The following is a 41,613-nucleotide window of genomic DNA, read 5'->3' on the forward strand; positions in this document are numbered from 1 at the left end:
CGCTGCCGCGCCCGGTCAGGACCGTGCCGTCGGCCTCGGTGACCTGGTGCAGCGGCGGCGTGTCCGTACGGCAGACGTCGTCCGCCTTGGGGCAGCGCGGGTTGAAGGCGCAGCCCGAGGGCACCTTGAGCAGGTTGGGCGGCAGGCCCTTGATCGCGTACAGCTCCTGGCCCTTCTGGTCCAGGCGCGGGATCGAGTCGAGCAGACCCCGGGTGTACGGGTGCGCCGGGCGCTTGTAGAGCTCGTGCACCGGTGCGGTCTCCACGATCCGGCCCGCGTACATCACGGCGATCTTGTCCGCGACGTCGGCGACCACGCCGAGGTCGTGGGTGATCAGGATCAGGCCCATGTGGTACTCGCGCTGGAGCTCCGCGAGCAGGTCCATGACCTGCGCCTGGACCGTCACGTCGAGCGCGGTGGTCGGCTCGTCCGCGATGATCAGGTCGGGCTCCAGGGCGAGCGCCATCGCGATCATGATGCGCTGGCGCATACCGCCGGAGAACTGGTGCGGGTAGTCGTTGACCCGTGCCCCGGCGGCGGGGATCTTGACCTTGTCCATCAGCTCGATGGCCTTGGCCTTGGCCTCCTTGCGGGAGGCGCCCTGGTGAACCCGGAACATCTCGCCGAGCTGGTAGCCGACGGTGAGCACCGGGTTGAGGGAGGAGAGCGCGTCCTGGAAGATCATCGCGATCTTCTGGCCGCGGATCTTCCGCCGCTCCTCGCCGGACATCTTCAGCATGTCCTTGCCGCGGAACAGGATCTCGCCCTGCGGGATGCGGCCCGGCGGCATGTCCAGGATGCCCATGATCGCCTGCGCGGTCACGGACTTGCCCGAGCCGGACTCGCCGAGGACGGCGAGGGTCTCGCCGGCCGAGACGGTGTAGTTGACGCCGTTGACGGCCTTGGCGATGCCGTCCCGGGTGTGGAACTCGACGTGCAGGTCGCGGACTTCGAGGAGCGGCGCGGAGTCGCCCTCGGAACGCGGGGCGGGTACACCCGCCGTTTTCTCAATGATGGTCATGGAGTACGCCCTCCCTAGCGCATCTTCGGGTCGAAGGCGTCGCGGACCACGTCGCCGAGCATGATGAACGCCAGCACGGTGATGCTGAGCACGGCGGCGGGGAAGAGCAGGGCGTGCGGGGAGGTCAGGAACCGGTCCTGCACGTCACTGATCATCAGGCCCCAGGAGATGTTGGGGTGCTGGATGCCGATGCCGAGGTAGGAGAGCGCCGACTCGGCCGAGATGTAGACACCGAGGTTCATCGTCGTGATGACGATGACCGGGGCGAGCGTGTTCGGCAGGATGTGCCGGAACGCGATCCGCTTGGTGTCCGCGCCCAGCGCCTTCGCCGCCATCACGTAGTCGTTGTGCTTGTTGGCGATGACCTCGCCGCGCATGATCCGGTAGACCTGCGGCCAGCCGAGCACCGCGAGGATGAACGACACGGACCAGGGGTCGCCGCCGCCGATGATCGACATGATCAGCAGCGCGCCGACGATGAGCGGCAGCGCGAAGAAGACCTCGGTGACCCGCGAGAGGATCGCGTCGATCCAGCCGCCGCGCAGACCCGCGACCATGCCGAGCAGCGCGCCGAAGAACGTCGTCATCAGCGTGGTGGCCACACCGACGATGATCGAGTTCCGGGTGCCGAAGACCGTACGCGTGTAGATGTCGCAGCCCTGGAGGTCATAGCCGAAGAGGTGACCGGAGCTGGGCGGCTCCATCGAGTTCTGCAGCTGGCAGAAGCCGTCGCTGAAGGGGCTGCGCGAGGTGAAGAGCCCGGGGGCGATCGCCAGCGCCAGCAGGATCACGATGACGAAGCCGGAGATGAGGAACATGGGCCGCTTGCGCAGGTCCATCCAGCCGTCGCGCAGCAGGCTCGCCTGGCGGGCCGCCGCCTTGTCCTCGGCCTCGGCCGCCTTGTCGCTCACCGTCGCGTCGGCCTGGGCGGCCTTCTCCATGGTCTTCTCACTCATAGCGAATCCTCGGGTCGAGCACGGCGTAGAGAAGGTCTACGACGAGATTGGCCACCAGGTAGATCAGGACGAGCAGGGTGACGATGCCGACCACCACGGGACGCTCGCGCAGGTAGACGGACTGGGCCAGCTGTCCGCCGATACCGGGCAGGTTGAAGACCCGCTCCGTGATGATCGCGCCACCCATCAGCGCACCCAGGTCCATGCCCAGGAAGGTGACGACGGGGATGAGCGAGTTGCGCAGCGTGTGGATGCCGATCACCCGGCGCCGGGGCAGACCCTTGGCGATCGCGGTGCGCACGTAGTCCGCGCGGATCGACTCCATCATGCTCGCGCGGGTGAGCCGCGCGATGTACGCCATGGAGGTCGAGGCCAGCACGAAGGCGGGCAGGACGTAGCTGGTGGGCCAGCCGTCGTCGACACCGGCGACCGGCGTGATCTTCCACTTGACGCCGAACTCCAGCTGGAGCACGTTGCCGAGGACGAACACCGGGATCGAGATCAGCAGCAGCGTGCTGATGAGGACCAGGTTGTCGAGGAACTTGCCCTTCTTCAGCGCCGCGAAGATACCCGCGACGATGCCGATGACCGCCTCGATGCCGAACGCCGTGAGCGCCAGCTTGAGGGTGATCGGGAAGCGCTCGCTGACGATCTCCGAGATCGAGCGTCCGGTGTACGTCGTACCGAGGTCACCGGTGAAGACACCACTGATGTAGTGCCAGTACTGCACGATCTTCGGGTCGTTGAGGTGGTACTGCTCGCGCAGCATCGCCGCGATGTTGGGGTCGGCGCGCTTCTCGCCCGCCAGGGCCTGGATCGGATCGCCCTTGAGTGCGAAGACCAGGTAGAAGATGAGGAACGTAACGCCTATCAGTACAGGGATCGCCTGCAAGATACGGCGCACGACGAATCGGCCCATCGGTTCTCCAGAGGGGTGCTGACTCGCCCGGTGCCGGTGAGGGGTGGCAGTGCGGACGGCTGGACGGCAGACAGGGTGGGCAGGGAGAGACCTCCAATGGACTCCCCCTGCCCACCCTCAGCCCGTTGGTTCACGGGCTGGATCGCTCAGCTGAGCTTGACGGTGTCCCAGAGGACGTCGCCACCGGCGATCTTCATGCTCTTGATCTTCGAGCTGTAGCCAGCGTTGAGCTTGTAGAAGTACACGGGGATGTACGGCATCTCGTCGAGCAGGATGTCGTCGGCCGCCTGGTACCCCTTGACAGCCTCCTCCGGGGTCTTGCCCTGGTCGCCCTGGACGAGAAGCTTCTCGAAGTTCTCGTTCGTGTAGCCCGCGTAGTTCGAGCCGTTCTCGATGGCGTCCTTGGAGAAGATCGGACGCAGGTAGTTCTCCGCGTTCGGGTAGTCCATGTTCCAGCCCATACGGAACCCGCCGCTGTACTTCTTGGCGTCCAGGTCGTTCAGGATGGTCTGGAACTGCTCGAACGGCTTCGCGGTGACCTTGATGCCGAGGTTCTGCTGGATCTGGTTGGCGACCGCCTCGATCCAGCCCTTGTGGTCGCCGTCGGCGTTGTAGCCGATCTCCAGCGTGTTGTTCGGCAGGCCGCCGCTCTGCTTGTAGAGCTCCTTGGCCTTCGCCGCGTCCAGCTTGCACGCGTCACCACAGGCGCCCTGACGGTAGCCGGTGATGATCGGGCTGATGAAGTCGTCGGCCGGCATACGGGAGCCGAGGAAGATCTTCTCGGCGATCGTCTTCCGGTCGATCGCCATCGAGAGCGCCTTGCGGAGGTCCTTGTTCTTGAAGGCCTCGTTGTACTTCAGCGGGAAGCCGATGTAGCCGACACCGGAGTCCGACTCGTCGATCGCGCGGTCGCCGAGGTCCTTCTTGTACGTGGCGAGGCCGGACGTCGGGATCGAGTCGTCGATGTCCAGGTTGCCCGCGACCAGGTCCTTGTAGGACGTGTCGGAGTTCGAGTAGATCTTGAAGTTGATCCCCTTGACCTCGTACTTCGAGGCCTCCGGGTACTTGTCGTACTTGACGACGGAGATCTTGTCGTTGTGCTGGAACTTGCCCGACATCTTGTACGGGCCGTTACCGATCGGCGCCTCGCCGAAGGCCTTCGGGTTGTCGAAGAACACCTTCGGGAGCGGCATGAACGCCGAGAAGGAGAGCTGCGAGGTGAAGGCGGAGAACGGCGTCTCCAGGGTCACCTGAAGGGTGTTGTCGTCGACGGCCTTGAGGCCCGACATCTCCTTGGTGGCGACCTTCTTGCCCTTGCCGGGGTTCAGGTCCTTGAAACCGGCGATGTGCGAGAAGAGGGGGTTCGTCTGCTGCGCGTTGTCCTGGTTGGCGCCGTAGTTCCAGGCGTCGACGAAGGACTTCGCCGTGACGGCCTCACCGTTGTGGAAGGTGTAGCCGGGCTTCAGCTTGATCGTCCAGACCTTGGAGTCCTTGGTCTCGATCGACTGCGCCAGGTCGTTGACGACCTCGTTCTTCTCGTTCAGCTTGGTCAGACCGGTGAAGACGGCCTTGACGACCTCGCCACCCTCGGTCTCGTAGGTGTTCGAGGGCACGAGCAGGTTCTGCGGCTCGCCGATCTCCATGGAGATCACGCCGTCCGAACCCCCCTTGCCCTTACTGTCACCGTCGCCGCCACCACAGGCGGTCGCAGCCATGGCAACGATCGCCGCACCCGCGACCCACTTGGCGCTCTTGGCACCACGCATGGGTTCCTCCTCATGAGTCCACTTGTCACAACAAGAGGGGCACAAAAAGATCGCCGACACCCCTGACGGCGATCGATGAAGCGCCCCGAGTGTGCTCGTGAGTCGGCACTCCCCACAGTGCGTGACCCATTGACCCGAGCTCAGTGGAGCCAACTATTAAGTACGGCCGGGCTGTAAACCACACTTAAAGGGTCTCGTTTTGACAACATCAGGTCAGGCCAACAGTCCGAAATCCGGACAAACAGAGCACAGACAGACACGCCCGAAACGGACCGTTAACACATCTTCCGGAGAGCAGCGCTCGATATCCGAACAGGATGTAGAGGAAAACAACTTGACCGCGCGACCGCCGGAAGGCAGTGCGCGCCGCCCCGCGCGGACCCACCGTACGACAACGGCCCGGCCCCCCGCGAAGATCGCGGGGAGCCGGGCCGTGCGGCCCAACGGGGTCAGGCTCAGCCGTGCTTGGCGCGCGAGGCCGTGCGGCCGCGCTCCTTCTGGTCCAGGACGACCTTGCGGATGCGGACGGCCTCCGGGGTCACCTCGACGCACTCGTCGTCGCGGCAGAACTCCAGGGACTGCTCCAGGGAGAGCTTGCGCGGCGGGACGATCGCCTCGAAGGAGTCGGCGGAGGAGGAGCGCATGTTGGTGAGCTTCTTCTCCTTGGTGATGTTGACGTCCATGTCGTCGGCGCGCGAGTTCTCGCCGACGATCATGCCCTCGTACACCTCGGTGCCCGGGTCGGTGAAGAGCACACCGCGCTCCTGGAGGTTGGTCATCGCGAAGGCGGTGACGGCGCCCGCGCGGTCGGCGACCAGCGAACCGTTGTTACGGGTCGTCAGGGTGCCGAACCACGGCTCGTGGCCCTCGTGGATGGAGTGCGCGATGCCGGTGCCGCGCGTGCCGGTGAGGAACTCCGTACGGAAGCCGATCAGGCCGCGGGACGGGACGACGAACTCCATGCGGACCCAGCCGGAGCCGTGGTTGGACATGTTGTCCATCCGGCCCTTGCGGACGCCCATGAGCTGCGTGACGGCGCCCATGTGCTCCTCGGGCACGTCCACCGTGAGTCGCTCGACCGGCTCGTGCACCTTGCCGTCGACGAGCTTGGTGACGACCTGCGGCTTGCCGATGGTCAGCTCGAAGCCCTCGCGGCGCATCTGCTCGACCAGGATGGCCAGCGCCAGCTCACCGCGGCCCTGCACCTCCCAGGCGTCGGGGCGCTCGGTGTCCAGCACGCGCAGCGAGACGTTACCGATGAGCTCGCGGTCGAGGCGGTCCTTCACCTGGCGCGCGGTGACCTTGCGGTCCTTGACGGCCGCCTTGGCCGAGGCGCCCTTGCCGGTGCCGCCGCGGCCGACCAGCGGCGAGGTGTTGGTGCCGATGACCATGGAGATCGCGGGCTCGTCCACCGTGATCAGCGGGAGCGCGACAGGGTTCTCGGGGTCGGCGAGGGTCTCACCGATCATGATGTCCGGGATACCGGCGACGGCGCAGATGTCGCCCGGGCCCGCGACCTCGGCGGGCTTGCGGGTGAGCGCCTCGGTCATCATCAGCTCGGTGATGCGGACGTTGGACATCGAGCCGTCGCGCTTGATCCAGGCCACGGTCTGGCCCTTGCGCAGCTCGCCCTGCTCGACGCGGAGCAGCGCGATACGGCCGAGGAAGTTGTCGGCGTCGAGGTTGGTGACGTGGGCCTGGAGCGGCGCGTCCTCCTCGTACGTCGGGGCCGGGACGTGCTCCAGGATGGTGGAGAAGAACGGCTCCAGGCTGGTGGAGTCGGCCGGGACCGTGCCGTCCTCCGGCTTGGTCAGCGAGGCGATGCCGTCGCGGCCGCAGGCGTAGACGATCGGGAACTCGATCTGGTCCTCGTCCGCGTCCAGGTCCAGGAACAGGTCGTACGTCTCGTTGACGACCTCGTCGATCCGGGAGTCGGGGCGGTCCGTCTTGTTGATGCAGAGGATGACGGGCAGCCGCTGCTGGAGCGCCTTGCGCAGCACGAAGCGCGTCTGCGGGAGGGGGCCCTCGGAGGCGTCCACCAGCAGCACGACCGCGTCCACCATCGACAGACCGCGCTCGACCTCACCACCGAAGTCGGCGTGGCCGGGGGTGTCGATGATGTTGATCGTGATGGGGGCCCCGCCGTCCTTGGGGTGGTACTTCACCGCCGTGTTCTTGGCGAGGATCGTGATGCCCTTCTCACGCTCCAGGTCGTTCGAATCCATCATGCGGTCGTCGAGGGACTCGGCGGCGTGCGCGGCGAAGGAGCCGGCCTGCTTGAGCATGGCGTCGACGATGGTCGTCTTACCGTGGTCGACGTGGGCGACGATGGCGACATTGCGGATGTCGTGGCGCGTGGGCATGCTGGCTGGCGCTTCTCTCGATCGGGAATCAGGCGTCTGACGGTCGAAGCCTCGTCCGCCCGCCGGGCGCGGACACGCCACGGCTAGTCCTATGGTACGGGGCTGGCGCGCCGGAGGCCTCCCGGGCCGAACCTATGATCGTTCTGCGGGGTGCGGGGAACTGTGAGGAAGCCCTGGTCGGGGCAGCCTCGGGGCCGGGTCAAGGGCAGGTACGACCTTGCCCGCCGGCGGACCGACGGGCAAGGGACTTGAGCCAGTTCTGAGGTTCTGACCTGCTACTTCTCAGTACGGCCACCGACCGTCGCTGATCTTTTCTGTTACTTCTTCTGCCCGTTCGCGGCGCTTTCCGCCTTCTTGAAGCCGATGTCCTGGAAGTGCGGGGCGGCGAACCCGAAAGCCCCCGCATTGGCGACATTCGGCTTCACCGCGACCAGCTGCGGGCGCTGGTAGAGGGGGATGGATCCGGCCGCCGCCCAGATCCTGGCGTCCGCCTTGCGCACCAGATCGCGGGCCTCGTCCTCGTCGAGCTCCCCGACCGCCTGATCGAACAGCTGATCGATGTGGTCGGTGCCGACCCGGGTGTAGTTCTGCTCCACGACCAGCGAGCCGTCCGAGGCGGGCTCCGGCTTGGCGAAGACGGGCCGGTCGTCGGTGGCCGGGTAGGCCGTGCCGGGCCAGGAGTACAGCGCCAGATCGAAGTCGCCCGAGGCGATGTGGTCCTTGAAGTAGCTGTCGTCGGCCACCTTGGAGATCTCGGTGCTGATCCCGACGGCCTTCAGCATCTGGGCGATGCGGTCGCCCACCGCCCGCAGCTGCTCGGAGCCCGCGCCCGAGGGGAGCACGAAGCGCAGGGTGAGCGGCTTGCCGTCCTTGCCGAGCGAGCCGCCCGCCGCCGGGGCCGCGGTGCCCTTGGGGGCGTACGCGCCGGGGGCGCCGCCCGGGCGCTGGGCCTCGGTGCGCCGGACGTCCTCCTTGGTCGCGCGCTCCTTCTTCTGCCCGGCCTCGTCCTGGTGGCCGTGGCCCGCGTCGTCCAGTGACTCGGCCTGGCGCATCAGGGCGATCTCCTGGAGCGCGGCTCCACGGGCCGGGGCGAGGACGTGCGTCTCGGCGCCGGGGCCCGAGCCGCGGGGCCGGTTGTCGCCGGGCTTGCCGTCGCTCCCGACCGGGCCCTCGTCGTCGTCCTGTGCGCCGGAGCCCGGCCGGGGACCAGCCTCGTCGGCGCCGTAGGGGCCCTCGCCGACCTTCACGCCGCCCAGGGAGTACCGATTGGGCCCCGACCGGACCCGCCTGCCCTTGTCGTCGCCGACGATGTACGTGCCGTCGTCGTTGGAGTCGCCCGCGTCCCCGGCGCTCTCCCGCTTGGCGCCGTCGTCCGCCGAGGAGCCGGACGCCTTGCTGCCCGCCTTGGTCGTGCCGGGCTTCTGGCGGGCGCCGCCCGGGGTCCAGCCCGCGTCCGCGAGCAGGGCCTGCGCCTCGTGGGTGTCCTGGCCGCCGAGCGCGCCGCTGTTGTCGGCGTACGCGGGCTGGCCCGCCAGCGCCAAGTGGCTGCCGGGCGGCCGGGCGGGCAGCCCGAGCGGCTTGAGCACGATCTCCGCGAGCTCCTGGCGGTCGAGGGCCCGGGCCACCGCCCGGCGCACCCGTTCGTCGGCGAGGGGGCCGGTGCTGCCGTTGAGGGCGAGCTGGGTGTAGGCGGGCTCCAGGGACTTGCGGATGCTGAGCCCGGCCAGCCCCGCCTGCTCGTCCGCGTACCGCGCGACGGCCTCGCGGGTCTGCTTGCGGGCCCGGACCTCCGCCTCGGCCCGCTCCCCGTCGGAGCCGTGCGCGATCGCCCAGGAGCGCAGCGCGGAGGCCGGGGTGATCGCGGCGCCGGGGCCGTGGGTGAGCCCGGGGCCGTCGTTACCGCGCCCCGCGCCCTTGTCGCGCTCGGCCAGGGTGATGCGGTCGGCGGCGGACCGGTCGATCTCGGCCACGTCCAGACTGCCGTCGGCGAGGGCGGCGACCCGCTTGTCGCGCGGCACGGCCCGGAAGACCAGCTCGTCGAGCTTGCTGGGCCGGCCCCACCAGCGCGGGTTGCGGGCCAGCGTGAAGGTGCCCTTGTCGCGGTCCGAGGCCTTCAGGAGAAACGGTCCTGCAGTGGCCTTCAGCTTGGTGCGGGCGCCGTCGTTGAAGGCGTCCGGCGTGCCGGTGACGTCCTTGGGATAGAGCGGGCTGAACAGGGCCCGCCAATCCGCGTACGGCTTGGCGAAGGTGACCTTGACCTCCAGGTCGTTGGCGCCCTTCTCGATCTTCTCGATCCGCTCGTACCCCGCGTTGCGCGCGGTCCAGTACGCCGTGTCGCGGCCGCTGAGCGCGCGCCACTGGGCGACGAAGTCGGGCGCGCCGATCTCCCTGCCGTCGCTCCACACCGCCTTCTGGTTGAGCTTGTAGAGCACGACCTGCTTGGGCTCGCGCTGCACGATCTCCGCGCGCTCCAGATAGTCCGGGTTGCGCTGGGGGCGGCCGCGTTCGTCCAGGGTGAAGAGGGAGGGCAGCACCGCGCCGGTGATGCGCGCGGTGGCGGCGTCGGCGTCGGCCTGGAAGGCGTTGAGCGTCTGGGGCATCGCGTCGACGGCCCAGCGCAGGGTGCCCCCGTCGGCGACCTGGGGCCGGGCCGCCGCGCCGATGTCCTGGGGGGCGACGACCGCGCCGGCCTCGTCGTCGCCCGAGGAGCAGCCGGTCAGTGCGGGGAGCGCCAGCACACCGGAGGTGAGGAGCGCGACGGACCGGAGCGACGCGACGGTGCGGATCGCGGCGACGGTGCGGGTCGCCCGGGATGCCCTCCCGCGCTGGACGCCGACGTGGGGCATGTTTGTACCTCTTCGTCAGTTTTGTTTGCTTGGTGGCATTTCGCGATGATCACATGTATTGCTGACCCACTGAAGAGGACGGCGCCCCCGCCCGTACGGCGACACGGCGCGGCGGCGGCCGGATCCCACCCGTGCGGCGCAATGACGGCGCGTACGGGTGGGTGCGCGCCCCCGGAACCCGGTGCACACACCTTCACAATCACGGAAGTGACGCGCGACACTCTCAGGCGCATGACCTTTCGGGGGGATCCGGAGGTCGCCCTCCGGAACGACCGGTCGCCGCCCGCTAGTGCGGAAGGTAGGGCACGTCATGTCCCTGCAGGACGAGTTGACGGCAGTTCAGCGCTGTCTCGACGACCTGGTGAGGTCGGTGGGGCGGCTGGAGAAACAGGTCGGCGACGGCGGCCTGGACATCCGGCGGATACGGACCGACACCGACCATCTGCGCGAGAGCGTCGCGCTGCTGCGCGAGACCGCTCCCCGTACCGCCGAGACCCGCCCCGACCTGGTCACCATCCCGGACGCGCCCTACGACACCTCGCTGTGGACGGACTCGGACGACGAAGGTCTGGGCGCCGGCGACCGGCGCGCCCCCTGAGACTCACGCGACTGGAGCCCCTGTTGGCCACAGGCACCGAACCCCAACCGCTCACCGGCGTTCACGACGCCTCGCGCGCCGCCATCGCACCCCGCCACCTGCGCACCGACCGCTGGTGGCTGGCGCCGGCCGTGACCGCCGCCGGACTGCTCGCCTTCGTCGTCTACTCGACCTGGCGGGCCTTCGTGAACGACGACTACTACGCCGCTCCGTACGTCTCGCCGTTCTACTCGCCGTGCGTCGCCGACAACTGCGTCCCGATGCGCGGCGGCCCGAACGCCGACCTGATCGGCAGCTGGTGGGGCCTCTCGCCCGCCCTGCTCATCCTGATCTTCCCGCTCGCCTTCCGCGGCACCTGCTACTACTACCGCAAGGCCTACTACCGGGGCTTCTGGGCCTCGCCGCCCGCCTGCGCGGTGGCCGAGCCGCACAAGAAGTACTCGGGCGAGACCCGCTTCCCGCTCATCATCCAGAACATCCACCGGTACACGTTCTACTTCGCGCTGCCGGTCGCCGCGTTCCTCACGTACGACACGGTCCTCACCTACCGCGACGAGCACTACCGGTGGGGCCACATGGGGCTCGGCACCCTGGTCTTCACCCTCAACATCGTGCTGATCTGGGCGTACACCCTCTCCTGCCACTCCTGCCGGCACATCGTCGGTGGCCGGCTGCGGCACTTCTCCAAGCACCCGGTGCGCTACCGGCTGTGGGGCTGGGCCGGGAAGCTGAACCGCCATCACATGCTGCTCGCCTGGGCCTCGTTGATCAGTGTCTCGCTGGCCGACCTGTACGTGTACTTCCTCGCCACCGGGGCGTTCGACGATCCGAGGTTCTTCTGATGACGCAAGCGGAACGGCAGCAGTGGGACGTGGTCGTGGTGGGCGCGGGCGGTGCGGGCCTGCGGGCCGCCATCGAGGCCCGGGAGCAGGGCGCCCGTACCGCGGTCATCTGCAAGTCCCTCTTCGGCAAGGCCCACACGGTGATGGCCGAGGGCGGCATCGCCGCCTCCATGGGCAATGTGAACGACGGCGACAACTGGCAGGTCCACTTCCGCGACACCATGCGCGGCGGCAAGTTCCTCAACCAGTGGCGGATGGCCGAGCTCCACGCGCGCGAGGCGCCCGACCGGGTGTGGGAGCTGGAGACCTGGGGCGCCCTCTTCGACCGTACGCCGGACGGCCGGATCTCCCAGCGCAACTTCGGCGGCCACGAGTACCCGCGCCTGGCCCACGTCGGCGACCGCACCGGCCTGGAGCTCATCCGCACCCTCCAGCAGAAGATCGTCTCCCTCCAGCAGGACGACAAGCGCGAGTTCGGCGACTACGAGGCCCGGCTGAAGGTCTTCCAGGAGTGCACGGTCACCCGGGTGTTGAAGGACGGCGACCGGGTCTCGGGCGTGTTCTGCTACGAGCGCGAGTCCGGCCGGTTCTTCGTCCTGGAGGCCCCGGCCGTGGTGCTGGCGACCGGCGGCATCGGCAAGTCCTTCAAGGTGACGTCCAACTCGTGGGAGTACACGGGCGACGGCCACGCGCTCGCGCTGCTCGCCGGTGCGCCGCTGCTGAACATGGAGTTCGTGCAGTTCCACCCCACCGGCATGGTCTGGCCGCCCTCGGTCAAGGGCATCCTGGTCACCGAGTCGGTGCGCGGCGACGGCGGCGTGCTGCGCAACTCCGAGGGCAAGCGCTTCATGTTCGACTACGTGCCGGACGTCTTCAAGGAGAAGTACGCGGAGTCCGAGGCCGAGGGCGACCGCTGGTACGAGGACCCGGACCACAACCGCCGCCCGCCCGAGCTGCTCCCGCGCGACGAGGTCGCCCGCGCCATCAACTCCGAGGTGAAGGCGGGCCGCGGCTCCCCGCACGGCGGCGTCTTCCTGGACGTCTCCACCCGGATGCCCGCCGAGGTCATCCGGCGCCGGCTGCCCTCCATGCACCACCAGTTCAAGGAGCTGGCCGACGTCGACATCACGGCCGAGCCGATGGAGGTCGGCCCGACCTGCCACTACGTGATGGGCGGCATCGCCGTCGACTCCGACACCGCGGCCGCGCGCGGGGTGCCCGGTCTGTTCGCCGCGGGTGAGGTGGCCGGCGGGATGCACGGCTCCAACCGGCTCGGCGGCAACTCCCTCTCCGACCTGCTGGTCTTCGGCCGCCGCGCCGGGCTGCACGCCGCCGAGTACGCCTCGGCCCTGGCGGGCGCCCGCCCGGCCGTCGACGAGGCCCAGGTGGACCTGGCGGCCGCGGAGGCCCTGCGGCCGTTCAGCGCCGAGCCGCAGGAGGGCGCGGCGCCGGAGAACCCGTACGCCCTCCACCAGGAGCTCCAGCAGGCCATGAACGACCTGGTCGGCATCATCCGCCGGGACGCGGAGATGCGGCAGGCGCTGGAGAGACTGGCCGAGCTGCGCGTACGGGCCCGGCGGGCCGGGGTGGAGGGGCACCGCCAGTTCAACCCGGGCTGGCACCTCGCCCTCGACCTGCGGAACATGCTCCTGGTCAGCGAGTGCGTGGCGCGCGCGGCCCTGGAGCGCACCGAGAGCCGGGGCGGCCACACCCGCGAGGACTGGCCCGCGATGGACCGCACCTGGCGGCGCGCGAACCTGCTGTGCCGGCTCGCCGACCCCACCGAGGGGCTCGCGGCCACCGATCCGGTGCGGGGCCAGATCCGGCTGTCGCGCGAAGAGACCGAACCCATCCGTGCCGACCTGCTCGCCCTCTTCGAGAAGGAGGAGCTGGTCAAGTACCTCGCCGAAGAGGAGCTCTACGAGTGACCACGTATGACGCGAGCTTCCGGGTCTGGCGGGGCGACACCGGCGGCGGCGCCCTGGAGGACTTCACGGTGGAGGTGAACGAGGGCGAGGTCGTCCTCGACATCATCCATCGGCTCCAGGCGACCCAGGTCCCGGACCTGGCCGTGCGCTGGAACTGCAAGGCGGGCAAGTGCGGTTCGTGCTCGGCGGAGATCAACGGGCGGCCGCGGCTGATGTGCATGACGCGGATGTCGGTCTTCTCGCAGGAGGAGACGATCACGGTCACCCCGCTGCGGGCGTTCCCGGTCGTCCGCGACCTGGTGACCGACGTCACCTTCAACTACGAGAAGGCCCGGGAAGTTCCCGCCTTCGTCCCTCCGAAGGGGGTCGCGCCGGGCGAGTACCGGATGCAGCAGGTCGACGTGGAGCGCTCGCAGGAGTTCCGCAAGTGCATCGAGTGCTTCCTGTGCCAGGACACCTGTCATGTGGTGCGCGACCACGAGGAGAACAAGGCCGCCTTCGCGGGGCCGCGCTTCCTGATGCGGATCGCGGAGCTGGACATGCACCCGCTGGACGCGGCGGACGAGACGGGCCTGGACCGCAAGCGCACCGCCCAGGACGAACACGGCCTCGGCTACTGCAACATCACCAAGTGCTGCACGGAGGTCTGCCCCGAGCACATCAAGATCACCGACAACGCGCTGATCCCGCTCAAGGAGCGGGCGGTGGACCGCAAGTACGACCCGCTGGTCTGGCTCGGCAACAAGATCGGGCGCCGGTCGGGGAGCTGACCGCGGAGCCGACAGCGGCGGGGCCCGGCATCAGTGGATGCCGGGCCCCGCCGTCGCCGTACTGCCGCGCCTCAGTTCCAGCCCTTGTCGTACGCGGCCCAGTCCTGGTCGCGCGCGGTGAAGTCGACGTAGAGCGCCACGCCGAAGTGCTCGCGGTGGCGGTCGGTGCGGCCCAGACCGAGCCGTACACCGCGCACGCCCGCCTTGACCGTCTCGGCCGAGGCGTGGTGACCCATGGTCTCCGTCTGGAAGAACGGCAGCCCCATCAGCAGGTCGGTGTCCTTGGGCGTCACTTCGAGCGCCAGCGAGGCCTGCTGGGCGACATAGCCGCCATACAGGCTCTCCAGCGGCATCGAGGTGTCGTACGACATCACGGCGATCTGGTCGACGCGCTTGGCCACCTGCCCGAAGTACGCCTGCGACCACCACTTGGGGTGCCCGGCGATCTTGCGGGCGGCCGAGTGCAGCTTCGGCACCGGGTCGATCTGGTGCGCGGCGACCGACAGCGTCGCGTGCTGTGCGCGCGTCACGGGCCGCACCGCGTCGAGCAGTTCGAGGAAGTGACGGTTGCCCGAGGGCATCGGCTCCAGGTCGAAGTGGACGCCGTCGAAGCCGCCGCCCGCCAGCACCCGGCGGGCCGATTCCACCATCGCGGCGCGGGTGGCCGGGCGCTCCAGGCGCAGGCCCTTGGGGCCCTCGGTGGCGAGCTTGTCGCCGAGCCAGGCCTGCACGCGCACGCCGGGCAGCCTGCGGTGCACGCCGTCGACCAGCCAGCGCGCCTTCGGGTAGCGGGCCGCGGGCAACGTCCCGTCGTGCTCCAGGGGGCCGGCGTGGACGTACAGGTCGTGTATCCCCGTCTCCCGTACGCGCGCGGCGAAGACGTCCAGGTCGCGGTCGCCCTTGCGGCCGTCGACCCAGGCGTGGCCGAGCCAGATGGCGTCCCGGCCGCGTGTTCTGGTGCCGTCGCCGGGGTCGCCCGCGTAGCTGCTGCGCAGCGCCACGGCGCCGACCACCATGGGCGCCATCACCAGGAGCACGGCCGCCAGCGCGGCACGCCGCACCCACGTCCGTGCCGGGCGCCGGAGCCACCGGCGCAGGCCGTCGACTCCGGCCGATATTGCTGTCCGCACGAGTACCCCTGACTGTCAGTGTGCCGTGGAAGTATGACCTCCCGGTGGCGTACCGCCCAACGACCGGGCCACGGATCGGCGGGTCCCGGGTGCTCCCGCCCGGTCGCGGAGCGGCAGATACCGCCATACGCTCACAAATGTGACGCCGCGTGTCAGTCGCACCGGACCCCGCACAGCCGCCCGGGCCGTCCGGGCCCTCGTGGCCGTGCTGCTGGCCATGGGCTGGACGGCGCTGCCCGGCGCGGAGCCAGCGCACGCCGAGGACCCGGTGGCGCTCGCCGAGAGCGGGCGGATCACCGACCTCGCGCACGCGCTGGGCGCGAGCGCGCCGCGGGTCGCCGCCGCGCTCGACCGCCTCTACGACGACCGCCACGTCCAGCTCTTCGCGGTGTACGTGGACGACTTCTCCGGCCGCACCGCCCAGGACTGGGCCGACACCACCGCGCAGAAGAACGGGCTGAGCCGCGACGACGTCCTGCTGGCCGTCGCCACCGGGACGCGCCAGTACGCGTACTCCGTCGACCAGGACTTCCGGCTCAGCGACCAGGTGCTGGGCGAGGTGGCCCGCGACTCGGCCGAACCCGCCCTGCGGCGCGGCGACTGGGCGGGGGCCGCGATCGGCACGGCCGAGGGGCTGGACACGGCCCTGGCGGAGCCCGCCCGGCACGACGGCTCGGCCTCGGCGAGCGACTACGTCATGCCCGTCGCCGTCCTCGCGGGCGCGGCGGCGGCCGCCGCGTACGCGTACGCGCGCAGGAAGCGGCGGGCCGCCACCCGCACGACACCGGCGAGCGCGCAGGGGGCGGGCGCTCAGGACGCGGGCGCTCAGGGCTGGGAGCGGGGTGCGGCCACGCCCCGGGAACCGGCCGCGCTGCGAGCGGAGGCGGACCGGACGCTGGTCGCCACCGATGACGCCATCCGTACGAGTGACGAGGAACTGGGTTTCGCCACCGCCCAGTTCGGGGAGAAGGCGGTCCGGCCGTTCGCACGGGCCCTCGGGCACGCGCGATCCGAGCTGGCCACCGCGTTCCGGCTGCGCCAGCAGCTCGACGACGAGCCGCCGCCGGAGGGGCTCACCCTGCCGGAGGGACCCGCCCCGCCCGACGAGCCGGAGCTGCCGGAGGAGGGCGGGGCGGGCCGGCGGCGGATGCTGCGGGAGATCGTCGCGCGCTGCGCGGAGGCCGGCCGGCGCCTCGACGCCGAGTCGGAGGCCTTCGACGCGCTGCGCGCCCTGGAGCGCGACGCCCCCCAGGCGCTCGCCTACGTCGAGTCCACCTTCCGTACGCTCACCGGGCGTATGGCCGCGGCGGACTCGACGCTGACCGCACTGCACCAGCGGTACGCGCAGCCCGCGACCGCGCCGGTCGCGGGCCATGTCGAGGAGGCCAAGGAGTACCTGGTCGCCGCCACGGCCCGGCTCAACGCGGGCCGCCAAGCCCTCGACGCGGGGGACCGGGGCGAGGCCGCGGAGCAGGTGCGCGCCGCCGAGAGCGCCGTCGCGCGGGTGGCGACGCTGGTGGACGCGATCGAACGGCGGGGCCGGGAACTCGCGGACGCGGAAGAGCTGTTGCCCGCCGCGCTCTCCGACACCGAGGCGGATCTGGCCTCGGCGCGGGAGCTGCTGGAAGGCGCTGCCCAGTCCCCCGCCGGCCTGCCCGGTCTCGTCGCCCGGGCCGAGACGGTGCTCGTCGGCGTCGGGCGGGCACGGGCGGCCGGCCCGTACGACCCGATCGAGGCGCTGCGCCGGGTCGGGGAGGCGGAGGCGGCGCTGGACGAGGCGGTGGGTGAGGCCCTGGGCAAGGCCTCTGAGGCCCCGGGTGAGGCTCAGGGCGTACGGGAGCGCGAGGGCGGCGCGGGGCGCTCCCGCGCGCGCTTGGACCGGGCGGCGCTCACGGCCCGCGCGGCCGTCGCGGCAGCGGACGACTACATCGCCACCCACCTGGACGCCGTCGGCGCCGCGGCCCGGACCCGGCTCGCGGAGGCCCGGCGCCACCTCGCACAGACCGACGAGACGGCCGGGCCGGACGTACCGGGCGCGCTCGCCGAGGTGCGGCGGGCGGACGCCCTGGCTCGGCAGGCGCAGAGCCTCGCGGAGGCGGATGTGGAAAGCGGGGAGGAGAACGGGAACCCGAACGGGCGGGGCGGTGCATCAGGAGCAGAGGACCTTCCGGGGCAAGGAGAAGAGCCATGAGCGACAGGCAGTCGATTCTGGGCAGGGTCGTCCAGCTGGCGAAGGCCAACGTCAACGTGCTCCTCGACCAGGCCGAGGACCCGCGGAAGATGCTGGACGAGCTGATACGGGAGTTCACGGGCAACATCGCGGAGGCGGAGCGGGCCGTCGCCGCGACGGTGGACGACGTGCGCCTGATGGAGCAGGACCGGCGCGAGGACCTGGCCGCCGCCAGGGAGTGGGGCGACCAGGCGGTCACGGCCAGCAGGAAGGCCGACGGGCTGCGCGCGGACGGCTTGGCGGACGACGCCGACCGGTTCGACCGCCTCGCCAAGGTGGCGCTGGGCAGACAGGTGCAGTCGGAGCGGGAGGCGCGGGAGGCGGAGCCGACGATCGCGGCGCGGACGGAAGTGGTGGACAGACTCAAGTCCGGCCTGGCCCGGATGAAGTCCCAGCTGGACGTCTTGAGGGCGGAACACGGCGAGTTGGCGGCGCGGGCGACCTCTGCGCGGGCGGAAGACCAGGCGCTGGACGGCCTTGAGGGCGTCGCTCTGCTCGACCCGACCGGTGAGATACCCCGCTTCGAGGACAAGATGCGGCGCGAGGAGGCACGAGCGCTGGGCAGGCGGGAACTCGCCGCCTCGTCCCTGGACGCCCAGTTCGAGCACGTGGACACCTCGAGCGACACGGCGGAGGTCGAGGCACGGCTGGCGGCGCTGAAGGCGACCACGTAGGCGCTGGCGCAGGCGGGACAGGGGGCAGCGTGCCGACAGCGCGTCCCCGGTATTGACTCGCCCGGGTACGCACCTGACACGCCCCCGGGGTCAGAACATGCTGAGCAGCTGCTCCTCCGTCAGCTCGGCCACGGGGCTGGACTCGCCGTCCGGAAGCGCGAGTTCGAACCAGACCGTCTTGCCGCGCGGGGTGCGGCGCGAGCCCCACGACGCGCTCAGCATGCCGACGAGCTGGAGCCCCCGGCCGCCCTCGTCCGTGTCCCGGGCCCGCCGCCGTCTCGGCTGGACCAGACCCGCGTCCCACACCTCGCAGACGAGCGTGCGGTCCCGCAGCAGCCGGAGCCGTACCTCGCCCTCGCCGTACCGCAGGGCGTTGGTAACGAGTTCGCTGACCAGCAGCTCGGTGGTGTCGACGAGGTCGTCCAGGTCCCAGGCGAGCAGCTGGGTGCGGGCGAGCTCGCGGGCGCGGCCGACCGAGCGCGGCGAGCGCGGCAGCCGCCAGTCGCCGACGGCGTCCGTGGGCAGGCCCTGAATACGAGCCATGAGCAGGGCGATGTCGTCCTCGCCGTGGCGGGTGTCGAGGGTGTTGAGGACCTGGTCGCAGACGTCCTCCAGGGCCGGGACCGGGTCGCTGATGGCCTTGCGGAAGGCTCGCAGGCCCTCGTCCAGGGGGTGGTCGCGGGACTCCACGAGACCGTCGGTGTAGAGCGCGAGCAGGGCGCCCTCGGGAAGGTCGACCTCGATCTCCTCGAACGGCTCCCCGCCCACGCCGAGCGGCAGCCCGGGCGGCATGTCCAGGAACAGCGCGGGCTCGCCGGGCTCGACCAGGACCGGCGGCAGATGGCCCGCGTTGGCGATGGAGCAGCGCCGCGTCACCGGGTCGTACACGGCGTACACACAGGTCGCCAGGTACACCTCGGTGAGGTCGGCCTCGCGGGACTTGTGGGCGGTGCGGGAGCCGGGGCGGCCGCGCCGGTTGCCGCCGGGCGCGCGGTCGGGGCCTCCGGGGTCGCCCAGGCCCCGGGCGATCTCGTCCAGGTGCGAGAGCACCTCGGCGGGCTCCAGGTCGAGCATGGCCAGGGTCCGTACGGCGGTGCGCAGTTCGCCCATGGCGACGGCGGCCCGCAGCCCGCGGCCCATCACGTCGCCGACGACCAGGGCGGTGCGGTGGCCGGGGAGTTCGATGACGTCGAACCAGTCGCCGCCGACCTCGGTGGCGGCGTTGCCCGGCAGATAGCGGCAGGCGATGTCCAGCCCGGCGGCCTCGGGGTCGCCGGGCGGGAGGAGGGAGCGCTGCAGTATCAGCGCGCGCTCGTGCTCCCTCCGGTAGAGGCGGGCGTTGTCGATGCAGACGGCGGCGCGGGAGGCGAGTTCGGTGGCGAGGGCGCGGTCGCGCTCGCCGAAGGGCTCGCTGCCCTTGGCGCGGGAGAACTGGACGAGGCCGACGACGGTGTCGTGGGCGACCATCGGGACGGCGAGCGTGGTGTGCACCAGGCTCCCCTCGTCGCCCGGTACGGCACGGAGGCGACCGGTGCGCAGGGCGTCTGCGCAGGGCGAGTGGAAGGGGTAGCGATGCACGTCTCCCACGGAGACGGACGCGGCCGGGGCGGTGGCTCCGCTGAGGGTGAGGGGCGTGTCCGAGACGGCGCTGGCGAAGGCGACCCGGCGCAGCTCGGCGCGGCCGTCGACGCGGTTCTGGATGGCGTCGTCCCCGGCGAGCAGCGCCTGGTACAGGTCGACGGAGGCCAGGTCGCAGAAGCCGGGGACGGCGACGTCGAGGAGTTCGCGGGCGGTGGTCTCCAGGTCGAGGGAGTTCCCGATCCGGTTGCCCGCCTCGTTGAGCAGGGCGAGGTTGCGGCGGGCGTCGGCGGCCTCCCGGGCGGCGTTGTGGCGGCGGGTCACGTCGATGCCGAGGCTGGCGACGCCGATGGGCCGCCCGGTGCCGCTGTGCACGCGGTAGAGGTTGATCGACCAGTGGCGGCGGGCCGGGTCGCCGGGCGCGGTGCCGACGAGCTGGAGGTCGGTGACGGCCTCGCCGGTGTCGAGGACACGCTGGAGGGCGGCGGCCATCCGGTCGGCCTCGGCGCGGTTCAGATAGTCGTGGACGGTGCGGCCGCGGTGCTCTTCGGGCTCGCCGCCGAAGACGGTGGCGAAGCGCCGGTTGGCGCGCAGGACGGTGAGGTCCGTATCGAACAGCAGGAAGCCGAAGGGAGATTGACCGAAAATGGCCTGCGAGGCAGCGAGGTCCGTCTCTATGCCGCGCAACGCCCGGACATCGACGACGATACAGAGCGCGCCGCGCTCCCCGGCCGCCGTCTCACTGGGCATCACATACAGCTCGGCGAGCCCGTGCCGCCCCTCCCGCTCCGGTGTACGGAAGGGGACGAGGCCGGTCCACTCGCGCCCGTCCAGGATCTCGGCGACCCGCCGGTGACCTCGGGAGCGCAGCTCAGGGGGCATGAAGGCGTCGACCGGGTCGACGCCCACGACCTCGCGGGCGGTCAGCCCGAACTGCTCCTCGGCCCGCAGGCTCCACTGCTCGATCAGCCCGTCGGGCCCGATCGAGAACGAGGCGACCCTGATGTAGTCGTATATCGAGCCAGGCGGGCTGCTCTGCCACACGACGCCGCCAGCCGTCTCAGGTATCTCGCTCACGCGACCGTCCCCTCCAGCTCACCGCACCGGACCGGCCTTGACCGCAGTATTCAGTACTACGGCCCGCACCGACACGGCGTTCACGATCACATCCCGGTCTCGTTCTTTTCCGGCCGTCTCCCGACCTCGCCGTCCGAACGGGTTGTGATCGTTCGTCCCTCCCTCCTTCTAACCCGGCAGGGCCAGCTCGAACCACACGGTCTTGCCCGTCCTGCCGCGCCGGGTCCCCCAGCGCCGTGCAGAACAAGCCACCAACTGAAGGCCCCGGCCCCCTTCGTCGTCCGGTCCGGCGTCCCGTTCGACGGGCTCCTCCGGCAGCGGGTCGGAGACCTCCACCAGCAGGGCGCCGGGGTGGGGGCGGGCCATCCGCACCCCGATGGGCCCCGACGCGTACCGCAGGGAATTGGTCACGAGTTCACTGACCAGCAGCACCGCCACGTCGCTGGCGGCAGGGTCCAGCTCCCAGCCACGCAGCGTGTCCCGGACGGCGTGGCGCGCGGTGCGCACCGCGTTGGCCTCCGCCGGGAAAGTCCACTCGGCGCAGCCGCCGGAGGTGTCGATCACGCCGCTCACCCGCATCCGACTCTTCGGGGGGTTTAGAAGGATTAATAGGCACATACCCGATATTTTGGGTCAGCTATCCCTTGATGGGGCGCATGGTGGCACGAACGGCGCAGGGGCGCGGCAGGGGCGTACGGGGAGAGAGGGGCGCGCGGCGGCCCGGCGGGGTCTTCCGGGTGCGGATGCCCGGTGGCCCCGGCGGGCCGCCGCACCCGTCGCGGGCCGGACGCTCGGCACCCCCGCCGCGCCCTCCCGGGCCGATGCTCGGCGGGCCGCCGCACCCCTCGCGGGCCGGACGTTCAGGACCCGACGCGCCCTCCCGGGCCGCGATGCTCGCCGGCCCGCCGCATCGCCTCCCGGGCCGGATGCTCAGCGACCCGGCGCGCCCTCCCGGGCCTCCCGGGCCGCCTGGATGTCCGGCTCCCGGAGGTCCGGCTCCCGGGTGCCCGCCTCCCGGAGGTCCGCCGCCAGCATCCGTGCCGCTTCCTCCACCGCCGGCCGGTCCTGCGGCAGCCAGTCGACCTCGTCCGTCTCGTCGGGGGCGAGCCAGCGCAGGGCGTCGTGGTCCTCCAGGGGCCGGGGCCGGCCGGAGGCCAGCCGAGCGGTCCACACCCACAGCACCAGGCCCGGCTTCAGCGGCCACTCCCCCGGAATCCGCTCCAGCGGCTCGGCCTCCACGCCCAGTTCCTCGCGCAGCTCGCGGACCAGGGCGGCCTCGGGGTGCTCGCCCGGCTCCACCTTGCCGCCGGGCAGCTCCCAGCGCCCGGCCAGCTCGGGCGGGGCGCTGCGGCGCGCGGCGAGCAGCCTGCCCCGGTCGAACACGGCTCCGGCCACCACCACACGAACGTCCATGCGCCGGAGCGTAACCCGCGTCCGGCGCGGCCCGGCCCGGCGGGCCGTCGCCCGGCCCGGGCCTCCCGCCCGCGCCCGCCGGGCGGCACGTCGCCGCGGCCCGCTACTGCGCCGGCTGGGCGATCCGCTCGACCCAGTACAACTGGCGGTGCCCCCGGTCATCGAGGCTGTCGACGATCTTCTGGGCCTCGGCCCGGGTGGCGTACCTGCCCACGCGGTAGCGGTTGCCGTTGTCGTCCTGGCGTATGACCTGCCAGGAAAGCACCACGCCACCGTCGTTCATCGCGCCCCTCCCGCTGTCGGCGTGCAGGTCGGTGAAGATCCCCAGGAAACCGCATTCCGCATATGCCCGAGCGTACGCCTGACCTTCACTCAGCGGATCCGTATTTACACAAAGAGATACGGATCCGGCCACACAAGGGCAAGAGAACGGGGGCGCACCCCTGGGAGTGCGCCCCCGTCACGGGAGTTGACGCCGAGTCAGCCCACCACCGCCACCGCCGTCGCCACCACGGCCACCGCCACCTCACCGACAGGCAGTGGGCGGCAAGCGCTACTTCACCGGCAGGTGGTACGCGATCCGGTACCGGTCGGCGGGGACGACGACGTCGGCCGTCTCCACCGCGCGCCCCGACGCGTAATACGTCCGCTCGATGACGAGCACCACATGGCCCGGGACCCCGCCGAGCGCCATGAGCTCCTCCGCCAGCCCCGGGCGCGCGCCGACCTCCTCCACCACGTTGTCCACGACCACGTCGATCGCGGCCATCCGCTCGACGACACCGCACCCGCCGAGCGGCCCCTCCTCGGGCAGCATCACCGGGGTGCGCCCGGTCACCGCGAGGGGCTCCCAGGAGGTGGAGAGCATCATCTGCTCGCCCGCGTCCCGGTACACGTACCGGGTGCGCATCACGCGGTCCCCGGGGGCGATGCCGAGCCGCTTGGCGATCTCGGCGGACGCCCCCTCCTGCTCGCTGTTCGACTCCCAGGTGCCCCGGGTGCCGTCCTCGGCCTGCTCCTGGCGGAACGGGCTGGCCCCCCTGGCCGGGCGGAACCCGGACCGGGCCACGCGGCGCGGGACGGGGCGCTCCCTCACGTACGTACCCGACCCGGAGCGGCCCTCGACCAGACCCTCGGCCATCAGGACCTTGCGGGCCTCCAGGGCGACCGTGTCGGAGACCCCGTACTCCTCGCGGATGCGGGCCTGTGAGGGGAGGCGGGTGTGCGGTGGCAGTGAACCACTGACGATCTTCTGCCGGAGATCGCTGGCTACGCGCAGATAAGCCGGCTGCTCACCGAAAGTCACTGGCCACTCCCATCAGGTTGACAGACTGCAACAGCGTGGCAACCGTGGGTTGTGCACCGCAAGCCAAGGCCAAAGTTTCACTCGAAGTGATGACCTGCCCATGCCCAGGGGGTACCGCGGGTAGGACTACCCGTGTCAGACCGCCTTGGAACCGTCGCTTCCGCTTCCGGCTCCGGCCTCCCTTCCGGAGCCCGGCCCGTCCTCGGTGCCGCCGCTGTCGGTGCCGCCACTGTCCGTACCGCCGTCGGCGCTGCCCGAACCGCCGCTGCTGCCCCCGGAGTCGGTGGCGGGCGGTGTGGTGGCCAGGTGCAGCGCGCGGCGCGCGGCGACCTCCGTGGCCTGCCGCAGGGCGCGGTCCGCCGCGCCCGAGTGGAGGTAGAACGTGTCGGCGTTCGCGGCCCCGGCCGCCTTCGCCCACTCCTTGCCCGCCAGCTCGGCCTCCTGGGCGCGGGCGCGCACCTGCGCGTCCGCGGCGGCGGGCCAGGCGCGCTCGCGCAGCCGGGCGCTCTCCTGGTCCAGCACCTGAGCGACCTGCCCGGCCCACTTCTTGAAGGCGGGCAGGTCGTCCTCGACGCGGTCCTGGTCGGGGCCGGCGGCGATCACCCGGTCATACGCGTTGGAGGCGCGCAGATAGGTCATCTGGTCGGCGTCGAGGCGGCGGGCGTCGTTGCGCACCGAGCCCGTGAGCTTGCCGCTGCTGGTGGCGAAGGAGCAGGTCACCGAGTGGTCGCCGAGCCGCCAGCTGCGGGTGCTGGGCGTGTAGTAGTACGACTCCGCCTCCACCGGCAGCGCCCAGCTGTCCATCGCGTACTCCTGCTCGACGGCCCAGCACTTGCGGTCGGCGAGCGCGGTGATCGCCTTGTCGCCGGGGAAGGAGGAGCCCTCCACCTTGAAGGAGCCGGAGACCTCGCCGTCGTGCGGCTTGGCGCACGACACGATGGTCACGTTCACGACCTCGCGCTCCAGCTCGCCGCCGGGGACGTTGAAGCAGTCGCCCTTGCGCAGGTCCATGGTGCTGCGCGTGCTCCTGGCGTCGTCGATGCCGTCCCGGAACCCGTCCCAGAAGGCGCTCACGGCGCCGGTGACGACGAGGACGACCGCCAGGACCGTACTGATCGCGGAGAGCACCACACCGGTGATCGCCATGCCCTTGCCGCGCTGCCCCTGCTTCCGGATCCGCCGCAGGGCGAGGACGCCCAGGACCAGACCGAGCGGCGGCACACAGCAGACGATGCCGGTGACCAGCGAGGCGATGGCGAGCCCACTGGTCCTGGCCGCCTGGAGAGGGGGATACGGCTGCGGATACGCCGCCGGGTACGGGTACCAGGGCTGCTGCGGCCCGGGGTGGGGTCCGGGCGGGGGCGGCGGCCAGCCGGGGCCGTGGCCCTGACCCGGCTGCGACGGCGGCTCGGGCGCGGGCGGCGGCGGTATGTCCACGGGTGAGGGCTCCTCGTCGAGGTCAGCGAACTGCTGCGCGAATCGTACGCGGGAGGCGGTGGGGACCGGCGGCCGAAGCGGACGGTGCCCTTCCGTCGGGCGTTCGGGGGGCGGGGCGGGCACTTCGTGCGCGGGGGCGGTGGGGGGGCTGACGGCCGAGGCGGACGGCGCCCTTCCGTCGAGCGTTCGGGGTGCGGGGCGGACACTCCGTACAGCGGGCACTCCGTATAGGGGAGCCGACGGGCGGGGCCGGCGGCGAAGCGGACGGTGCCCTTCCGTCGGCCGTCCAGGGTGCGGCGCGGGCACTCCGTGCGCGGGAGGCGGCGGGGGGCTGACAGTGAAGCGGACGACACCCCTCCGCCGGCCGCCCGGGGTGCGGCGCAAGCCCTGGCCCTAGGGTCGCTGTATGACACACACGAACGCACCTCACCCCGGGCTCTCCGGGCATGCCGACGCGCGCGCGGCGGCGGCGTACCGCTGCCCCCAGGACGGCACCCGGGTCCCCGTCGAGGCCGCCGCCCCTTGGTGCTGCCCGGCCTGCGGGGGCCCGTGGGACCTGGACTTCGCCGCCGGGGCCGTGGAGCTGAAGTCGCTTACGGGGCGCGTCGGTTCGCTGTGGCGGTACGCGGAGGCCCTGCCGCTCGACGGCCCGCCGCCGGTCACGCTGGGCGAGGGGCGCACGCCGCTGGTGCCGCTCACCGACACGGTCACGGCCAAGCTGGACTTCCTGATGCCGACGCTGTCCTTCAAGGACCGGGGCGCGGTGATGCTCGCCGAGCTGGCCCGGCGCCTGGCGCCCGAGCGCGTGATCGCGGACAGCAGCGGCAACGCGGGCACGTCGGTCGCCGCGTATCTGGCCCGGGCCGGTCTGCCGTGCACGGTGTACGTGCCCGAAGCCACGTCGCCGAAGAAGGTCGAGCAGATCGGGGCGCACGGCGCCCGGGTCGTACGCGTCCCCGGCGACCGCGAGGCCACAGCCCGCGCCGCCCGGACGGCCGCCGACACCCCCGGGACGTTCTACGCCTCGCACGTCTTCAACCCGTACTTCCTGCACGGCACCAAGACGTACGTCTACGAGCTGTGGGAGGAACTGGGCGGCAGGCTCCCCGGCGCGATCGTCGTCCCGGTCGGCAACGGCACCCTGCTGCTCGGCGCGGCCCTCGCCACGGCCGAGCTGTACGCGCACGGCCTGATCCCCGAGCGCCCCGCCCTGGTCGCGGTCCAGGCGGAGGCGGTTTCGCCGCTGGCGGGGGCGTTCCGGGCGGGGACGGAGGAGGTGGCACAGGTGGCGGAGGTGGCCTCAGCCGAGACGCTGGCCGAGGGGATCGCGATCCCGCGCCCGCCCCGGGCCCGCCAGATCCTGCGGGCGGTGCGCGAATCGGGCGGCACGTTCCTGACGGTGACGGAGGACCAGATCCGCGCGGCCCAGCTGGACCTGGCCGGACGCGGCCTGTTCGTGGAGTCGACCGGGGTGGCGTGCTGGGCGGCGGTCACGGCGTCCCCGGAAGCGCTCGGGGGGCGCGAGGCGGTGGTGCCGTTGTGCGGGGCGGGGCTGAAGACGGGGGTGGCGGGGTAGGGGGCGCGGGGGGGCCGGGGCGGGGTGCGGAGCGGGCGCCGCCCGTCGCGGGGTACGCAGCGGGCGCCGCCCGTCGCGGGGTACGCAGCGGACGCCGCCGCGGCGGGTTACCGAGCGGGCGTCGCCGCGGCGGGCTACCGAGCGGACGCCGCCGCGGCCGCAGCCCGTACGGCACGCCGAGGCGCCACGCCGGCACCCCCCGCACCCCCGGCGTCCCCCAACTCCCTCCACTCCCCCAACTCCCTCAGATCCCGAAGCATCGGCTCGGCCTCGCGGGCGGCGTGCAGGGCGTCCGGGGTCAGGTCGGCGAAGACGATCTCCTCACCGTCTGGCCCGGCCTCGGCGACAACGCGCCCGTCCGGCCCCCACACCGCACTGCTCCCGCAGGTCTCCCACTCCCCCGTCCGCCCGACGTGGTTGGCGAGCACCGCGTACACCGTGTTGTCGAGGGCCCGCGCGGGGAACCAGACGCGCGACTCGTGGTACCCGCTGCCGACGCCGAACAGCGCGCCCACCACGTACGCGTGGCAGCCGTCCAGCGCCGCGGCCCGCGCGTGCTCGGGGAAGCCGGAGTCGTAACAGATCCCCAGGCCGAGCCGCCACTCCTCCACTTCGAGGGTGAAACCGGCGGAGCCGGGCCGGTACACCGCGCGCTCGGCCTTGAAGAGCACCTGCTTGTCGTACCGCGCACGGACCCCGGCCCCGTCGACGACCAGCGCGGATACGAACAGCTCCCCGCCGTCGTACACCGCGGCCCCCACGACCGCGACCACACCGCTCTCCCGACAGGCGGCGACGACGGGAGCGAGCCGAGGATCCCCGACCCCGTTCACTGCACACCGCCCGGGATCGGCCCGGATGAGCTCGGGCTCGTACCCGGTGAGGAACTTCTCGGCGAACACGACGACCCGCGCCCCACCGTCCCCGGCGGCCCGAACGAGCCGGGCGACGGTGGCGGCGTTGGCGACGACGTCACCGGGGGCGACGGGGGCCTGGGCGGTGGCGATGCGGAGGGGGTGCGAGGGTATGGCGAATTCGGTCACGTGGGGAATTCGATCACAGCCGGTGGCTGGCGCCCCCGCGCCGCTATCACCTGGCCGAGCCCCCGCCCTCGTCGTCCGAAGCCGCTACCGTGAAGCCATGACCGCACTGCCCGACTGGATGCGCCCGCCACGCGCGGAAGGCTGGTTCGCGGAGGACCTGGACAGCCTCCCGGAGGCACCCCGCCACACCGAGCTGATCGATGGAGCGCTCGTCTTCATGATGTCCCCACAACGGTCGTGGCACGGCCGCGTCGTCACTGGCCTCACAGTGGCGCTCATGGCTCAGGCCGCCGACGGTTTCGAAGTCGAGCGGGAAATGACGATCCGGCTCGACGCCCGCAACCGCCCCGAACCGGATCTGATCCTGACGACCGCCTCATTCGACCCCGACCGCACCTGGTACGCCCCCGAGGACGTGCAACTCGTCGTCGAGGTCGTCTCCCCCGAGTCCGCGCACCGGGACCGCACGGTAAAGCTGCACAAGTACGCACAGGCGGGCATCCCGCACTACTGGCGCGTCGAGGACGAGGGCGGCGCACCGGTCGTCCACGTCTACGAACTCGACGAACCGACCAGCACCTACGCCCCCGCCGGCATCTTCCGCACGACCTTGAAGCGCCCCGTCCCGTTCGAGATCGACCTGGACCTGAACGGGCTGACTCCGCCTCGTCGCACCTGAAGGTCGACAACGAGACCGCCGGTCACTCCCGCACTCCGGCCGTCACCGCAGCCCTCAACCCGCCGCGCTCTCGGACGCCGCCCTGCTCCGCAGGGTCGCCGCGCATCCCGAGGCCGCCTCCTACCTGGCGTGCGACGGCGAGTTCGACCTCGCCCGCACCGACCCGATCGAGCCGATCGCCCTGCCCAACGGCCTCGCGGTGGAGCCGGTGGCCGGCTGCGACGCGGGCGGCACCCACTACCTCTGCGGCCCAGCCGTCCCGGACGGACCCCGCCCCGTCCTCTACACCGACTCGGAGGGCCAGGCAGCAAGAAGTCCTGGCCCGCCTCCCAAGCGGCGCCTTTTGAGGGAACTGGCACGCGAATGCGGCATGAGCGCCTGGGGCCTGTCGCAGAAAGCTCACCGATGCGGCATCACCATCCACCCTCCGGGCGGCTACAACGGCCTCGGCCACCTTGATCTCCCCCCGCAGCTCTCACCGGCGATGCAAGCTGTCACCGACGGCCGCGAAGCCCTGGACCGGCTGCGCACCACCGTCCAGGTCGCCGGCCACGACAGCATTCCCGCGGCCGCGGACAGCTTCTACGGCGGCAGGAGCACCACCCTCGCCCAGCGCATCCGCGCGATCGAGCACGGGGCCGGCTTCCGGATCATCGACCGGGACACCCGCCCCCTCGCGCCAACGCCCCGCGGGCGCGACTTCCTCCGAGAGCACAGCAGATCCTGCGCATCGCAGACGACGCCGAACCAATCCGGCACGCTCCACAGTGAGCACAGGGCCAGGTGCCGCAGATAGTGTCAGCTCGGCCCCGTGTTCGCTGGATCACCCGCATCGCCTACTCGACCGCCGCGCCCCTGATCAAGGCTGCGTGCGCGGCGGCAAGGATCTCCTCCGAGAGCGGGGAGCCCTTGGTGGCCCGGGACAGGACCAGCGCACCCAACAGGGTGCAGAGGCGGACGATGCCGTCCTGGTCGTCACCGCCGAGGAAGTCGGCGAAGTCGGCCACCCCCTCGGTGTAGACACGACGGGCCTCACGACCCCCGCCTTCGCGTGCGATGTCCGTGGCGAGCGCGGCGACCGGGCAGCCGTCCGCCGGGTCGTCGCGGTGTTCGACGGAGAGGTAGGCGTCGATCAGCGCCCGCTGGACGGCGTCGCGCTGCCCTTCGTACCGCGCGAGCCCTGCGGCGTGACCCCGGGCGAGCTCATCGAAGGCGTGGGCGGTGGCCTCGTCGACGAGCGCTTCCTTGGAAGCGAACTGCTTGTAGAAGGCGCCGTGGGTCAGGCCCGCCGCCTTCATCAGGTCGGCGACGCTCACCTGAGTTCCCTGCTCCCGGAACAGCCGCGAGGCGGTGTCCACCACCCGCCTGCGGTTCTCCTCCGCCTGCGCCTGCGATACGCGGCCCATGATCACCCTCCCGTTTGGATGTCGACTGGCATCTATCGTAGACCCGTGTTTAGATTGGTTGCATAATCTAAATCGTGCGGGTGACCCGACGGCACCCGCCGTAGACGAGGAGCGGGCATGGAACTGAAGAACGCGGTCGCGGTCGTCACCGGGGCCAACCGGGGCCTCGGGCGACACCTCGCCGCCCAGCTGGTGGAGCGCGGCGCGAAGGTATACGCGGCGGCCCGCCGCCCTGAGACGGCCGACGTGCCGGGTGTCATCCCGCTGCGCCTCGACGTGACGGACGAGGTATCGATACGGGAGGCCGCCCGCATCGCGTCGGATGCGACCCTGCTGATCAACAACGCGGGCATCTCCACCGGCGCGACGCTGATCGGAGGCGACACCGATGAGGTGCGCCGGGAGATGGAGACCAACTTCTACGGCCCGCTCGCCGCGACCCGCGCCTTCGCCCCCGTCATCGAGGGCAACGGCGGCGGCGCCGTACTCAACGTCCTGTCCGTCCTGTCCTGGCTGCACCCGGCAGGACTCGGCTCCTACGCCGCGTCCAAGGCCGCTGCCTGGGCACTGACCGGCGCGACCCGCGACGAGTTGGCGCCCCGCGGCATCGCCGTCTCTGGGCTGCACGTCGGCTACATGGACACCGACATGGCCGCCGGCATCCCCGCCGACCAGAAGACCGCCGCTTCCGACGTCGCGGCCCAGGCCCTGTACGGCATCGAGACGGGCCTGCCCGAGATCGTCGCCGACGAGCTCACCCGTCAAGTCAAGCAGAGCCTGGCCGTCACGCCTCAGCCGAACGCGGCCTGAGCCTCCCGGCTCCGCCGCAGCACAGCTCCTCCCTGATCCCGTTACGTAAGGACCCCTGATGCGTACCCCTGATGCGTTACACGACCTTCGGACACCGGACCGGCCTGCGCGTGTCCGAGTACGCGCTCGGCACGGCGAACTTCGGCACCGGCTGGGGTGCCGGCGCCGAGCCGGACGAGGCACGCCGCATGATCGACCGGTTCGCCGAGGCGGGCGGCACCTTCCTCGACAGCGCGGACGGCTACCAGTCCCGATCATCGGCCCACGCAGCCTCGCCCAGCTCGACAGCTACCTCGGCGCCGTCGACGTCCAGCTGACCGACGAGCAGTACACCCGCCTGGCCGAGGTCAGCGCGGTGCCGCTCGGCATGCCCCACGAGGGGATTGCCGCCTCCCTGGACCGCCTCCAGGGCGGCGGCGCCGGCCGCGTCGACGACCCGGTCGCGCCGGTGGCCCGGTCGCGCCGGTGGCCTGAAGGGCCAACGCGGCTGAGGGAGCGGCGCCCCACGCTGCAGCCAAGAAAACGCCACAAACTATCTCGTACTGGGAGAAGCCCGGGACGAACGAAGACCCCGTCCTCCCACGGCCGGGAATCGGAACGGAGACGACGATGAAGGCTTTCCTGGTCGAGAAGTACGGCGGCCCGGCCGGGATGCGCGCCGCCGAGGTGCTCGACCCGCAGGTGGGCGCCGAGGACGTCCTGGTCGAGATCCGGGCGGCGAGCGTCAACCCGCTGGACATCAAGCTCCGCGACGGGGCCTTCAAGTCGTTCCTGCCCTACCGTCTCCCGCTCGTCCTGGGCAACGACCTCGCAGGAAAAGTCGTCCGGGTCGGCCCGTCCGTCACCCGCTTCGCGGTGGGCGACGAGGTCTACGCACGGCCCGACAAGGACCGCATCGGCACCTTCGCCGAACGCCTCGCTGTCCACCAGAACGACCTGGCACCCAAACCGGCCACCCTCACCATGGCCGAGGCCGCCTCCCTCCCCCTGGTCGCCCTGACCGCATGGCAGGCACTGGTCGAGCGGGCACGCGTGCGACCGGGCCAGAAGGTCCTCGTCCACGCGGGATCCGGCGGCCTCGGTTCCATCGCCGTCCAGCTGGCCAAGGCGCTGGGCGCGCACGTGGCCACCACCGTGAGCACCGCCAAGGTCGACCTGGTCAAGGACCTCGGCGCGGACGTCGTCGTCGACTACCGCACGCAGGACTTCGAGGAGATCCTCGACGGCTACGACGTCGTCCTGGACAGCCTCGGCGGCGACAACCTGGCCAGGTCCTTGCGTGTTCTCAAGCCCGGCGGCATGGCCATCAGCGTGGCGGGCCCGCCCGACCCCGCCTTCGCCCGTGAACTCGGCGTGAACCCGGTCCTCCGCCTGGCCATGACCGTGCTCAGTTCCAAGACCCGACGCCAGGCCAAGCGCCTCGGCGTGACGTACTCGTTCCTGTTCATGAAGGCCAGCGGCGACCAACTGCGCGAACTCACCCCCCTCATTGACGCCGGGAAGATCCGCCCCGTCGTCGACGGTGTCTTCCCGTTCGACGAAACCCTTCAAGCCATGGAGTACGTCGAGAAGGGCCGGGTGAAGGCCGGCAAGGTCGTCGTCTCGATGACGTAGGGCGGGCGCGCCGGCATCGACCGGCTCCGCCAGATCACCACCCGCGTCGAGCAGGACGTCGTGCGCCCGGTCGCGGGCAAGGCGCCCGGCTTCGGCGGGGCCGCCGTCGTCATCAGCCCCAGCTGACCCGCCGCCACCCGCGGCGGGCGACCAGAAACACACCAGGAGAAACCATCATGAGCAGCACCGGCACCCCGAACGAAGCCGCTATCACCTCGTACGCCCATGCCCCGTCCCGCACCGTCACCGCCGGCGGCGTCACCTACGCCTACCGCGAGCTGGGGCCCAAGGGCGGCGTGCCTGTTGTGTTCTTCGTGCACCTCGCCGCGACCCTGGACAACTGGGACCCGCGCATCATCGACCCCATCGCGAAGGGCCGTCACGTCATCGCCTTCGATCAGCGCGGTGTCGGGGCCTCCACGGGCCAGGTGCCGGACAGCATCGAGGCGATGGCTGATGACGCCTACACCTTCATCACGGCGCTCGGCTTCGACAAGATCGACGTCTTCTCCTTCTCCCTCGGTGGCTTCATCGCCCAGGCCCTGGTGGTGAAGCACCCCGAGCTCGTCCGCAAACTCGTCCTCACCGGCACCGGGCCCAAGGGCGGCAAGGACATCGACAAGGTCGCCGGCACCACGTACTGGGACATGCTGCGCGCCACCCTGACCCGGTCGGACCCCAAGGAATTCCTGTTCTTCAACCGCAACACCACCGGCAAGTCCGCGGCGCGCGCGTTCGTCAACCGGCTCCAGGAGCGCACTGCCGACCGCGATGCGAAGATCAAGGTCAAGGCGTTCCAGACGCAGCTGAAGGCGATCAAGGAATGGGGGCGCTCCACCCCCGACGACCTGTCGCAGCTCGCCCAGCCCACCCTCATCGCCAACGGCGACAACGACCGCATGGTGCCCTCGGTCCTCTCCGAGGACCTGCACCGACGCATCAAGGACAGCGAGCTGATCATCTACCCCGACTCCGGTCACGGCGGCATCTTCCAGCACCACCAGCAGTTCGCCCCCCTCGCGGTCGAGTTCCTCGCCCGTTGATCCTCGGCCACTGGAGCCCTTTCGGCCCCCGCGCTTACTGAGCCGACGATCTGCAACCTCGCCCCTGGAACTCGCCTCGCCTTATCGGGCACTGCCCTTTCGCGCCGCGGACCAGGGGAAATCACACCGCCACGAGCCGGACCCGATCGCCGCAGAGCTTGACCATGTCGTCGATATCGGAAGTCAGCATGACCACGGGGCGATGCTGTCGCAGTGCCGCCTCGGCGACCGCCGCATCGATGGCGTACTTGTGCCCGTGCAGGCCGGCATCCACCAGCAGCTTCGAGGCCGCCCTCGCCTCCTCGTCACCCACCAGAACCACGCGCAGCCCCGAGAGCAGCCAGTTCAGTCGCGCCTTGTTCGTACGGGCATGCACGGCCTCGATGATGGTGAGCGCGCAGATCACGACCTCCATGCCGCGCGAGCGCGCCTCAGCGACCAGAGCCACCACCTGCTCGTCGTCGGCGAGCAGCTTCGAGAGCCCCTCACTGTCGAGGACCAGCGTCCCCACGTGACTCAGCTTGCGGCGGGCCACTCGCCCTCCTCGGCGAACACCTCGTCGAAGACCTGCCGTGCCCGCTGACGAGCCTGCTCGGAGACCGGCCCCTTGCGGTTCTCGTAGTCCGCCAAATACTCGTCGAGGACCTGCCCGCGCAGCTCACGCTCGACCGCCTCAGCGATGAACGCGGAGAACTCCCGCTTGCCCACCCGCGCCCGGATCGCCTCCGCGGTCCCTTCGGGCAGCGACAGGCTCACCCGCGTCGCCGGCCCTTCCCCGATGCTGTACGTCGTCTCACCCATACCCCCGAGTGTGTCAAACGAGTAGGAAAAGCGCCACGATCTGCCCGGATCCCCGGATCCCCGGAGTCGTGAAGAAGGCGTGTGGACGGAGCCTCTGCCGCCACCCCTCGCATCGGGCAGCGCAACGCCCGAAACCCAGCACGGGCGTTCCATCCCATCCCAGCACCGCCCCAGCACGGTACGGATGGCCAGGGCTGACGACAGGTGACGAGGGTCAGCTATCCCAGCACCATCCCAGCACGGGAAAAAACAAAGGGCCCGACCCCGAAGAGCCGAGCCCCTTCTGACCTGCATGTTTGCCAGATCAGTGACGTGGTGATGAGTCAGCCGCTACACGTTGAACCGGAACTCCACAACATCCCCGTCCTGCATCACATACTCCTTGCCCTCCATCCGAGCCTTCCCCTTCGCGCGGGCCTCGGCGACCGAACCTGTTTCGATGAGGTCGTGGAAGGAGATGACCTCCGCCTTGATGAAGCCCTTCTGGAAGTCGGTGTGGATGACACCGGCCGCCTCGGGGGCCGTGGCGCCCTTCTTGATGGTCCAGGCGCGGGCTTCCTTGGGGCCGGCCGTCAGGTACGTCTGGAGGCCGAGGGTGTTGAAGCCGACGCGGGCGAGGGTGGCCAGGCCGGGCTCCTCGGCGCCTACGGACTGGAGGAGCTCAAGGGCGTCCGCCTCGTCGAGCTCGGCGAGGTCCTGCTCCAGCTTGGCGTTGAGGAAGATCGCCTCGGCGGGGGCGACCAGCGCGCTCTGCTCGGCCTTGAAGGCGTCGTCGGTGAGCTCGTCCTCGTCGACGTTGAAGACGTAGAGGAACGGCTTCGTCGTCAGCAGGTGCAGGTCATGCAGCAGCTCCGACTTCTCCGTGCCCTGGACGATGCCCTGCGAGAACAGCGTGTCGCCCTTCTCCAGGATCTCCTTGGCCGCCTCGACCGCCGCCACCTTGGGAGCGACGTCCTTCTTGATCCGGGACTCCTTCTGGAGGCGCGGCAGGACCTTCTCGATCGTCTGGAGGTCCGCGAGGATCAGCTCGGTGTTGATCGTCTCGATGTCGTCCTTCGGGGACACCTTGCCGTCGACGTGGACGACGTTCTCGTCCTTGAAGGCGCGGATGACCTGGCAGATCGCGTCCGACTCGCGGATGTTGGCCAGGAACTTGTTGCCCAGGCCCTCGCCCTCGCTGGCGCCGCGCACGATGCCCGCGATGTCGACGAAGTCGACCGTGGCGGGGAGCACGCGCTGCGAGCTGAAGACCTCGGCCAGCTTGTGGAGGCGCGCGTCGGGGACGCCGACGACGCCCACGTTCGGCTCGATGGTGGCGAACGGGTAGTTGGCCGCCAGCACGTCGTTCTTGGTCAGGGCGTTGAACAGGGTCGACTTGCCGACATTCGGCAGACCGACGATTCCGATCGTGAGCGACACGTGGCGACTTCCCGGTACGAGGGTGATGGTCCGTCCGCCCCCGGGCCGGGGGCCGACGCCCCCGCGGATGGGGGCCGACTCACCAGTTTACGGGCGTGTCGGGCCGTCGGCGACGGCCCTCACCGGGTCGGGCCCCGGCCCCTCCATACCGCCTCCAGGGGCGGTTTCGCGTCGAACGCAACGCCAAGCTCACCCAAAGGGCGTGTCCCACGGGTGGTTCCTCCCCTGTTGCGACCTACGTTGGTGGGGTGGAGCAATACAGGACGCACACCCCGCAGCACGGACAGCGAGCAGCACGCACCGCCGAGGGCCCTGCCGGGCGCGCGCCCGGCCGTGCCTCCGGGCTGCCGCCGCTCGGGCCGCAGGCCCCCGCCGGGGAGGCCGCCGCCGTGTACCGGGTGGCGGCCCGGCCCGCCCCTCCGTTCGTCCTGGCCCTGCGCCGGCTCCCCGAGCCCCGGCTCACCGGGCTCGGCGGCGGCCTCTTCGCGGCCGCCGTCATGTTCCTGCTCGGGTGTCTGGACTGGCTGATCTTCGACGGCTCGCCCGCCGTGTACGGCGTGCTGTTCCTGCCGGTGAGCGCCGTCACCGCGCTGTGGGTACGCCCCGCCGACCTCGTCAGCGCGCCCATCAGCGTCCCGATCGCCTTCGCCTTCGGGATCGTGCCCATCTCGGGCGGCTCCGGCGGCTTCGGTGGGCAGGCCATGGCCGTGGTCACCGCCCTCGCCCTGCACGCCGGCTGGCTGTACGGCGGCACGCTGGTGGCAGGGCTGATCGCGAGCGTACGGAAGCTGCGGCTGATGGGACGGCGCCGAGCACGGCCCGCCGGGCCCCGGCGGTAGCCGAGAAGCTGCCGTAGCCAGGAACCGGCGGTAGCCGAGAAGCTGCCGTAGCCAGGAACCGGCGGTAGCCGAGCCGCTGCCGTAGCCAGGAACCGGCGGTAGCCGAGCCGCTGCCGTAGCCAGGGACCGGCGGTAGTCGAGCCGCTGCCGTAGCCAGGGACCGGCCCGTAGCCGACCAGCCGCGCTAGCCCGGGCACCGGCCCGTAGCCGACCAGCTGCCGTAGCCGGGCACCGGCCCTAGCCCAGCCAGCCAGCCAGCCAACGGAGCGTCGGCGCACCTGTGCAACCGCCGAAACGCGGACGCGCCCCGGCCTGCACACCCCCGAGGCCGGAACTCCCCGACGCCCCCACCGCTCAGCCATGCCCGCGCGCCCCGCCCGCAACGGCCGGCCCGGCGGCCCGGCGGCCTGGCCGCCCGGCCGCCCCGCTCCCGGCGGTCGTTGCCCTACCCCATCCCCGCCGTCATCGCCGCCCCCACGATCCCCGCGTTGTTCTGCAGCTCCGCCGGGACTATCTCCGCCCTGATCCCCTCGATCAGCGGCAGGAACTTCTCCGCCTTGCGGCTCACGCCGCCGCCGATGATGAACAGCTCCGGGGAGAAGAGCATCTCGACGTGCGCCAGGTACTTCTGGACGCGGTGGGCCCAGTGGGGCCAGCTCAGGTCCTCGTCCTCCTTGACCTTGGTCGACGCGCGCTTCTCCGCGTCGTGGCCGTGCAGCTCCAGGTGGCCCAGCTCGGTGTTGGGGACGAGGCGGCCGTCGAGGAAGAGCGCGCTGCCGATGCCCGTGCCGAACGTCAGCAGGATCACCGTGCCCTTGCGGCCCCGGCCCGCGCCGAAGCTCATCTCGGCCACGCCCGCCGCGTCCGCGTCGTTCATCACCGTCACCGGCGCGCCGCCCAGGCGGTCGGCAAGCAGCCGCGCGCCGTCCACGCCTATCCAGGTCTTGTCCACGTTCGCCGCCGTGCGGATCGTGTTGCCCGTGACGACACCCGGGAAGGTGATGCCGACCGGGCCCGACCAGCCGAACTGGCCGACCACCTCCGCGACGCCCCCCGCCACCGCCTCCGGCGTCGCGGGGTGCGGTGTCAGGACCTTGAACCGCTCCTGGGTCAGGTCGCCGCGCTCCAGGTCCACGGGAGCACCCTTGATCCCGGACCCGCCGATGTCCACTCCGAACACGTTCATGGACACCACGTTACGGGTGGGCACTGACAGTCACCCACAGAACGCCTGTGACCAGGGGGCCGGCGATATTCGGCGTTACTTCGCGGACCCGCCCGACAGCTGTGCCGCCTCGGCGCGCAGATCGCGGCGCAGCTCCTTCGGCAGCGAGAACGTGATCGACTCCTCCGCCGCCTTGACGATCTCGACGTCCTCGAAGCCGCGCTGGGCGAGCCACTCCAGGACGCCCTCGACCAGGACCTCGGGGACGGACGCGCCGGACGTCAGGCCGACCGTGGTCACGCCCTCCAGCCACGCCTCGTCGATCTCGTCGGCGAAGTCCACCAGGTGGGCGTCGCGCGCGCCCGCGCCGAGGGCGACCTCGACCAGGCGGACCGAGTTCGAGGAGTTCTTGGAGCCGACGACGATGACCAGGTCGGCGTCCGCGCCCATCCGCTTCACCGCGATCTGGCGGTTCTGCGTCGCGTAACAGATGTCGTCGCTCGGCGGGGAGACGAGGAGCGGGAACTTCTGCTTGAGCGCGTCCACCGTCTCCATGGTCTCGTCGACCGAGAGCGTCGTCTGGGAGAGCCAGACGACCTTCGACTCGTCGCGGACCTCGACGTTGGCGACGTCCTCGGGGCCGTCGACCAGCGTGATGTGCTCGGGGGCCTCGCCGGAGGTGCCGATGACCTCCTCGTGGCCCTCGTGGCCGATCAGAAGGATGTCGTAGTCCTCGTTGGCGAACCGGACGGCCTCCTTGTGCACCTTGGTGACCAGGGGGCAGGTCGCGTCGATGGTGGCGAGCTTCCGCTCGGCCGCCTCCGCGTGCACGGTCGGCGCCACGCCGTGCGCCGAGAACATGACGATCGAGCCCTCGGGGACCTCCGCCGTCTCGTCGACGAAGATCGCGCCCTTCTTCTCCAGGGTCTGCACCACGTACTTGTTGTGGACGATCTCGTGCCGTACGTAGATCGGTGACCCGTACTGCTCCAGGGCCTTCTCGACGGCGATCACGGCGCGGTCCACACCCGCGCAGTAGCCACGGGGTGCTGCGAGCAGGACACGGCGGGCAGGCGTTGCAGTCATGCGCTCCATGGTACGGCCGGGGTCCGACACCCCCGCCCTGCCCGGCGGGCCAAGGATCGTCCGGCCGACGACACTGGCCGCATGGGTGCGCAGAGCGAGGAGAGCCGGGAGGGCGGCGCGGGCGGGCGGCGGGTGCCGCGGGACGGCGGGCTGCGGCGCAGCCTGGGCTTCCGTGACCTTGTCGTGTACGGGCTGCTCTTCATCGCCCCGATGGCGCCCGTCGGCATCTTCGGCACGCTCGACGCGAAGTCGCAGGGCGCCGTGGCGCTCGTCTACGTCGTGTCAACGGTCGCCATGGGATTCACCGCATTCAGCTACGCCCAGATGGTGCGCGTCGCCCCGCAGGCGGGGTCGGTCTTCGCCTACGCGCGCGTGGGGCTCGGCGAGGGCGCCGGGTTCATCGCGGGCTGGATGGCGATGCTCGACTATCTGCTGATCCCGGCCGTCGCGTACCTCTTCTCCGGGATCGCGATGAACTCGCTGGTCCCGGAGGTCTCCCGGTGGGTGTGGACGGCGCTGGCCGTGGTGATCACCACGGCGCTCAACCTCTGGGGCGTACGGGCGGCCGCGCGCGTCGGGTTCGCGGTGCTCGCCATGGAGATCGCCGTGCTGCTGGTGTTCGTGGTCGCGGCGGTGGTCGTGCTCGTACGGGACGGGGCGCAGCGCGACTGGCTGTCGCCGCTGGCAGGGGACGCCGGCTTCTCGTTGACGGCGGTGCTCAGCGCGGTGTCGGTGGCGGTGCTCTCGTATCTGGGCTTCGACGCGATCGCCTCCTTCGCGGAGGAGGTGACCGGGGGTTCGGGGAAGGTCGCGCGCGCGGTGCTGTTGTGTCTGGCGCTGGCGGGCGTGCTGTTCGTGGCGCAGACGTATCTGGCGGCGCTCCTCGAACCGGCCTCGTCCGCCGCGCTGGCGGCCGAGCCCGCCAGGCAGGGCTCGGCTTTCTACGACACCGTCGAGGCGTCCGTGGGCACCTGGCTGCACGATCTGGTGGCGGTGAGCAAGGCGATCGGGGCGGCGTTCGCGGCGCTGGCCGGGCAGGCCGCGGCGGGGCGGCTGGTCTTCGCGATGGCGCGCGAGCGGCGGCTGCCGAAGGTCCTGTCGCGTACGGACTCGGGCGTTCCGCGCGCGGCGCTGCTGGTGGCGGCCGTGGTGACGCTGGTGGCGGCGGTCTGGGCGGCGCGCCGCGACGACGGCATGGACCACCTGGTCTCGGTGGTCGACATGGGCGCGCTGACGGCGTTTCTGCTGCTGCACGCGTCGGTGATCGGCTGGTACGCGGTACGGCGCCGTGAGGGCGCGCCGAACTGGCTGACGCATGTGGTGCTGCCGCTGCTCGGCGCGGCGGTGATCGTGGCGGTGATGTGGGAGGCGACGCGCACGGCGCAGGTGGTCGGGCTGGTCTGGCTGGTGCTGGGGGTGGGAGTGCTGATGGTCCAGGGGGCGGAGCGGTTTGGGCGGGTGGGGTAGCGAGCGGGGCGGGGCGAGCCCGGTCCTGTCGTGCGGGGCGCGGGCGGCGGCGCGTTCGGGGGCGGTGTCAGTGGGGGCCGTTAGCCTGCGTACATGGGTCTGAATACGAGTGCTCAGGCGCCGCTGCCGGTCGGTGAGGTGTCGCGGCTCATCGGCGGCTGGATCGACCGGCTGGGGGCGGTGTGGGTCGAGGGGCAGATCACCCAGCTCTCGCGGCGGCCGGGCGCGGGGGTGGTGTTCCTGACGCTGCGTGACCCGTCGCACGACATCTCGGTGTCGGTCACCTGCTACCGGCAGGTGTTCGACGCGGTCGCGGACGTCGTCGCCGAGGGCGCGCGCGTCGTGGTGCACGCGAAGCCGGAGTGGTACGCGCCGCGGGGGCAGCTGTCGCTGCGCGCCGCCGAGATACGGCCGGTCGGCATCGGGGAACTGCTCGCCCGGCTTGAGCAGTTGAAGAAGTCGCTCGCGGCGGAGGGGCTGTTCGCGCTCGACCGCAAGCGGCCGCTGCCGTTCCTGCCGCAGCTCGTCGGGCTGGTGGTCGGCCGCGCCTCGGCGGCCGAGCGGGACGTGCTGGAGAACGCGCGGCGGCGCTGGCCCGCGGTGCGCTTCGAGGTGCGCAACGTGGCGGTGCAGGGGGTGCACGCGGTGCCGCAGGTCGTCCGGGCGGTGAAGGAGCTGGACGGGCTCGCGGAGGTCGACGTGATCATCGTGGCGCGGGGCGGGGGCAGCGTGGAGGATCTGCTGCCGTTCTCCGACGAGCAGCTGGTGCGGACGGTGGCCGAGTGCCGTACGCCGGTGGTGTCGGCGATCGGGCACGAGCCGGACTCGCCGCTGCTCGACCTGGTCGCGGATCTGCGGGCGTCGACGCCGACGGATGCGGCGAAGAAGGTCGTCCCCGACGTCGGGGAGGAGCTGGACCGGGTCCGGATGCTGCGGGACCGGGCGCGCCGGCATGTCGTCGGCCTCGTCGACCGGGAGGAGCGGGGGCTGGCCGGGATGCTCGGCCGCCCCTGGATGGAGCGGCCGCACCGGATGGTGGACGACCGGGCGGACGAGGTGGACGCGCTGGTCCACCGCTCTCGCCGGGTCCTCGGCCACCTCCTGGACCGCGCCGACTCCGAGCTCGCCCACACCCGCGCGCGCGTGGTCGCGCTCTCGCCCGCGGCGACGCTGGAACGGGGGTACGCGGTGCTCCAGCGAGCGGACGGGGCGGTGGTGCGGGCCCCGGAGGAGGTCGCCGGGGGCGAGGAGTTGCGGGCCAGGGTGGCCGAGGGGGAGTTCACGGTTGTCGTCGGGACGGATGCGTAGGGTGACGGGTATGGCAGCGAAGGTGGGAACGGGTGGGGGCGACGAGGGTGGCGCGGACTCGGCGGGGGTGAGCGCGGGGGGCTCTGACCCGTCGGGCTCCGGGGCATCCGGCTCTGGGGCGCCCGGCTCCGGGATGTCCGGCTCCGGGGCGTCCGGCTCCGGGATGTCCGGCTCCGGGCCGTCCGGGGCGTCGGCGTCGTCCGAGTCGCTCGGGTACGAGCAGGCGCGGGACGAGCTGATCGACGTCGTACGGCGGCTGGAGGCCGGGGGTACGACTCTGGAGGAGTCACTGGCGCTGTGGGAGCGGGGGGAGGCGCTGGCGAAGGTGTGCCGGCGGTGGCTGGAGGGGGCTCGGGCGCGGTTGGATGCGGCGCTGGAGGCTGAGGGGTGAGGGTTTCCCCCGTTATCTTTTTCGCGGTCCTGCAATGGGGCCGCTGGCCTCCGGGCCCGGTATGACTGTGTCCCCTCTGTCGAAGTGATGACCTGGGGGGTGGTGTCGCCGG

The 41,613-nt window shown here is 71.3% G+C and carries 37 protein-coding genes (1 of these 37 only partly in view); 17 read left to right on the top strand and 20 right to left on the bottom strand.

The features are described 5' to 3' along the window. The 6 genes from AB0G17_RS28005 to AB0G17_RS28030 form a co-directional block, all read right to left on the bottom strand. Positions 1 to 1,021, bottom strand: partial view of an ABC transporter ATP-binding protein gene (locus AB0G17_RS28005; RefSeq protein ID WP_361388589.1) — the 5' portion only. Its footprint begins 35 nt before the window's first position; 1,021 of the gene's 1,056 nt are visible here — the first part of the coding sequence; the start codon lies at positions 1,019 to 1,021; its stop codon lies off the left edge, out of view. 14 nt (positions 1,022 to 1,035) lie between these two features. Further along, positions 1,036 to 1,977: an ABC transporter permease gene (locus AB0G17_RS28010; RefSeq protein ID WP_361388592.1), complete on the bottom strand. Its 942-nt coding sequence runs from the start codon at positions 1,975 to 1,977 to the stop codon at positions 1,036 to 1,038. Continuing rightward, positions 1,970 to 2,896 (bottom strand): ABC transporter permease, encoded by a 927-nt coding sequence (locus AB0G17_RS28015; RefSeq protein ID WP_358836005.1) that lies wholly within the window; start codon positions 2,894 to 2,896, stop codon positions 1,970 to 1,972. The genes AB0G17_RS28010 and AB0G17_RS28015 overlap by 8 nt, the downstream gene beginning before the upstream one ends. A gap of 146 nt (positions 2,897 to 3,042) precedes the next feature. Continuing rightward, positions 3,043 to 4,662: an ABC transporter substrate-binding protein gene (locus AB0G17_RS28020; protein ID WP_361388596.1), complete on the bottom strand. Its 1,620-nt coding sequence runs from the start codon at positions 4,660 to 4,662 to the stop codon at positions 3,043 to 3,045. A gap of 455 nt (positions 4,663 to 5,117) precedes the next feature. After that, the gene (gene typA / locus AB0G17_RS28025) at positions 5,118 to 7,025 is read right to left on the bottom strand and encodes a translational GTPase TypA (RefSeq protein ID WP_361388599.1); all 1,908 of its coding nucleotides are present in this window, start codon (positions 7,023 to 7,025) and stop codon (positions 5,118 to 5,120) included. 317 nt (positions 7,026 to 7,342) lie between these two features. After that, the gene (locus tag AB0G17_RS28030; protein WP_361388602.1) at positions 7,343 to 9,871 is read right to left on the bottom strand and encodes an ABC transporter family substrate-binding protein; all 2,529 of its coding nucleotides are present in this window, start codon (positions 9,869 to 9,871) and stop codon (positions 7,343 to 7,345) included. A 310-nt stretch (positions 9,872 to 10,181) separates the two neighbouring features. On the opposite strand from AB0G17_RS28030, the gene AB0G17_RS28035 reads away from it, so the two are divergent. The 4 genes from AB0G17_RS28035 to AB0G17_RS28050 are packed head-to-tail and all read left to right on the top strand — an operon-like array spanning position 10,182 to position 14,009. Beyond that, positions 10,182 to 10,469 (top strand): hypothetical protein, encoded by a 288-nt coding sequence (locus tag AB0G17_RS28035; RefSeq protein WP_361388605.1) that lies wholly within the window; start codon positions 10,182 to 10,184, stop codon positions 10,467 to 10,469. Positions 10,470 to 10,492: 23 nt separating this feature from the next. Further along, positions 10,493 to 11,311, top strand: a complete 819-nt coding sequence (locus AB0G17_RS28040) for a hypothetical protein (RefSeq protein ID WP_361388608.1) — start codon at positions 10,493 to 10,495, stop codon at positions 11,309 to 11,311. Continuing rightward, positions 11,311 to 13,239, top strand: coding sequence for a fumarate reductase/succinate dehydrogenase flavoprotein subunit (locus AB0G17_RS28045; RefSeq protein WP_361388611.1), 1,929 nt, complete (start codon positions 11,311 to 11,313; stop codon positions 13,237 to 13,239). The genes AB0G17_RS28040 and AB0G17_RS28045 overlap by 1 nt, the downstream gene beginning before the upstream one ends. Next, positions 13,236 to 14,009, top strand: coding sequence for a succinate dehydrogenase/fumarate reductase iron-sulfur subunit (locus AB0G17_RS28050; RefSeq protein ID WP_361388614.1), 774 nt, complete (start codon positions 13,236 to 13,238; stop codon positions 14,007 to 14,009). Before AB0G17_RS28045 ends, AB0G17_RS28050 begins: the two co-directional genes overlap by 4 nt. 71 nt (positions 14,010 to 14,080) lie before the next feature. Here AB0G17_RS28050 and AB0G17_RS28055 read toward each other — a convergent pair whose 3' ends face one another. Beyond that, a complete protein-coding gene (locus AB0G17_RS28055) occupies positions 14,081 to 15,034 on the bottom strand; it encodes a glycosyl hydrolase family 18 protein (protein WP_361388700.1) in 954 nt (317 codons plus the stop codon). 244 nt (positions 15,035 to 15,278) lie between these two features. Between AB0G17_RS28055 and AB0G17_RS28060 the strand changes: the two genes are divergently transcribed. Both AB0G17_RS28060 and AB0G17_RS28065 read left to right on the top strand, forming a co-directional pair. Continuing rightward, a complete protein-coding gene (locus AB0G17_RS28060; RefSeq protein ID WP_361388617.1) occupies positions 15,279 to 17,330 on the top strand; it encodes a TPM domain-containing protein in 2,052 nt (683 codons plus the stop codon). Beyond that, on the top strand, positions 17,327 to 18,043 hold the full coding sequence (locus AB0G17_RS28065; protein ID WP_361388620.1) for a PspA/IM30 family protein: 717 nt from the start codon (positions 17,327 to 17,329) through the stop codon (positions 18,041 to 18,043). Before AB0G17_RS28060 ends, AB0G17_RS28065 begins: the two co-directional genes overlap by 4 nt. A gap of 90 nt (positions 18,044 to 18,133) precedes the next feature. Here the strand turns inward: AB0G17_RS28065 and AB0G17_RS28070 are convergent, their stop codons facing one another. The 6 genes from AB0G17_RS28070 to AB0G17_RS28095 form a co-directional block, all read right to left on the bottom strand. Then, entirely contained in the window at positions 18,134 to 20,698 is a 2,565-nt protein-coding gene (locus AB0G17_RS28070) for a SpoIIE family protein phosphatase (RefSeq protein ID WP_361388623.1), read from the bottom strand. A 168-nt stretch (positions 20,699 to 20,866) separates the two neighbouring features. After that, entirely contained in the window at positions 20,867 to 21,271 is a 405-nt protein-coding gene (locus AB0G17_RS28075) for an ATP-binding protein (RefSeq protein ID WP_361388626.1), read from the bottom strand. 357 nt (positions 21,272 to 21,628) lie between these two features. Then, the gene (locus tag AB0G17_RS28080; protein ID WP_361388629.1) at positions 21,629 to 22,111 is read right to left on the bottom strand and encodes a (deoxy)nucleoside triphosphate pyrophosphohydrolase; all 483 of its coding nucleotides are present in this window, start codon (positions 22,109 to 22,111) and stop codon (positions 21,629 to 21,631) included. A 103-nt stretch (positions 22,112 to 22,214) separates the two neighbouring features. Then, on the bottom strand, positions 22,215 to 22,394 hold the full coding sequence (locus AB0G17_RS28085) for an SPOR domain-containing protein (protein WP_361388632.1): 180 nt from the start codon (positions 22,392 to 22,394) through the stop codon (positions 22,215 to 22,217). Positions 22,395 to 22,664: 270 nt separating this feature from the next. Next, positions 22,665 to 23,417: a GntR family transcriptional regulator gene (locus tag AB0G17_RS28090; RefSeq protein WP_361388635.1), complete on the bottom strand. Its 753-nt coding sequence runs from the start codon at positions 23,415 to 23,417 to the stop codon at positions 22,665 to 22,667. A gap of 135 nt (positions 23,418 to 23,552) precedes the next feature. Beyond that, the gene (locus AB0G17_RS28095) at positions 23,553 to 24,854 is read right to left on the bottom strand and encodes a DUF4190 domain-containing protein (RefSeq protein ID WP_361388638.1); all 1,302 of its coding nucleotides are present in this window, start codon (positions 24,852 to 24,854) and stop codon (positions 23,553 to 23,555) included. 406 nt (positions 24,855 to 25,260) lie between these two features. Between AB0G17_RS28095 and AB0G17_RS28100 the strand changes: the two genes are divergently transcribed. Continuing rightward, positions 25,261 to 26,430 carry a pyridoxal-phosphate dependent enzyme gene (locus AB0G17_RS28100; RefSeq protein ID WP_361388641.1) on the top strand — a complete coding sequence of 390 codons (1,170 nt, stop codon included), beginning with the start codon at positions 25,261 to 25,263 and terminating at the stop codon, positions 26,428 to 26,430. A 134-nt stretch (positions 26,431 to 26,564) separates the two neighbouring features. Here AB0G17_RS28100 and AB0G17_RS28105 read toward each other — a convergent pair whose 3' ends face one another. Next, positions 26,565 to 27,473: a carbon-nitrogen hydrolase family protein gene (locus AB0G17_RS28105; protein ID WP_361388644.1), complete on the bottom strand. Its 909-nt coding sequence runs from the start codon at positions 27,471 to 27,473 to the stop codon at positions 26,565 to 26,567. A 97-nt stretch (positions 27,474 to 27,570) separates the two neighbouring features. Here AB0G17_RS28105 and AB0G17_RS28110 point away from each other — a divergent pair, with 97 nt between their 5' ends. Both AB0G17_RS28110 and AB0G17_RS28115 read left to right on the top strand, forming a co-directional pair. After that, positions 27,571 to 28,152 (top strand): Uma2 family endonuclease, encoded by a 582-nt coding sequence (locus AB0G17_RS28110; RefSeq protein WP_361388647.1) that lies wholly within the window; start codon positions 27,571 to 27,573, stop codon positions 28,150 to 28,152. Positions 28,153 to 28,522: 370 nt separating this feature from the next. Continuing rightward, positions 28,523 to 28,948: a LysR family transcriptional regulator gene (locus tag AB0G17_RS28115; protein ID WP_361388650.1), complete on the top strand. Its 426-nt coding sequence runs from the start codon at positions 28,523 to 28,525 to the stop codon at positions 28,946 to 28,948. Between the two features lie 40 nt (positions 28,949 to 28,988). Here the strand turns inward: AB0G17_RS28115 and AB0G17_RS28120 are convergent, their stop codons facing one another. Next, positions 28,989 to 29,558, bottom strand: a complete 570-nt coding sequence (locus AB0G17_RS28120) for a TetR family transcriptional regulator (protein WP_361388653.1) — start codon at positions 29,556 to 29,558, stop codon at positions 28,989 to 28,991. A 117-nt stretch (positions 29,559 to 29,675) separates the two neighbouring features. On the opposite strand from AB0G17_RS28120, the gene AB0G17_RS28125 reads away from it, so the two are divergent. The 4 genes from AB0G17_RS28125 (at position 29,676) to AB0G17_RS28140 (ending at position 33,025) form a co-directional block, all read left to right on the top strand. Further along, positions 29,676 to 30,368: an SDR family oxidoreductase gene (locus AB0G17_RS28125; protein ID WP_361388656.1), complete on the top strand. Its 693-nt coding sequence runs from the start codon at positions 29,676 to 29,678 to the stop codon at positions 30,366 to 30,368. Positions 30,369 to 30,439: 71 nt separating this feature from the next. Then, a complete protein-coding gene (locus AB0G17_RS28130) occupies positions 30,440 to 30,685 on the top strand; it encodes an aldo/keto reductase (protein WP_361388659.1) in 246 nt (81 codons plus the stop codon). Positions 30,686 to 30,977: 292 nt separating this feature from the next. Beyond that, on the top strand, positions 30,978 to 31,982 hold the full coding sequence (locus AB0G17_RS28135; protein ID WP_361388662.1) for an NADP-dependent oxidoreductase: 1,005 nt from the start codon (positions 30,978 to 30,980) through the stop codon (positions 31,980 to 31,982). Positions 31,983 to 32,158: 176 nt separating this feature from the next. Next, complete coding sequence (locus AB0G17_RS28140; protein WP_361388665.1) at positions 32,159 to 33,025, top strand: alpha/beta hydrolase; 867 nt, start codon at positions 32,159 to 32,161, stop codon at positions 33,023 to 33,025. A 121-nt stretch (positions 33,026 to 33,146) separates the two neighbouring features. Here AB0G17_RS28140 and AB0G17_RS28145 read toward each other — a convergent pair whose 3' ends face one another. The 3 genes from AB0G17_RS28145 to ychF all read right to left on the bottom strand — a co-directional run bounded on the left by AB0G17_RS28145 (position 33,147) and on the right by ychF (position 35,245). After that, positions 33,147 to 33,560 carry a DNA-binding protein gene (locus AB0G17_RS28145; RefSeq protein ID WP_361388668.1) on the bottom strand — a complete coding sequence of 138 codons (414 nt, stop codon included), beginning with the start codon at positions 33,558 to 33,560 and terminating at the stop codon, positions 33,147 to 33,149. Further along, the gene (locus AB0G17_RS28150; protein ID WP_361388670.1) at positions 33,542 to 33,826 is read right to left on the bottom strand and encodes a hypothetical protein; all 285 of its coding nucleotides are present in this window, start codon (positions 33,824 to 33,826) and stop codon (positions 33,542 to 33,544) included. The genes AB0G17_RS28145 and AB0G17_RS28150 overlap by 19 nt, the downstream gene beginning before the upstream one ends. A 330-nt stretch (positions 33,827 to 34,156) precedes the next feature. After that, entirely contained in the window at positions 34,157 to 35,245 is a 1,089-nt protein-coding gene (gene ychF / locus AB0G17_RS28155) for a redox-regulated ATPase YchF (RefSeq protein WP_361388673.1), read from the bottom strand. 389 nt (positions 35,246 to 35,634) lie between these two features. Here ychF and AB0G17_RS28160 point away from each other — a divergent pair, with 389 nt between their 5' ends. Further along, a complete protein-coding gene (locus AB0G17_RS28160) occupies positions 35,635 to 36,084 on the top strand; it encodes a DUF6542 domain-containing protein (protein WP_361388703.1) in 450 nt (149 codons plus the stop codon). Positions 36,085 to 36,529: 445 nt separating this feature from the next. Here AB0G17_RS28160 and ppgK read toward each other — a convergent pair whose 3' ends face one another. Beyond that, a complete protein-coding gene (ppgK, locus tag AB0G17_RS28165) occupies positions 36,530 to 37,270 on the bottom strand; it encodes a polyphosphate--glucose phosphotransferase (RefSeq protein ID WP_361388676.1) in 741 nt (246 codons plus the stop codon). A gap of 75 nt (positions 37,271 to 37,345) precedes the next feature. Continuing rightward, positions 37,346 to 38,335 (bottom strand): 4-hydroxy-3-methylbut-2-enyl diphosphate reductase, encoded by a 990-nt coding sequence (locus AB0G17_RS28170; RefSeq protein WP_361388679.1) that lies wholly within the window; start codon positions 38,333 to 38,335, stop codon positions 37,346 to 37,348. An 81-nt stretch (positions 38,336 to 38,416) separates the two neighbouring features. Here AB0G17_RS28170 and AB0G17_RS28175 point away from each other — a divergent pair, with 81 nt between their 5' ends. From AB0G17_RS28175 to AB0G17_RS28185, 3 genes are all read left to right on the top strand, one after another. Continuing rightward, positions 38,417 to 39,802 (top strand): APC family permease, encoded by a 1,386-nt coding sequence (locus tag AB0G17_RS28175; RefSeq protein WP_361388682.1) that lies wholly within the window; start codon positions 38,417 to 38,419, stop codon positions 39,800 to 39,802. Between the two features lie 93 nt (positions 39,803 to 39,895). After that, positions 39,896 to 41,110 carry an exodeoxyribonuclease VII large subunit gene (xseA, locus tag AB0G17_RS28180; protein ID WP_361388685.1) on the top strand — a complete coding sequence of 405 codons (1,215 nt, stop codon included), beginning with the start codon at positions 39,896 to 39,898 and terminating at the stop codon, positions 41,108 to 41,110. Between the two features lie 163 nt (positions 41,111 to 41,273). Next, positions 41,274 to 41,501, top strand: coding sequence for an exodeoxyribonuclease VII small subunit (locus tag AB0G17_RS28185; protein ID WP_361388706.1), 228 nt, complete (start codon positions 41,274 to 41,276; stop codon positions 41,499 to 41,501). Positions 41,502 to 41,613 lie beyond the last annotated feature (112 nt).

The organism is Streptomyces sp. NPDC023838 (assembly GCF_040639555.1).
Classification (GTDB): domain Bacteria; phylum Actinomycetota; class Actinomycetes; order Streptomycetales; family Streptomycetaceae; genus Streptomyces.

Excerpts from the sequence above, each read along its gene's own strand:
- AB0G17_RS28030 (WP_361388602.1), bottom strand. The coding sequence starts at position 9,871 with ATGCCCCACGTCGGCGTCCAGCGCGGGAGGGCATCCCGGGCGACCCGC.
- AB0G17_RS28135 (WP_361388662.1), top strand. The coding sequence starts at position 30,978 with ATGAAGGCTTTCCTGGTCGAGAAGTACGGCGGCCCGGCCGGGATGCGC.
- AB0G17_RS28010 (WP_361388592.1), bottom strand. The coding sequence starts at position 1,977 with ATGAGTGAGAAGACCATGGAGAAGGCCGCCCAGGCCGACGCGACGGTG.
- AB0G17_RS28015 (WP_358836005.1), bottom strand. The coding sequence starts at position 2,896 with ATGGGCCGATTCGTCGTGCGCCGTATCTTGCAGGCGATCCCTGTACTG.
- AB0G17_RS28125 (WP_361388656.1), top strand. The coding sequence starts at position 29,676 with ATGGAACTGAAGAACGCGGTCGCGGTCGTCACCGGGGCCAACCGGGGC.
- AB0G17_RS28120 (WP_361388653.1), bottom strand. The coding sequence starts at position 29,558 with ATGGGCCGCGTATCGCAGGCGCAGGCGGAGGAGAACCGCAGGCGGGTG.
- AB0G17_RS28115 (WP_361388650.1), top strand. The coding sequence starts at position 28,523 with ATGAGCGCCTGGGGCCTGTCGCAGAAAGCTCACCGATGCGGCATCACC.
- AB0G17_RS28170 (WP_361388679.1), bottom strand. The coding sequence starts at position 38,335 with ATGACTGCAACGCCTGCCCGCCGTGTCCTGCTCGCAGCACCCCGTGGC.
- AB0G17_RS28100 (WP_361388641.1), top strand. The coding sequence starts at position 25,261 with ATGACACACACGAACGCACCTCACCCCGGGCTCTCCGGGCATGCCGAC.
- AB0G17_RS28140 (WP_361388665.1), top strand. The coding sequence starts at position 32,159 with ATGAGCAGCACCGGCACCCCGAACGAAGCCGCTATCACCTCGTACGCC.
- AB0G17_RS28130 (WP_361388659.1), top strand. The coding sequence starts at position 30,440 with ATGCGTTACACGACCTTCGGACACCGGACCGGCCTGCGCGTGTCCGAG.
- AB0G17_RS28175 (WP_361388682.1), top strand. The coding sequence starts at position 38,417 with ATGGGTGCGCAGAGCGAGGAGAGCCGGGAGGGCGGCGCGGGCGGGCGG.
- AB0G17_RS28080 (WP_361388629.1), bottom strand. The coding sequence starts at position 22,111 with ATGGACGTTCGTGTGGTGGTGGCCGGAGCCGTGTTCGACCGGGGCAGG.
- AB0G17_RS28045 (WP_361388611.1), top strand. The coding sequence starts at position 11,311 with ATGACGCAAGCGGAACGGCAGCAGTGGGACGTGGTCGTGGTGGGCGCG.
- AB0G17_RS28110 (WP_361388647.1), top strand. The coding sequence starts at position 27,571 with ATGACCGCACTGCCCGACTGGATGCGCCCGCCACGCGCGGAAGGCTGG.
- AB0G17_RS28020 (WP_361388596.1), bottom strand. The coding sequence starts at position 4,662 with ATGCGTGGTGCCAAGAGCGCCAAGTGGGTCGCGGGTGCGGCGATCGTT.
- AB0G17_RS28055 (WP_361388700.1), bottom strand. The coding sequence starts at position 15,034 with ATGGCGCCCATGGTGGTCGGCGCCGTGGCGCTGCGCAGCAGCTACGCG.
- AB0G17_RS28065 (WP_361388620.1), top strand. The coding sequence starts at position 17,327 with ATGAGCGACAGGCAGTCGATTCTGGGCAGGGTCGTCCAGCTGGCGAAG.
- AB0G17_RS28035 (WP_361388605.1), top strand. The coding sequence starts at position 10,182 with ATGTCCCTGCAGGACGAGTTGACGGCAGTTCAGCGCTGTCTCGACGAC.
- AB0G17_RS28150 (WP_361388670.1), bottom strand. The coding sequence starts at position 33,826 with ATGGGTGAGACGACGTACAGCATCGGGGAAGGGCCGGCGACGCGGGTG.
- AB0G17_RS28185 (WP_361388706.1), top strand. The coding sequence starts at position 41,274 with ATGTCCGGCTCCGGGCCGTCCGGGGCGTCGGCGTCGTCCGAGTCGCTC.
- ppgK (WP_361388676.1), bottom strand. The coding sequence starts at position 37,270 with ATGAACGTGTTCGGAGTGGACATCGGCGGGTCCGGGATCAAGGGTGCT.
- AB0G17_RS28085 (WP_361388632.1), bottom strand. The coding sequence starts at position 22,394 with ATGAACGACGGTGGCGTGGTGCTTTCCTGGCAGGTCATACGCCAGGAC.
- typA (WP_361388599.1), bottom strand. The coding sequence starts at position 7,025 with ATGCCCACGCGCCACGACATCCGCAATGTCGCCATCGTCGCCCACGTC.
- xseA (WP_361388685.1), top strand. The coding sequence starts at position 39,896 with ATGGGTCTGAATACGAGTGCTCAGGCGCCGCTGCCGGTCGGTGAGGTG.